Below are 57,671 nucleotides of genomic sequence, written 5' to 3' on the forward strand. Positions count from 1 at the left end.
TTCACGGAGAGCTGGATATCCAGCTTGCCCGATTCCACCACGGCCATCTGCCGGATCAGCTCCCGGATGGGAGCGGCGAGACGTCTGGAGAACCAGGCCCCCATTACAATCATCACAAAGGCACACATGCCGATAGCGATATATACCGTTGCCCGGGCCGACAGCAGCTGCTCGAACAGGTTGCCACGGTGGATTTTGGCGATAACCTGACCATTCAAAAAAGGGATCGGCTCACTGAGCACAATCATCTCATTGTTAGTTAGCTCAGCAGCTCCAGCTCCAGCCGCACCGGCAGGCTGGTTGCTGAAATACGTCCGACCCTCTCCGTCCAGCAGGTACAGCTCATCCTTCTCCCCGAGACTCAGCTCACGGAAGAACTGCTGGAATAACGAGGTATCAATATCGAGGAAAAGCGTTCCGACTACCTTGGGATCTTTGGTCACGCGCCCGGAGGTATCAATCAGGCTGCGCCCGATCGTGAACACCCGGCGGTCCGAGCCATAGAAATAACTGTCCTGATGGGTCGGGAAAATAGCCACCTTCGCAGGATCAACTGCCATGGCGGACAGCCACTCCGCATTCGGAACCGTCTCCATATTCAGCGACCGGTTGCCGCGCTCCTGAACATACAGCTTACCGTCAGACTGGCGGATAAACTGGACACTGGATATATAAGAATCACTGAACAGAATCGTCTTCAGGAAGGATTCTATCGGAATGGTGTTGATTCTCTCCAGCTCATTCACATTCTGTGTCTGATTCTGCGAATAGCTCTCGATGAACCCTTCATAACGCCCTGTATACATTAATTTGGATACTTCATTATACTGATTGAACGCTGAATTCAGATTATAGCTCATATAGAGCACCATTTGCTGCAGATTGCTGGTGGTATACCGCTCCACATAGCCCGAGAAGGTCTGTACGGAGAAGAAGCTCAGCGCAAACAGCGGAATCAGCCCGACCAGCAGGAAGGATGCAGAAAATTTAACAAAAATACTCTTCGGTCCCCGTCCCCAGACCGGCACAGGCCATCGTCTTATCACTCTATGATCCCCCCAATCCGCTTAGCTCCTGGCCGATTGCTTGTATTCCTGCGGCAGCTTGCCGAATTGCTTCTTGAACATGTCGCTGAAATGCCGCGCGTTGTTGTAGCCGACCCGGTCGGCAATCTCGTAGACCATCAGATCACTCTGCAGCAGCAGCCGCTGGGCATGACCCATCCGCACTTCAGTAACATAATTCTTGAAGTTCTGGCCGGTATGCTTCTTGAAGAAGCTGCTGAAATAATAAGGATTCATATACACCATGGCGGCTATGGACTCCAGCGTAATATTCTCGGCATAATGCTCCTCCACATAGGTTTTCACCTGCGCAAGCTGCGGCATTTCCTTGCTGGAGATCCGGCAGATCAGCTGCTCAGACATTTTGGACAGGACCGCTTCAAATTCCTGCTGCAGTGTGCCGAAGGTCGGGGCATCCGCCAGCTTTTCCAGCAGCGGCTTCTCTCCCTGATTCAACAGCCCCGCATCCGCGCCGAAGTCAGCCATATCCTGTTCAAGCTGGATCACGGCATTATACACATAGGACACCGCCTGGTTCCGGCTTTCTCCAGAGAGCAGCCGCACGGTCTTCAGCAGCTCGCCCGTTAATGCCGTTAGCCGCTCCTTGTCGAGTGATTTGAGCGCTTCCGGCAGGCTACTCTGGATGGCAGCAAGTGCAGATACAGGTACAGCAGCCTCCAATGACTCTTCGGGATAGGGAATTACCCGGTTCAATCCGGCGAAATATCTGAATCTTAGCGCTTTCAGTGCAGACTGGTAAGAATCCGCCGCCTCTTCAATGCCGCTGGCCGGGCGGCCGATGCCTATTGAGACCTGCAGCTTCAGAAAGCTGTTGATTTTGTGATGCAGATCCTCCATTAATTGCTGCGGTTCATTCAGATGCTCATGCTGGAGCAGCACCCCGAAACGCTCTCCTTTTCGGAACACATACCCGTTGCCCCTGCTGTCCACTGTCTCCTTGATGATATTCAGCAAAGCGAACTCCACCAGCTTGCGTTCCCGTTCCTCCCAGCGTGAAGGCTGGCCGCCGTATTCATCCGTCTCAATGACACACACGCTGGCATAGCGGGTAATTGCCGTGTTGCCCATCCGGGCAAGCGTAGCTGCCGCCGCCTTATTGCCATCGGTCAGCTGCTCCAGCTGCTCCTCCACCGTAACAGACAGGTTCTTCCGCTCATAGGACTTGAGCATTTCCTTGTTGCGCTCTTCCTCGGATTCCTGGCGGATTACCATAGCTGCGCGGATCACTACCTGCTCCAGCTGGCCCGTATTCACCGGCTTGACCAGATAATCCAGCGCCCCGTATTGTACCGCTTGCCGGGCATAAGTAAATTCCTGATAGGCGCTGATAAAGACCACCTTGATCGGACGCCCGGAATGATGAATTTCACGGATAATATCTATACCCGAATAACCCGGCATACTGATGTCACTGATAATCAGATCGGGATGACAGCTGTCGATCATCGCCTTCAGCTCTATCCCGTCACAAGCTTCCCCTACTATATCAAGCCCGAGGCTCTCCCAGGCTATGAGCTTCTTCAGCCCGCGCAGAATAACCGGCTCGTCGTCCGCGAGCAGCACCCGTATGGTTCTGTTCATTGCTGCACCTCCGCATGGTTGTCATTGATATATTATTACAGGATTGCGGCCGTTTCAGTCTGTATTCATTATTGAAGAGATTCATCCAATTATACTGTATCATGACACCTCCGGCAGCCGGGTGAAGCTTTTTAAGAGGAAAGCGCAGTTTTTTAAGACAATTGTGAGGCTGGGAACTCCTGCCGGACTCGTGGTACAATATCTGATATGATCCTCGAAAAAGTTGGTGAACTCTTGATCTATCTCATTAAATTCGTATACAGCTTTGTCCTGCCGCCCGGGATATTCGTCCTGCTGCTGCTGGGCATGGTGGTCTGGCTGTGGAAAAATAGCCGCCGTCCCGCAATCGTGCTGCTGGCGGTCACACTCCTGCTCTATCTGTCGATGACCTCTGCTGTCGCCGACACGCTGATCGGGAGCTTGGAGCGGAAGTACCCTCAGCCTGCTTCCGCAGAGGGGGATGTGATCGTAATCCTCGGCGGCGGGGCCACCTCCGGCACCCCGGATCTGGACGGGCAGGGCAATATGTCCGGTCCGGCCGCGAACCGCCTGCTGGCGGCTGCGCGGCTGTACCGCGAGACTGGCCTGCCGGTTATTTTCTCCGGGGGACAGGTATTCGCCGACAGCGGCAATGAAGCGGATATCGCCCGGCGGCAGCTCATCGGCCTCGGCATCCCCGCAGAGGATATCCTGCCGGAGAACCGCTCGCTCAATACGGAGCAGAATGCGGTCAACACCGCGAAGCTCATGCAGGAGCATGGCTTCAGCCGTCCCGTTCTGGTGACCTCCGGCTTCCATATGCCGCGCAGCATGCTCCAGTTCGAGCATGCCGGACTTATGCCGCAGGCTTTTCCGGTCGATTTTCAGGCCAGCCGTCCTATGTCACTCTATGTAAGCAAATTCACTCCGTCCGCCGGAGCCGTCTCCACAACCGGGCTGGCGCTGAAGGAGTATCTGGGGGTAATCGCCGCGAAGCTGCTGCCTTGACCCCTGCAGCTGGCTGCACGCGGCCGGACGCCCATCCAAGAAAGCGAGGTGCCGTAACCAGTGAACCCCTATGATGAAGAGAAGTTAACCGGCGGAAATGTAAACGAAATTATCCGCAAGGCAGACACCGTCCGCCGTCCCACAGGGAGCTGGAGCCCAAGTATTCATGCACTGCTACAACATTTGGAGCAGCAGAATTTCGCAGGAGCACCCAGATTCCTGGGTGTAGATGAAGCTGGGCGCGAAATCCTATCCTTTCTTCCCGGCGAGGTTCCGGGCAACGCTTATCCTGAGCTGGAGCCGTACATGTGGTCGGAAGAGACCCTTACGGGCCTGGCGCGCCTGCTGCGCAGCTATCATGATGCAACGGTGGGCTTCGTACCGAATAGTATACATACGGAGTGGCAGCTTCCCTATGCCGATCCTGACGCACATGAAGTGATCTGCCATAATGACGCGGCGCTGTACAACGTGGTGTTTCAGCATGGTTCGCCCGTGGCGCTGATTGATTTCGACATGGCTGGTCCGGGCCCGCGCCTATGGGACATTGCCTATACCCTCTACACCTCAGTTCCGCTCGCCGGTTTTGCACCCGACTATCTGACAGGCTCCACGGTACCTTATCAGGCAGACCTGCATGCGGCAGACCGGCAGCGGCGGATTCAGCTGTTTTTTGAAGCCTATGGACTCGCTGTCCCGGAAGATCTGCATGTCTGGCTGACCCGGCGGCTCACGGCTATGTGCGATACGCTGAAGAAGGAGGCCGGGGCGGGCAATCCTGCTTTTGTCACAATGGTGGAAGAAGGCCACCTGGCCCACTACGAGCGCGAGCTGCAATTCATAGCCGACCATTACAGCGAATGGACTACTGCTTGAAGCAAAAGCCGGAACCCTACACACATAGGAGTTCCGGCTTTATTCGTTACACTTCCTCTTTAATCAACTCTGTAAAAACCGCAGACACTGCTTCGCCCAGCAGCTTCGGCTCAAGCTCCATCTGAACGCCGATCCGGCCTGCGCTGACCGCGATTGTCTCAAGCTCCGCCGCACTGCTGTGAATGAACGTAGGGTAGAGCTTCTTCATCCCGACAGGGGAACAGCCCCCGCGGACATATCCCGTGTGCTTCAGCAGGTCCTTCAGCGGCAGCAGCTCAATCTTCTTCACTCCGGCGGCTCTGGCGGCTCGCTTCAGATCCAGCTCCTCAGCAACCGGGATCACATAGACATACGGCTGCGGTCCGCTGTGTGCGACCAGTGTCTTGAATACTACCTCAGGAGGCAGGCCAATCTTCTCAGCAACCGCTGTTCCGTGAATCAGCCCGTCCTCATTGTCGTAGCTATGAATGGTGTAGCTTATCTTCCTTGCATCCAGTATGCGCATGGCATTTGTTTTGTTCATGTGCCGCTCCCCCTAATCCCGGGGATAATTGATTTGCATAATGTCCATGAACGGCACCTTGATAATCTCTTCGTTATTTCTGACATGCACCCTGCCGGTACGCGAATCCATCTCTACAATCACCCCGCGCACCTCTTCTTCCTTCCCCCAGACCGTCAGCAGAATCTCGGAATCCTCCTGCTTCGCCTCTACCAGCTGGTTGCCCAGCTCCTCAAGCACGAATTCGTCGCGGGTGGGACGTTTTGCCACTTTTGCCTTCGCCACACTTTGCCTCCAGTAAGCCATTACAGAATATAGGATCATGCCCGGTGTAAATGCTCGTGTCTATTATACCATGAGAGGAAGCCTGATTTTACACAAATCACGATTATTATTCATGATTCAAAAGTGCGGCCCCCGCGATGCCGGGATGGGTCATTTCATACGGGTCCAGAATCAGGTTCAGCTCTTCCTCGCTAAGCACATTGTACTTCAGACACAAGGCCCGCACCGATTCTCCGGTCAGAATGGCTTCCCTGGCAATCCGCGAGACGACCTCATACCCCAGATGCGGGTTCACGGCGGTAATGATACCGACGCTTCGCTCCACCTCACGCGCAAGCTTCTCCTTGTTGGCTTCAATCCCTGCCAGACAATAGTCGGTGAACACCCGGAAGGAATTGTTCATGATGCTGATCGACTGAATCAGATTGAACACCATCACCGGCTCCATAACGTTCAGCTCCAGTTGACCGGCCTGAGCAGCGAGGCAGATCGTATGATCATTGCCAATCACCTGAAAAGCCACCTGGTTAATCACCTCGGCCATCACCGGATTCACCTTACCGGGCATGATGGACGATCCCGGCTGGCGGGCCGGCAGCGTAATCTCATTGAAGCCGGAACGCGGGCCCGAGGCCATCAGCCGCAGGTCATTGGCGATTTTGGACATATTCATCATGCAGACCTTCAGCGAGGCCGAGACTTCGGTATAAGCATCCGTGTTCTGCGTAGCATCCACCAGATGCTCCGCGCTGACCAGCGGCAGACCGCTGATCTCGGCCAGCAGCTCGACGACCCGCTTGATGTACCGGGGATCGGCGTTCAGTCCGGTACCTACGGCGGTCGCGCCCATGTTCACCTCATACAGATGGCCGCGCGTATGCTCGATCCGCTGAATATCACGCTCCAGCACCCGGCTGTACGCCTCGAATTCCTGTCCGAGACGGATCGGCACCGCATCCTGCAGGTGGGTCCGCCCCATTTTAATCACGGAATCGAATTCAGCCGCCTTCTGCAAAAACACACCGTGCATCGTCCGCATCGTAATCAGCAGCTGCTCCAGCAGCGATAGCGTGGCAATATGAATCGCCGTCGGAAAAGCATCGTTCGTCGATTGCGCCATATTCACATGAGTGTTCGGACTGAGCTGTAAGTAATCCCCTTTGGCCTTGCCCAGCAGCTCCAGCGCACGGTTCGCAATCACTTCATTGGCATTCATATTCAGTGAGGTACCCGCGCCGCCTTGAATCGGATCCACGATGAACTGCTCATCCCATTTCCCCGCAATCACCTCGTCAGCCGCTTGGACAATAACCTCACCCAGACCCTTATAGAGGCGGCCGATTTCCATGTTGGCGAGCGCAGCGGATTTTTTGACAATCCCCATCGCCTTGATTAATTCATGGTGCACACGGTAGCCGGTAATCGGGAAATTCTCCACCGCCCGGAGGGTCTGTATCCCGTAATAGGCCTGATGCTCCACTTGCTTGCTGCCCAAAAAATCCTTCTCCAGCCGATATTCCGTCTCTGTCATCCTGCTCTCCCCCATGTTTTCAGTAGTAGATCCTCTGCTGCAAATTAGTTAACTTATTCTTTCCTTGCAGCGTTAAAGATATTACCTTCATTGCTGCGCCATGCTCAGGGCCTATGCGGGTAGCGCAAAGAACCCGGCAGCCATTGCTGACCCCCGGGCTCTATGTCATTGTAGCTTAAAATTTGAGATAGTTCCAATCCGAAAAAATCTTAAGTTCCCCAGGGAGCGAAGTGTTCCGTTTAGACCATATAATGTTCAAATGATACCGGTTTGCCGTTAATCAGCGACTGTATTCCCCTATGCTTATTGTCTATGTTGAGCTGTAGGCGCTCATTGCCGCTCCAGGCTGTATACGTGGCCGACAGGATCTCTCCCTCCGTAAATTCCGGTGCCCGCTGCATAGCGGCTGCGGCAAATTCCTCAAGACTGTGTATCCCCAGCTCCGCCGCCTGATCTGTGCTAAGTGCTTCGACTACGACGCCTCCCGGCATGTTCTTGGACGTTACCTCCAGATAGGATGGCCGCTCCAGAAGTTCGTATTCATGCGATACATAGACGGCAAAATACACATTGCCCGCATGTCCAAGCAGCGCCTTGGGCTGCCTGATCCATTCGCCTAACGGAAGCACCCCGACGATGGCCGTATCCTTTCCTTCAGGCACCGGGAACAGCGACAGGATCGTGTTCCGGTGATACAGCACCTCCATATAAGGACTCTGGTGCCGGGGATCGCCCGGCTGATAGCCTTCACCCGGATGGAAAAAATAAAGCCGGTTCACGCCCGCCGCCGCCGGAACCGGGAGCGAGAAGGCCCAGCGCAGCTGCTCATTATCGAATTCCTCCACCCGCTCCCACATCCCGCCTGCCGCGTAATCCTTGCAGATATAGGCGTAAGAATGCAGCGCCGGCTGGCGCTCCGGGGAACCGGCAATCACCTTCTCGGTCTTCTTGCAGACCTCTGCCGGTAACTGGCGGTTCAGGGCAGCGGAGCGCACCTCCTCCGGCGCTTCATAATAGAGGAACCCTGCATATTCGGTACGGGGCATCTCCGCAGGCAGAGCGAAATCCCCGAACTGCACATAGTCATGCAGCACATTGCCTTCTGCCGGAACATCATGCGGCCAGCCCCGGGAATGCGCGCCCGCCCAGGCCCCTTGCAGGTACCACTGGCTCCGCTCGGTCCACAGGAAGTCCAGCATCTCGCCCAGCGTCTGTTTGATCCCGTTGTCCTCTTCCAGCTCCCAGGCGCAGGTGAACGCCTGCACCCAGTGCCAGAACCACGGCAGGCTGCCATATTCCGGCATGCCCTTCGCACGGATATGCGCCAGCGTCAGCTCCAGGCTGTGCCGCCCGTCCTCCCTCAGCAGATCATCCTCGAACAGCCTGCCGAAGATCAGCTTCGCCGCCGTATATTTCGCCTCATGATGGCCGAAGGTCGCTACCTGCTTACGGAAGAAGGCGCTGCGGTAGATATGGCCGATAGCTGTATGGAACGCCACCCGCAGTCCCGCGCTGAACCGGTCGGAATATTGCCGGTTGAACCAGACCATCAGGCTGCCCATAATCTCAACCGGCAGCTCATGCGGTGCAGCCTCTCCGGGAGTAGGATGAAGCCCCAGCGGCCAATGTCCATACAATGGGGTCCCCGGCATCCGGTTCTGGAGTCTAACTGTTTCTAATAGTACAGACTCGGCTTTCCGCTTGGCATCCTCCTTGCCAAACGGCAGCTCCAGAGTGTCATCCACCGCAGCGGCAAACAGATAAGACGCATAATAGAAGTTGTTCCGCACATCATCATGGAACCAGAGTCCGCTGTACAACAGCGGGCGGCGCTCCGCCTCCACCGCGATAGCGGATATAATCTGCCTTTGGCGTATTTTAGAAGTCATCTGTTGCTGAGGCATATCTGCCATCTCGTTCACCCTCCGTAAGTATGAATTCCATATTTTTAATCCTGAATAAATTCCCTGTACTCCAGCTCTATTGTGCACGCTTTCAGTTCAGATGGCAATCTTATCGCTGAATAAATAAACTAAAATAAACGTACTAAAAAAGATTATGCTTGATAAATGAACGTAAATGGATTAAGTTGTACCTATACGAACGAAAATATGTTTTCTAAGGAGACTGAATATTCGATGGAAAGACGTTTTGCATCACATCCGAATGAAGTGAAGCAGTTTGACACTGAGCGCCTGCGTAAGGAGTTCCATATCCCGGTTATCTTTGCACCAGATGAGCTGAAGCTTGTCCTGACCCATGAAGACCGCATGATCGTTGGCGGAGCGAATCCGGTGAACGGCGAGGTGGCTCTGACCACGGACCTCAAGGAGCTGGGCGTAACCTATTTCCTGGAACGCCGTGAGCTGGGCGTTATCAATGTCGGCGGCAAGGGTTCGGTTGTTGTGGACGGAACTGAATATGAGGTTGATTTCAAGGAATGCCTGTATGTGGGCCAAGGCTCGAAGGATGTTATTTTCAAGAGTGCGGACAGCGCCAAGCCGGCCAAATTCTATCTGAATTCCGCTCCGGCACACCAGTCTTACCCGACTACGAAGACTACGCTGGCTGAATCCGAATCCGGAGCCATGGGCGGTCTGGAGAATTCCAACGAACGGACGATTCACCGCTTCATCCACACGAACGGTGTGCAGAGCGCACAGCTTGTCATGGGCATGACTCAGCTGAAGCCGGGCAGCATGTGGAACACCATGCCATCCCACACGCATCCGCGCCGGATGGAAGCCTACTTCTATTTCGATCTGCCGGACGATTCCATCGTCTTCCACCTGATGGGCGAACCGACCGAGACCCGCCACATCGTCATGCACAATGAACAGGCTGTCATCTCCCCGAGCTGGTCCATTCACAGCGGTGTTGGTACGCATAACTATACCTTCATCTGGAGCATGGCCGGAGACAACAAGCGGTATGATGATATGGACCCCGTAGGGATGAAAGAATTACAATAGTAGCAAATCAACTACGGAAAGATGAGGCAGGCGGATGAACCCGATACGGCGGCACGAGATGATTATGGAAGTTATGCTGAACCAGAAGGATGTAACCGTGAACGAATTGAGCGACAAGCTCCAGGTCACCGGCAAAACGATCCGCGAGGACTTAAGCAAGCTGGAGGAGCAGGGACTGATTATGCGCGTCCACGGCGGTGCCGTGCTGGCACAGAGCGATCAGTTCGGCATTCTGCCCCTGCGCAATCCGCTGGATAAATACGCTGAGGAGAAGACGGAGATTGCCCGGCGTGCGCTGGCGCATATCGCTCCGGATGATATCATTGCCCTGGACGGCGGAAGCACAACGCTTGAGATTGCCCGGCGGCTTACGAATATGCCTCTTACGGTCATTACCAATGATGTCTACATCATCAGTGAGCTGGTCCAGAGAGATAACATCCGTCTGGTCGTACCCGGCGGCTACCGTGTCCGCAATATGCTGGCCGGTCCCGAAGCCGTATCCTATGTACAGAAGCTTAATATTCAAAAAGCCTTCCTCTCGGCCACAGCCGTTCATATTGAACACGGCCTGTCCATCTATACCGGCGATCTTATAGATTTCAAACAGGCGTTAGTCTCCACGGCCCGTCAGGTGTTCGCCGCATGCGATCATCACAAGTTCGGTCAGACCGCGCTGCGCACCTTCGCTTCCCTGCAGGAGGTCGATGTTCTGCTGACAGACAGCGGGCTTGCCCCGGAGACCGCCGGGCTGTTCCGCAAGGCCGGCATCAACATTGAATGCTGATAATTATACAATTCAAATCGCTCAAAGGAGAGAATAATCATATGTCATCTTTATTCAGCTTGGCAGGTAAGACAGCAATCGTAACAGGCGCAGCACAAGGTCTTGGACAAGGCATTGCCATCGCCTTCGCAGAAGCCGGTGCAGACGTAGTCTCCGTATCGCTTAATTCCAGTGACGAGACCGTAGCTGCTTGTGAAGCTTTTGGCGTCAAAGCACTGAGCATCGCCGCTGATCTCAGCGACCATTCCAAGCTTCAAGCCATGTTCGATGAAGCCGTTGCTTTCACCGGCAAAGTAGATATCCTGGTGAACTGTGCAGGCATGATCCGCCGTACTCCAGCCAAGGACCACAGTGAGAAAGACTGGTTCGATGTGATTAACCTTAACCAGAACACCGTCTTCCTGCTGTCCCAGATCGTCGGCCGCCACTTCCTCGAAAGAGGCAATGGTAAAATCATCAACATCGCCTCCATGCTCTCCTACCAGGGCGGCATCAACGTGCCGGGCTACACCGCAAGCAAGCATGCCGTAGCCGGTCTGACCAAAGCCTTTGCCAATGAATGGGCAGGCTCGGGCCTTAACATCAACGCAATTGCTCCAGGCTACATGGCTACAGAGAACACCGCTCCTATCCGTGCGGACCAGAGCCGCTCCGACTCCATCCTTGACCGTATTCCAGCCGGACGCTGGGGAACTGCCGATGATGTGAAGGGACCTGCCGTATTCCTGGCCTCCGCCGCTTCCGACTACCTGAACGGCCACATTCTGAATGTGGATGGCGGCTGGTTGGCTAGATAAGGAATCCAAATACAAAGAACCCCCGGTTGCTTCTTATGAAGCTTGACCGGGGGTTTTGTATGTTCCTTATAGTCTGCTCATGAGCTGAGGACGGGTTATGTTGTCCGAAATTCTTTTTAGACAGATCAGATTGCCAATTCCAAGAACCGCGAGATAGATCGTGGACCCCAGCAGCATGTTAGGAGCCAAGTAGATGATCGCTAATACCGGGAACACAAACAGAACCGACAGAAGGCTTGTCGCATACAAGCCCTGACGCGGAGTTCTGAGCCGCAGAGAAAGAATAGCTGCTATGAACATCATGGCTGTGGATGAGAGCAGACTAACGGGAAACAGCAGGATAAGCTGTGCCGCTGTATAGCCTTGGAGGGAGACAAGATCAGGCATGATCAGTGCTGCAATAGTTACGCCCGCCAGCGTCAGCACAGATGAGAGGGTCAGCATGACCGCCGTTACAAGCACGGGAATCATACATTTGGCCAGAAAGACCGGACGGATCTGCAGAGGTGTAGATAATAAGGCTTCCCCTGTCTTATATACTTTCTCCCCGCCTATGGAGTACGCTATTAAGTTGGTCGGCACTCTCGGTATCATTAGCACGGTTAGCAGGACGGCATAATTCAGGTCAAGCGTTCCCGTAAAATACAGCAGCAGACACACCATCGCAACCGGCGAGAAGCACAGCAATCCAAAGCTCAGGAGCATCCTTTTCAAGGTCATTAGCATCTTCCATTCCAATCTTAAAACCATGCCAAATTGAGATTTCGGGAGAGTTAGTGATATACGCTGCTGATGCACTCTCTCCGGCTTCTGGATGGTGATGGGCTGGAAGAAATCCGGCTGCTTCATCCTCCAGATCTTCGCTGCGAACATCGAAATAACCCAAAGGTAAATCAATGCACAGATACAACTTATGATCAGCGCCGATAACAAGTCCACGGTTCCTATAACCGACAGACAGATGACAAATAGAAAGCTCAGAGGATAAGCCATTAGCGACACCCTCTGGTTGGCAGCCCGCAAATCCCCTGATGTGGAGGAAGCATACACCCCGCCCATGCATATTGCACTATAATTCAATGCAGCCACTACCATGATGCACATCCATTGCCAAGGATTCAACACCGCTCCGCCGCCGGCAAGATAGCTCGTGAACACAGAGCAGAGGACGGTTATAATGAAGTAGCCCAGCGCAAATAAGAAGCAGAATTCAAACTTCCTCCAGAGCATGCTTTTCCCGTGGATTGGACTGGACAGGAGTGTCTCCAAAGTGCGGTGCTCCCGTTCTCCCGCGATGCTGTCGGATAACATGGGCCTCAGTAAGATTGCCGTATGTAATGCTGCGGCGGTTAAGGAGACTTCTACCCCGTGCATGAATAGTGGAACGATTATACCGGTAATGCCGATAGCTAGGCCATAAAAGAAGAGCATCCCTTTGTCACTTGTAAACTCCGCGCACTGAATACGAAAAACGGGATAGGATCTATTCATCGCCCTCCCCCCTGCTCCATATCCATATACAGCTTTTCAAGACTGAATTGGCCGTTCTCCAGGTAATGATCGCTGTCTTGAAGCATTGAAATGGAATCGGTAAAAATATTTCGCCCGTGCCGCAGAATCGTGACTCGATCGCATAGCTTCTGGACCTCTTCCAGATGATGTGTGGTCATAATGACAGTGGTCCCCTCCTCCTTCGCCAGCCGCGATAACATCTTCCTTAGATCGGTTGTACTGACAGGATCAAGCCCATTCGTAGGCTCATCCAGGATCAGTATGCGCGGTCTATGCAGCATGGCCCGGATCAGGGCAACCTTTTTACTCATGCCGGCAGACAACCCCTTAATCATCGTTCGTTCCTTGTCATGCAGTTCAAATGTCCGCAGCAGCTCGTCAATACGGCTACTCGATTCAACACGGCTCATGCCATAAATGTCAGCGTAATACATCAGGTTATCCCAGACGGTCAAAGACTCGTACAGCCCTGTATCTTCGGATACAACGCCGCACAGACCGCGTACGCTATCCCCCTCTTGTATAGGATTCTTCCCAAAAACAATGATATCCCCTTCATCCGGCTCCAGCAGACCAAGCAGCAGGCGAAGCGTTGTGGTCTTTCCCGCCCCATTATGCCCAAGCAGTGCGTAGACCTCGCCCTCCCCAATACTCAGATCCAGACCGTTTACAGCAGCCACATCGCCAAAGGACTTTCTGACCCCTTCGAACCGTATATTCTCCATGCTCCCCGCCCCATCCTTTAGACCATATTATGTATAGCTTACTGCACATTTTTTGTATAGTCAACTGTACATTAATTGTGTAGTGAACTTGACTAAGAGCGTATCCGTGCAACATAATAACAGAGTTGAGGTGCAGCAGCATTGCTTCAGGGGAGGTGGCAGGTTAGTGAAGACAAGAATACGCGAACTGCGAAAAGAGCGGCGGATTTCCCAAGAGGAATTGGCTAAGGCACTGCGTGTCACACGCCACACCATCACTTCAATTGAGAACGAAAAATACATCGCCTCCCTCCCGCTTGCCTATAAAATTTCAAAATTTTTCGGTTTGCCGATCGAGGATATTTTTGATTTTTCAGATGTGGAGGATATCGACTATGAAGTCTTTTGAAAAGGAGCTGCGGCGGCGAATCGTTATAAATTCATTTTATGCGGCAGGTATGGGGATAACCGTTATTGTGGCGTTTATATTCAAAGCGTTCGTATGGGGCAGGTTCGACACGCTGAACAGCTGGAATATAGGGATTCTCGCCGGTTTATTGTTCGGTTCGTGGATTACCGCCTTTCTCCGTATTGCCCGGCTCCGCAAGGTTCTCAAAGACCCTGAATTATTAGAAGCGTTACATATTGCCGCACAAGATGAACGAAACCGGATGATCGCCTTAAAAACTGGCAGGGCTGCTATACGTCTTTTCCTTCTTTTATTGTCACTTTCTGCTGTCGTCGCCTCTTTGATTAACCAAACCGTGTTCTTAACGATTGCTGTGACTTTGGTTACCCTTCTGTTGTTATACCTTCTGTTATCAGCATACTACTCCCGGACAATTTAACTTACTGGGGCAATGGAGGAAAATTGCATGAACGAGGAATTATTAGCTACGTTTGATGAGCAAGGCAATCGGACCGGAACCGCTCCCCGCGATGAGGTCCACAGGCAGGGGCTGTGGCATGAGACCTTCCACTGCTGGTTTGTCCGCAAGGCTGACAGTGGGCTGAGGATCTGCCTCCAGCTGCGCAGTCCGGAGAAGCGAGATTATGCCGGGCTGCTCGATATTACGGCTGCCGGACATCTGCTGGCTGACGAGACCGTTATGGACGGTATCCGCGAGGTGCAGGAGGAGCTGGGGCTTGAGATTGCTTTTGACGAGCTGCAGCCGCTGGGGGTCATCCCCTACCAGATGGACTCCGCCGGATTCATGGACCGTGAACGGGCGCATGTATATGTCTATGAGAACCGCTATGCACTAAGTGAATTCACCCCGCAGGTGGAAGAAGTGGCTGGAATCGTAGAGGCCCGCTTCGCTGACTTCCGCAGCTTCATCTCGGGAGCAGACAGCAAGCTTCATGTGCAGGGCTTCCAGGTCACCGTGAACGGGGAACGAATCGGCATCGACGAGCTGGTGGACTTCACGCACTTTGTCCCGCATGAGCGTGAATACTTCAGGCGGGTGATTGAGGGGATTGAGCGGTTGTACGGTCCAGCCACAACCTAAAACATACTTAAAAGGCAGAACCCGTCGACGGGGTTCTGCCTTCTTTTGTAACTCAATGTATCTTTGCTGATACTTGTAACTATATTACGCGATTTAGCTGCATCACTTATGCTGTAGCCGCTGCGCGCTTCAGAATTGCAAGTCCGTTCACTGCCAGCTTCAGCTCGGCCGGAGCCGCAGCGCCGGATTCAACATCGGTGTATGCTTGTCCGTCCAGTGTCACTACTTGCTCGGAGCCGCTGAAATTCTGCACGAATACATACTCATGCTCACCATCGGAACGCAGCTGGGCGGTTACTCCGGTCGGAAGCTCGGTGTTCAGAGTGCGGCTGATCCGCTCTTTTCCGGTAATCGCGGCGTACAGGTCCACATAGAACTGCGCATCCTTAACGCGTGTTGCCAGATGATAAGCCTTACCTGCTCCCAGCTTGTTCACTGTGAGTGCAGGACGTCCGGCGTAGAAGTCGCTGCGGTAATGGCCCAGCGCCTCAGCGCCTTCCAGATGAATCAGCTCGGCGATCTCATGTGCATCGTATTCCCCGCTCAGCTTCAAGCTGTTGCCTGGGTCCATTACTAAACCGTTCAGATCGCGGCTATGCAGTCCTTCTGTCTCTTCGGCCCAAATGCCCAGCGTTCTGCGCAGCGGTCCAGGGAAGCCGCCCAGGTGACACAGATCGGTCTCGCCGACTACTCCCGACCAATAGGTGGCCAGGAAGGTTCCGCCCTGCTCCACATACTTCTCAATCCGCTTCCCGTTCTCTTCGCTGATCAGGTACAGCATCGGAGCAATCACCAGCTTATAGCCGGACAGGTCATCGCCTGAGCCAACCACATCCACCGGAATTCCCAGCTCCCACAGTCCCCGGTAATGCTGAAGCACAGTCTCTTCATATTTCAGGCCGGAATTGCGGATACCTTGGGCATCCTTCACCGCCCAGCGGTTATCCCAATCGAATAGAATGGCTGTCTCAGCAGGAGTTGTTGTACCTACAACTTCCTCCAGTCCCGCCAGGGTACGGCCCACCTCAGCTACATCCTTGAAGACACGGGTCTCCGTGTGTCCGCTATGGTCGATCACCGCGCCGTGGAATTTCTCGCTGGAGCCGCGGCTTTTACGCCACTGGAAGTACTGTACAGAATCAGAACCATGCGCAACTGCCTGGAGTGAAGACAGCTTGTGCATCCCCGGACGCTTCAGCTTGCTGACAATCTGCCAGTTCGTGAGGGAAGGCGTGCTTTCCATAAGCAGGAACGGCTTCTTTTTGAAGCAGCGGTACATGTCATGATGCATCGCTGTCCAAGCGGCCAGACGGGCGTCATCATCGTCCTCGGTATATCCCCAGTCCGGGTAAGCGTCCCATGATACCACATCAAGAATCTTAGCCATGTTGCGGTAGTCTACGCCGTCAATCATATGCATGTTAGTGGTCACCGGCAGGTCAGGGTTAAAGCCCCGCACCGCGTCAATCTCATGCTGGCAGAAGTTGATCGTCTGATCGCTTACGAACCGGCGCCAGTCCAAGTTAAGCCCGTGAACCTGCATTTCACCATGCGGAGCAGGGGACTCGATCTGTTCCCAAGAAGTATACGTATGGCTCCAGAAGGTAGCCCACCAAGCGTGGTTCACCTCATCCAGATCATTATTGTACTTCGCCTTGAGCCAGTCTCTGAAGGCATCCTGACAGTAATTACAATGGCATTCGCCGCCGAATTCATTAGAGATATGCCAGCCGATCACTGCCGGGTGATGCGCATAACGCTCAGCAAGCTTGGAGTTGATCAGCGCAGTCTTTTCACGGTAGACCGGAGAAGTGAAGCAGTGATTATGACGGACACCATGCAGGTTGCGCACCCGGTTCCGTTCTACCCGCAGCACCTCAGGATACTTCTCGGACATCCATGCCGGACGCGCACCGCTCGGAGTAGCCAGGAAGGCATAAATGCCATTCGCCGCAAAACGGTCCAAGAGCTGGTCCATCCACTCAAAGTTAAATACCCCTTCTTCGCGCTCCAGGGAGACCCAGGAGAAAATCCCAACAGACATGACATTACAGCCTGCCAGCTTCATCATACGGATATCTTCTTCCAGCACCCCCGGATATTTCAGCCATTGCTCGGGACTATAGTCGGCGCCATGAAGCATTACAGGAGCCTTGCTGCTAATTGCAGGAACTTTGCTGCTCATATGATTTCATCCTCTCGTTTATGTGTGATGGTAGATGTCAGGATGGGACTTTTCACTGATACAATTTCCTTTGTGGCTCTGTCCCTCTTGCTTGTTACGATTTATACTATTTATAATAAAGGATAATCTGTGATCAATGGTAGGATAATAATAGCGTTTGCATAGCACAAAATGAATATGAGGTGTTCGTATGCTCCCCTTCTCTCTGATTGAAATGCCGCGTGACCTGAATGCTTTCCCTCTCTATCCATACTCTGTCGGCCGTCATATCCAGTATCACCATGTGCGTCCTGCCGGATTCCCAGTGCATCAGATTTTTCTGATCCGCAGCGGCAGCGGGCGGTTCCGTGACCTGGAGGACGGCACCGAAACGGTGCTGCAGCCTGGGATGGTCTATACATTCCCGCCTGACCGCGGGCATGAATATCATCCGTTATCCCACGAGCCGTGGCATGTCGGCTTCATCGGGTTCCACGGCAGCCAGTCTGCCTCCGTTCTGGAGGGTCTCGGCCTGCTGCCTCCGGCCCCGTTCCGCCTCGAACGGTTCGAAGAATGCTGGGAGATGCTGGGCGGGATCTGGCACACGGTGAATGGGAACAGCTCGTCGCGTCAGGAGGAACAGTCGATGCAGGACTTGTCGGTGACGTTGTACCGGCTGCTGCTGATGCTGCGCAGAAGTGAAGTGTCCACAGGTGCAGCGACCCGGCTGGAGAACGAGAACGTCCGCAACGAGGCGCTGAACAAAGCAGTCAGCCTGATCAACGAGCATTTCACCGAGCCGCTGCTGATCACCAATCTGGCGGCGGCTGTCGGTTATTCCGTCCAGCATTTCCAGCGTCTGTTCCTGCAGGAATACGGGGTCACTCCGCATAAGTATCTGCAGAACCTCCGGCTGCAGCGCGCCATGCAGATGCTGACCGAGGACCCGGAGCGTCCCGTGCAGGATATCGCCCTCAACCTTGGCATGGAGACCAATTACTTCATCCGGGTCTTCCGCAAGGCCCATGGGGTAACTCCCGGAGTAATGCGCAGCCGGCTGCATCCGGGCAAGGATCACTCTTGAGCTCGCTCTCGCTGGGCAAAAAAAATAGCTGCGGCGCACTTCCGGAGAAGTTCTGCCGCAGCCATTCACGCTAACCGTATTCCTAGTTACACCGCCGTAAACTGGCTGTTGTACAAGCGGGCGTAGTAGCCTCCGCTCTCCAGCAGTTCGTCATGCGTTCCGCTCTCCACGATATCTCCATCCTTCATGAACAGGATGAGGTCTGCCTCGCGGATCGTAGACAGCCGGTGGGCAATGACGAAGCTGGTCCGCCCGGTGATCATCGCCAGGAAGGCCTTCTGTATCCGCGCCTCTGTCAGCGTATCAATGCTGCTGGTCGCCTCATCCAGAATGAGCATCGGCGGATCAACCAGCATGACGCGGGCAATGGTGAGGAGTTGCTTCTGACCCTGGGAGAGATTGTCGCCCGAGGTGCTGATCCTGGTGTCATAGCCTTCAGGCAGGCGCTTGATGAAGCTGTGCGCGTTCGCGGCCTTAGCGGCCGCAATCACCTCCGCTTCGGTGGCCTCCGGCTTGCCGTAAGCAATGTTGTCGCGGATGGAGGCCCCGTACAGCCAGGTCTCCTGCAGCACCATGCCGAAATTGCGCCGCAGACTGTCGCGGGTGATGGAAGTAATATCTACGCCGTCAATCCGGATCGTTCCGCTGTCTACCTCATAGAAGCGCATCAGCAGGTTGACCAGCGTGGTCTTGCCTGCCCCGGTCTGGCCGACGATCGCCACGCGCGTGCCCGGCTTCACCTCCAGGCTGAAATCCTTGATCAGCGGGCGCTCCGGTGTATAGGCGAAGCTTACCTTGTCGAAGGTGATCGTTCCCCGGCTGTTCTCCATCACGTAGGCATCCGGCTGGTCCGGGGCCTCCTGCGGGAGATCCAGAATGGTGAAGATCCGCTGCGCCGAAGCTGTGGCAGACTGCAGCTGTGTGATCACACCAGTTATCTCATTGAACGGCTTCGCGAACAGACTGGAGTAGATCAGGAAGCTGGACAGATCCCCTACGGAGAACAGGTCTCCGATAACAAGCACACTTCCGATCATTGCAATCAGCGAGAAGGTGATATTATTAACCAGCCGCGTAGTCGGGTTCGAGAGCGAGCCATAGAACTGCGATTTCGTCCCTGTCTTGTACAGCTCATTATTCCGCTCGGCAAAGCCTGCAAAGGAGCGGTCCTCGTAATGATAAGCCTGCACCACCTTCTGCCCGCCGACGATTTCCTCGACATAGCCGTTCAGCCCCCCGAGAATCTTGGCCTGCTCACGGAACAGCTGCTGGGAGCGCATCGTAATGAACCGGGCAACGAAGAAGGTTGCGGGGGCAGACAGCAGCACCACCAGCGTCATTACAGGGCTGATATAGAGCATCAGCCCGATGGCTCCGGCGATGGTGACAAGCCCGGTCAGGAGCGTGGAGAAGCCCTGCAGCAGCCCGTCAGAGACGGCATCCATATCGTTCACGAACCGGCTGATGCTGTCGCCCTGGGGATGGTTATCATGGAACTTCAGCGGCAGGGCGTCCAGCTTGTCAAACAGCTCGCGGCGCAGGTCATAGACCGTGCGGAACGCCAGCTTATTCGTATAATAAGTGAGCAGCCAGCCGAAGAAGCTGCCGACCAGATACACACTGCCCAGAATCAGCAGCAGGCGCAGAATTTCCGGGAACTCCACCCGATCCGGTCCGATCATATGGTCGATGGCACGGCCAATCAGGAGCGGCCCGATCAGGCTGGCAACCACGCTCAGAATGGCGCAGAAGATAGCTCCATACGTTATTTTCCGGTACTCACGGGTATATTGAAACAGACGTTTCCAGGTCATTGTACTGTTCATTGTAAAGCCTCCTCGCTTGAGAGCTGTGACATGCAGATTTCCTGATAGACTGCGCAGCTCTCCAGCAGTTCCTCATGCGTACCGATTCCGGCAATCCGGCCTTCCTCGAAGACGATAATCTGATCGGCCTGCCTTACTGTGCTCACCCGCTGGGATACAAGCAGTACGGTCATATCTGTACTGTTCTTGCTTAGTGCGCGGCGCAGTGCCGCATCCGTAGCGAAGTCCAGCGCGCTGGAGGAATCATCCAGGATAAGAATCGGCGGACGTCCGACGACAGCGCGGGCAATGGTCAGGCGCTGCTTTTGGCCACCGGACAGGTTATGCCCGCCGCGTACCACCAGCGTATCCAGCCCTTCCGGCAGCCGGGTGATGAACTCCTCAGCCTGGGCTACCGCCGCTGCGGCCATGATCTCGTCCCGGGTAGCAGACGCCTTCCCCCAGCGGATATTCTCGGCAATCGTGCCGGTGAACAGCACCGCCTTCTGCGGCACGATGCCGATTCTGCTGCGCAGCTGCTCCAGCCGATAGTCCCGTACATTTACACCCTCGACTCTAACTTCTCCTTCCACAGCATCATAAAAGCGCGGAATCAGATTCACGAAAGTGCTCTTGCCTGAACCGGTACTGCCGATTAATCCAACCGTCTGCCCCTTGAGGATATCTACAGAGATATTCTCCAGGGCCAGTTCACCGGTCGTGTTATAGCCGAAAGAGACATTGCGGAAGGAAATCACCGGTGCTGCACCGTCCCGCTTCGCAGCAGGGGCATGAGCAGGCACTTCAACAACCGAAGCTGTCATCGCCAGCACCTCATTGATGCGGCTGGCAGACGACGAAGCTTTGGTGAACAGAATGACCAGATTGGAGACTACGATCAGGGCCAGCAGGATCTGGGTTACATAGTTAATGAATGCAATAATCTCACCCTGCGACAGACTCCCTGCTTCAATGTGAATGCCGCCTGCCCATAGAATGGCAATAATTGCTGCGTTCACTACCAGTGTCGTCATCGGTCCCAGCCAAGCGGAGATCCGTCCGACACGAATGGCCGTCTGCGTCAGATCCTCAGAGGCTTCATTGAAGCGCTGCTTCTCGCGGCGGCTCTCGGCGAAGGCCCGGATCACCCGGATGCCCGAGAGATTCTCGCTGAGCACCAGCGCAAGACGGTCCAGCTTAGCCTGATATTTGCGGTACATCGGCGAGCTGCGCGTAATAATGAAGTACAGAATGACTCCGAATACCGGAGTAGCGGCAATCAGGATCAGCGACAGGCGGAAATCCAGAATCATCGCCATAATAATAGCCCCGATACAGATGAATGGCGCACGGATGACCAGCCGGATGAGCATGGCTACTGCCAACTGCAGCTGGTTAACGTCGTTCGTGATCCGGTTGATCAGCGAAGGCGTGCCGATGACATCCAGCTCGGCATACGACAGCGAAGAGATGTGCTTGAACATTTTGTTGCGCAGCGTGGTGCCGAACCCCTGTGAGGCCCGCGCCGCATAATATTGACATACCATGGAGCAGCCGAAGCCCAGAATAGCCATCAGCACCATCAGGGACCCCATCCGGTAGACGTAGCTGCTATCCTGCTTGCCAATTCCGTTGTTGATGATCAGGGCTACAATCGTCGGCAGCAGCAGCTCGAGAACCGCCTCCAGCAGCTTGAAAATCGGCCCGATTGTCACTTCTTTCTTGTATGGTTTTAAGAAAACTGCAATTTTGCGCACATTCATCCTCACCTAACTTAGCGTAGTATGTAATCCTTCTTGAAAAAAATAAAAGACCCGTTATGATTATGTCATACCTGCTTATATATTCATAATATTGGTTTCGTATCTATCCCATATGGATAACGTATGTCATAACCCTAACAAATGGAGGCTATACCATGGATATCCGCCAATTAAAATATTTCCTGGCGATTGCTGAGGAAGGACAAATTACCTCCGCAGCCAGGAAGCTGCAAATGGCCCAGCCCCCGCTCAGCCAGCAGCTGAAGCTGCTGGAGGAGGAGCTTGGAGTCAAGCTGGTAGAGCGCGGACCGCGCAGCATCCAGCTGACGGATGCCGGAATCATTCTGCGTAACCGGGCCCAGCAGATCCTGGAGTTAACGGACTCCACCGCCCGGGAGATCAGCGACTATGCGAAAGGGCTGAAGGGGAGCCTTACCATTGGAACGGTCTCTTCATCAGGCGCTACCCTGCTGCACGAGCCGCTGACAGCGTTCCATAAGCGCTATTCGGGCGTAACCTTTGAGATTCATGAAGGCAATACGTTCATGATTATCGACCTGCTGAACAAGGGCATTGTTGAGGTGGGCATTATCCGCACCCCGTTCAACACCAGCAATCTGGAATGCCTGTATTTCCATTCGGAGCCGATGATCGCGGTGATGACCGCTGATTATGACTGGGCCCCCAGCCAGAGTGCTGCCCAGCTGGGCGAGCTGCAAGCCAAGCCGCTCATCATCTACCGCCGCTTCGAGCAGCTCATCCGCGAGACCTGTCTGGAGCACGGCTTTGAGCCACAGATCTTCTGTATGAACGATGATGCCCGGACCACGCTGCTCTGGGCCAATGCGGGACTCGGGATCGGCATCGTGCCCAAGTCGGCGTTCGAGCTGGCTAATCACAGCAACCTGATCTACAAAGAGATCCTTTGCGAGAGCCTGCGCACCCGCGTAGCCGCCGTGTGGATGAAGGATAAGTATTTGTCCACCATGGCTACCAAGTTCATCGAGACGTTCAAGTCGCTATGAACACGCCCCGCTCAGTCCCTCCCTTCTGGAGGATGTCCATTATCTGCGCCGGTCATCCTGCGGCTGGACTCTTTCCATATTCGCACCAAAATACCCCGCACCGGCCTAAGCCAGTCGCGGGGTTTCATAATCAGTCAAGGTTAACAGCCCGGCGGCAGCGCCGGTATTAGACCATGATTTTACAAATATCGTTCGTGAACTGCACCGGATCATTAACCTGCAGTCCTTCGATCAGGAGCGCCTGGTTGTACAAGAGGTTGGTGTACAGACCCAGCTTCTCCTTGTCGCCTTCGGCCGCAGCCTTCAGGGACTTGAATACATCATGGTGAATGTTGATTTCCAGCACCTTGTCCGCTTGCACATCCTGGCCGCCGTTAGGCATGGCCTTGAGGATTTTCTCCATCTCGATCGTCAGCTCGCCTTCGGTGGACAGGCAGACCGGATGGGATTTCAGCCGCTTGGAGGCTTTGACTGCCTTCACTTTGCCGGACAGAATGCCCTGCATGGCTTCGAACAATCCCTTGTTCTCATTCTCTTCCGCTTCGGATGGCTTATCCTCGGCACTCTCTTCAATGCCTAAGTCGCCGCTGGAGACATTTCTGAACTCCTTCTCCTTGTACGCCATGATCATCTTGATGGCGAATTCATCGATATCATCGGTGAAGTAAAGAATCTCGTAGCCCTTGTCCAGCACCATTTCGGTCTGCGGCAGCTTCTCAATGCGCTCTACCGATTCACCGGAAGCGTAGTAGATATATTTCTGGTCTTCCGGCATTCTCTCAACATATTCAGCCAGCGTCACCAGCTTCTTCTCCTTGGAGGAGTGGAACATGAGGAGATCCTGCAGCGTTTCTTTTTCCATACCGTAGTCGTTATAGACCCCGAATTTCAGCTGTCTGCCAAAAGACTTGTAGAACGTCTCATACTGCTCACGCTCATCCTTCAGCAGGCTCAGGAGCTGGCTCTTGATCTTGCTCTTAATGTTCTTGGCGATCATTGTAAGCTGGCGGTCATGCTGCAGCATCTCACGGGAGATATTGAGCGACAGGTCCTCGGAATCGACCATCCCCTTGACGAAGCTGAAGTAATCCGGCAGCAGGTCGGCACATTTGTTCATAATCAGCACACCGTTGGAATAGAGCTCCAGGCCCTTCTCATATTCTTTGGTGTAGTAGTCGAACGGAGTATTCTCCGGGATGAACAGAATCGCGTTGTAGACCACTGCGCCGTCGGCACTGATGTGGATGTGCTTCAGCGGCTTGTCGAACCCGTAACGCTTCTCTGCATAGAAATTGTTGTAATCTTCATCAGTCAGCTCTTTCTTGTTCTTGCGCCAGATCGGCACCATGCTGTTGACCGTCTGCTCTTCCGTCACATCGATGAATTCATTCTCAGCGCCCTCTTTGGGCTGTCTGCCGGTAATGTCCATTTTGATCGGGAAGCGGATGAAGTCCGAATACTTCTTAATGATGGATTTCAGACGGTATTCTTCGAGGAATTCATCGTAGTTATCGTCTTCGGTGTTCTCTTTGATCTTCAGCGTAATTTCGGTACCGACCGTATCCTTCTCACAAGGCTCAATCGTGTAGCCGTCCGCACCCTGGGATTCCCATTTGAACGCCTGCTCGCTGCCCAGCGCCTTACTGATTACGGTCACATCGTCCGCCACCATGAATGCGGAATAGAAGCCGACCCCGAATTGTCCGATGATGTTGTGGCCATCCTTGGCTTCATTATCCTTCTTAAAAGCAAACGAGCCGCTGTTCGCGATAATCCCCAGATTATTCTCCAGCTCTTCCTGCGTCATCCCGATGCCGGTATCGGCAATGGTTAACGTGCGGCTTTCTTTGTCAGCGGTTACTTTAATGTAGTAGTCCTCTTTATTGAACACCAGACTATCATCGGCCAGTGCCTTGTAATAGATTTTATCGATGGCATCACTTGCATTGGAGATCAGCTCCCGCAGAAAAATCTCGCGCTGCGTATAAATGGAGTTAATCATCATTTCCAGCAGTCTTTTGGATTCAGCTTTAAACTCTTTTTTAGCCATGAATAAATAAATCTCCTTTCAAAAGTAACCTTCGGATTGCGGAGCATCGTTTAGCACTCCACACACTTGAGTGCTAACACTCCCTTTTATATACCATATTCTAGTTTTTGATGTCAACATCTTACCGCCCAGGGAGCCCACAAAAAAAGAAATGCATTCTATTTTAGTCCATGTTAGCATTCGGGTTGTACTCCATTTGACCACAGAATCACAGAAAGGATCATGAACAATGATGAACATTCAGCTCGAAAGCATTCCGGCAACACGCATAGCTTATGTACGGCAGACAGGCCCCTACGGCCCCGCCAACGTTCAAGCGATGGAACAATTGAAGGGTTGGGCACGGGAACAAGGCTTGCTTCAAGGCTCGTCGGTGCTGTTCGGCATTCCGCAGGACAACCCTGAGACCACCCTGCCTGCGGAGTGCAGATATGATGCCTGCATGGCATCTTTGTGAGCTTTGTTTTCCTGTGCTTGAGTAAGGGAAGGAAGGCGCTTTGAAAAGCGACTGTCCCGAAATCCATGATATAGCTACTTGGGACAGCCTTTATATTGGAGCAGGATCAGCATGAGCGCTGCGGTGAAAATCTGGAGACCAAGGCGACCGCTATCGCTTTTTCACAGGTCGTTCCGTCCGCTTGCTTGGAGCCTCATTGTTGCACATTTTGCAGGATTTAACTAAAAAAGTTAGTGGCTGTAGTACATTGTTGCATCATTTGCAGGAATTCCGGGGATTAGAGCAAGTTAGCGCTGGCTTTGTTGCATTTCATGCAGGATTTTAGCACCGGTCGTTTCTATTGGTCCGTATTGTTGCATTTCATACAGGATTTCACTAACAATGTTACAGGCTGCGGAGCATGGGGCGCATTCCTCATCGCAGCAGCACGATTGTATTCAGATTTCCGTATACATGTGGTCCGATTACCTTCGTAGTTCTAGTGGTATGAATCTGCGAGAGGCGACTCCCTGCTGCCCGGTACGTTACCTTCATAGCGCAACAGTCTTCGCCTTGGCATCCTCCAGCAGCATCTGAATCAGCGACTGGAGGGGCAGGGACTTCCACTTCTTCGGATGCAGCAGCAGCTGCAGATCGAAATGAATCTCCGGGTGGGCAAAAGACAGCTCGGACAGGTTCCCCCGCTCGATCTCCTCCTCCGCCACAATCCGCGGCAGCAGCGCTATGCCCAGGCCATTGCGTACACAACGCTTGATCGCTTCCAGATTCGACAGCTCAAAACCAATCCGAAACACGATTCCGTGGTCCCGGAGCAGGTTCTCGAACAGGCTGCGGTAAATGCAGCTCTCCTCGGAGACAATCAGCTCGCAGTTGTTCAGATCCTGAAGGGTTACCTGCTCCAGCCGGGCCAGCGGATGGCTGGCTGGTGCCACGAGGACAAGCGGCTCCTCACGGATGATCGTCCGCGTAAGCGTGCTATCCACTGTGCTGCGGTCCAGCAGAAGGCCGATATCGACCTCGCCGTCCCTGATCTTAGAGATCAGATTGGCCTCCTGCTCGGTCTGCAGATGAATATTCAGACCAGGGAACATCGTCCGCAGCTGCTGCAGGAACGGCGGCAAATAGAAGGCGGCGAGCGAATCAATCGTTCCGATAGTAAGCGTTCCGCCGATCTGCTGGGCAATCGTTTCCTTGGAGCGGTCATAGAGATCCAGAATCTCCACGAACAGCTTAAGCAGCTCTTCCCCGGGCGGAGTCAGGCGCAAGGCGCGGCCATGCCGTTCGATAAGCGGTACTCCGTATTCCTTCTCAATCTTCTGTATCTGCATTGTGACGCTGGACTGTGCATAGCCCAGCTCCTCAGCCGCACGCGTGAAGCTCTGCCGCTTGGCCACTTCGCGGAAGGTCCGCATATACGTTAAATCCATCGTCTCACCCTAACATCAATATTATTGATAACCCACATCATTTATTATAGCTAACAACGATGCAATAATCCATGGTACAGTAGAACAAACGGATTTTACATTTTTGGAGGACGATATTCATGTTAACAGAAGAACAGATTTATGGAATTTATGTTCCCGTGGTCACCCCGTTCCACGCTGCCGGTGAGCTTGATCTCGAATCGTATCAGCGTTATGTGAACAACATCATCAAGAACAATATTCATGGTCTGGTCGTCAATGGAACCACTGGAGAATCGCCGACAGTCAATATACAGGAATTACAGACACTCGTGGATACCTCACGGGAACTCTTGAAGTCCAGCTCCATCCCGCTCGTGGTGGGCACAGGTACGAATGATACTTACTCTACCGTGGCCCGTACTGAGCTGGCGGCCAACGCAGGCGCCGATGCCGCACTGGTGGTTGTCCCTTATTACAGCCGTCCGTCTCAGGAAGGCATCATAGCTCATTTCCGCAAGGCGGCAGAGGTGGGTCTGCCCATTATGGCTTACGATATCCCGGGCCGCACAGGGGTCGGCATGACGCTGGACACCGCCCGTACGATTCTGGAGATGAATAATGTCGTAGGGTTAAAAGACTGCTCCGGCTCCCCCCTGCTCGTCTCCGAGCTGTCTAAGAGCGGCGGCAAGCCCGTGCTCTGCGGCGACGATCTGCATTTCTTCGACATGCTGGGCTACGGGGCCGCCGGAGGCATGCTGGCCTCGGCCAATGTACATACCGGCCGCTTCCTCAGCATCTACGAGCAGTACAGAGCCGGTCAGATTGAGGCTGCACAGGCTGCGTATGAGCAGTTGGTGCCGCTGATGAAGCTGCTGTTCAAGGAGTCCAACCCGGCTCCGATCAAATGGTTGCTCAGCGAACTCGGAGAGCTCGCCTCGGATACGCTCCGCTTGCCAATGACTTCCATTAGCGCCGCGCTGCGCGAGGAGCTGGGCGCCTACCTTGCAGAGGAAGCTGTCAGCGGCAGACAAGAAGCGATGTAACAGATAAGAGGACGTGTAACAGACAAACACCCGCCATTTTCAGTGAGAACCTGAGAATGGCGGGTGTTTGTGTTAGACACGGTCAAGCATTACTGCACGTTACAAAATCGAATTACGAGCGGCCCGCTTTAGCCGCTGGACGGCTGGACGGACGTCCGCTCTGACCGCCAGGTCTGCTGCCCGAAGGGTTTGAACGGCCGTATGAGCCGCCAGACGATTTCTGGCTCTGGCTGCCGCCTGGACGCCCGTTGGTATTAGCCTGGCCCTCTGAAGCACCTCTCGCTCCACCGCCAGCATAACTGCTGCCCGATGCGCTTCTAGCCCCACTGCCTGCATGACCGCTTCCAGAAGCGCCTTTAGCGCCACCTGTGTTGCCGCCGCTCTGCTGTTTGCCTTGCGCGAACCATTCCGACTTCGGCTTGCGGGGCGGATTCGTCTTGGCCTTCTGCGACGGTTTGACCGGCGCTTTGCCGGGACGGTCTGCCAGCAATGCCAGATTGCTCTTAGACATCGGATACGCATGCTCCTTGATCTCGGGAATCGTCTTGCCAATCAGCTTCTGGATATCCTTCAGATACGGAATTTCCTCCGCTTCGCACAGCGAGATGGCGATGCCGCTCATCCCCGCACGGCCGGTCCGGCCAATACGGTGAACATAGGTTTCCGGGATATTCGGCAGGTTGAAGTTGATGACATGGGACAGCTCATCAATATCAATTCCGCGCGCAGCGATGTCTGTAGCTACCAGTACGCGGGTCGCTCCGCTCTTGAAGTTTCTTAGCGCATTCTGGCGCTCATTCTGTGATTTGTTCCCGTGGATGGCCTGTGCTGTAATATTAATGCGGGTTAAATCCCGGGTTACCCGGTCCGCGCCGCGTTTGGTGCGTGTGAATACCAGCGCCGATACAATCGACGGGTCCTGCAGCAGACGGTTCAGCTGATTCTGCTTATTTCCGTTCTCCAGCAGATAGATCGACTGCTCAATTCTGTCTACCGTGGAGGAAACTGGAGTAATCTCGATTTTCACCGGATTGACAAGCAGTGTTTTCACCAGCTGCGAAATCTCCGCAGGCATAGTCGCTGAGAAGAACAAGGTCTGCTTCTTGAGCGGCATCTTGGCGATAATCCGCTTCACATCATGAATGAAGCCCATGTCCAGCATGCGGTCCGCTTCATCCAGCACGAGAATCTGCACATGCTGCAGATCCACACGCTTTTGGCTGATCAGGTCGATTAGACGGCCCGGTGTAGCAATCAGAATGTCGGCACCGATGGCAAGCGCCCGCTCCTGCGCCTTCTGTGATACTCCACCAACAATGGCTGTCGAACGGATGGTTGTGAACTTGCTGTAAGCCTGAATGTTCTCCTGAATCTGCAGCGCCAGCTCGCGGGTAGGCGTAAGAATCAGGGAACGGATGCGCTTGCCTCCGCCGGTTCTGCCCGGCTGCTGGCTCAGCAACTGAATAATCGGCAACGAGAAGGCCGCCGTTTTACCGGTACCGGTCTGTGCGCAGCCCAGGATGTCTCTGCCGGCTAATGCCGCAGGAATAGACTCTTCCTGGATCGGGGTTGGGGATGTATAGTTTTCCAGGCTAAGCGCCTTAAGAATCGGGGGGATCAGGTTCAAATCGTTAAATGTCATTTTATCTCCTTCATTGGGCATACATATATTGGTGAATCCTTAATTCCGTTACTGTATATTCCTTTTGCGGCGTCTCCACATAGCGCTCAGCAAAGTCATAACACATAATGATACCACATAAAAGCGAATATGAAAACTTTCATTTCTTTCTTTTCAAAAAAATATACAACAAAAAAGCAGAGGAAGGGTCCCCTGCTCTTGTCTTACCTATTATAAAATACTAGTCTAGGATTTCAGCGGTATCGCCATTATTGGCACCGGCAGCGTTAGCTTCATCAGTATCGATGTGCATGTCCAGCTTGAAGCTGTCGGATACGCGTGCAATTACGTTCTCCAGCACCAGGCCGCGTTCGCCGCCCAGACGTACCTTCAGGAGCTGCTTATCGGCAATGCCCCAAGCTTCTGCTTCGGAAGTATGGAAGTGGATATGGCGCGCTGCTACAATAACACCAGTCTCCAGCTCAACTTCACCGGCAGGTCCTTTAATTGTAATTCCTGGTGTTCCTTCAATATTGCCGGATTCACGGACAGGTGCCTTCACGCCGAGGCTGAAGGAGTCTGTGCGGGATACTTCCAGCTGCGAAGCCGGACGGGCAGGTCCGAGGATTCTTACTTTGTCGAACTTCCCTTTCGAACCAATGACAGCCACTTGCTCATTCGCTGCGAATTGTCCGGGTTGGGACAGGGGTTTGAACTCGGTCAATTGATAACCAGGGCCAAACAATGCTTCTACGTGCTCCTGCGTAAGGTGAATATGCCGGGCCGACACACCTACGGGTACAGTCTTGCTCATTTTTAAGTCACTCCTTGTATTTTCTCTAGTATCTGTACAAGCCACTGAACATTATACATCTTATTACCCGAAAATAAAAAGACCCGCATCACAATGCGAGGCTTTTTTCCGGGCATATTACGATTCTGTGAATGCTTCATCCTGATTTTCCCAATTCATAGTCACTTCCTGGTGAGCGAAGAGGTTAAACCTGCGGAAGAAGGCAGCTGCTCCCTCAAGAACCCCAGCGCATTCTCATACAGCCAGCCCCGTACATCAGCTTCGGGATAGTATTTCAGCAGCATCTCGGCGAACTCCGCGTATTGCCCCGGATGCTCCAGCCCTTCTACCCACGCTTCAATTCCGTCAAAATCCGAGCCGAACATCAGCTGTCCGCTCCCGCCAAGACCACAGACATGCTCAATGTGCCTCCGCATATCTTCCCTCCGGGCCGCTCCTTCATTTCGCACGAACCAGGGGACAAAGGTAAGCCCGATTCGCCCGTCCCTTACAATCAGTGCCTTCAGCTGATCATCACTCAGGTTGCGGGGATGACTGCATACCGCTGCGCAATTCGAATGCGAAGCAATGAACGGACGGGTACTGTGCTCCAGCAGCTCCCAGAAGCCTGCCGGGGCCAAATGCGATACATCCAGCAGCATTCCGCTCCCATTGCACCAGTCAATCAGCTTCCGGCCATGCTCAGTGAAACCGCCGTTCCGCCGCTCCAGCACACCGTCCGCCGCCCAGTTAGCATAGTTCCAGGTAATCCCCAGGCAGCGCACACCCAGCTCGAAGCATAACTGGGCATAGAACAGATTGCCCTCCAGACCGTCCACGCCCTCCAGAGAGAGCATTCCATAGGCCGGTGCAGTGAAGCTGCCTTCCTGCGCTTCTTCCTTCCACCTCAGCCACTGCAGCCCTCCAGAACCGGTAACCTTTTGATGGAAGCACTCGATTTGCCCCAGAATATCCTCGAACTTTGCCCTTCCGCGCACCGCAGACAAATAGATGGCAAAAACCTGCAGTCCGACATTTCCCTCTGCCAGCCGCGCTGCGGTCACATCCAGCCGGGGATCATTCTTGAAGTCTATCCCTGGATTCGCCTGCAGCTTACTCAGAGCATCACAATGAAAATCCGCCACCTTCAGCTTCCTGTTTCCCACCATAGGTCAGCTCTCCTTCTTCCTTCACCTGCTGAATATTTAAATGAACCGTTGACGGTCCAGCGTCTATTTCATGTATATGCACCTAACTGAAGCGGCAGTCAGCACAGCAAAAAGCCTGTTTACAGTGTAAACAGGCTTAATCTAAATGATTCACTTGAGTTATCTAGGTTCCACAATAAGTTTGATTGCCGTCCGGTCTTCCCCATCAATCACTATATCCGTAAAAGCCGGAATACAGATCAAGTCCACTCCGCTAGGTGCGACAAATCCCCGGGCGATGGCAACGGCCTTCACGGCCTGGTTCAGTGCTCCTGCTCCAATAGCTTGTAGCTCGGCCGATCCACGTTCGCGAAGAACACCTGCTAATGCGCCAGCAACGGAATTTGGATTGGATTTAGCTGATACTTTTAATACATCCATAGTAAGTACCTCCCCTGGGAAAATGATGGTGTTCTTCTTCCACTACAGTAGATGTTATTCGCTTCAGAAGAATTAATTCCTTCTTTTTGCGGACCTCTCCGGAGAAAATAGTTCAAAAGATACTCTTTTTCGATATAATAAATATCACACTTCACCCAAAACAAAATGAGTATTACCTAATTACCTATTTGTATGAAAACCCTTCTAGCTCATCACCCATTCATCCTCACGCAGCCGGATCTTCTCCAGTCGTGTCGCTCTGCCTGTAGCTTCATCAAGTTCTGCGAATAGACCATGCAGCTGCCATTTGCCTTCGTCGACTACAAACCGGGAGGGAAGCTGAGTTGTAAATTTATAGATGATCGCATCCTTTTCCATACCCAGAATCCCTTCTCTTGAACCAACCATACCCGCATCTGTAAGATACGCCGTACCTCCAGGCAGGATCACATCATCATTACTCTGCACATGAGTATGTGTGCCGACTACAATCGAAGCCATTCCATCCATAAAATAGCCCATAGCTATTTTCTCGGAGGTTGCTTCCGCATGGAAATCCACCAGAATGCACTTATGCTCTCTGCGCAGTTCCTCCACAATCTCCTCGCCTACCCGGAACGGGTCATCGATCGCCGGAAGAAAGGTACGGCCCTGCAGATTCACAATCGCCAGCTGCTTGCCGTTCCCCTTAACAACGGTATAGCCCCGGCCCGGTGTCCCCGGCGGAAAGTTAGCCGGACGGATGATCCGCGGCTCGTCGTCGATGAACTCGAAGATATCCTTGTTGTCCCAGGTGTGATTGCCCATCGTAATACCGTGGATACCCCAGTTAAAGAATTCGTTAGCGATAGCAGCGGTGATCCCTCTGCCGGCAGCGGCATTCTCACCATTGGCAATGATGATATGCGGCTGATATTTGCTTTTCAGGGAAGGCAGCATTTCACGCAGCGCTTTTCTGCCTGTATTGCCTACAATGTCTCCGATAAATAAAACTTTAATAATCTTCTCCTCCTAAATTTTTGGTTTGTGTATGCTCTGCCAACCATATATCGCTGCTTAAGTATAATTTCACCTATTCTGCTTCATTCCAAACTCCAAGGTGCATGCGGCACAGGGTAGAGCATATCAGATGAATTCAGCAGGCTCCAGTGTGAATGGATACATCAGCGGCTCATAGCTTTCACGCATGAAAAAAGGCCCCGCAAGGGGGCCGATTTCCTTATTTATTTCGCATATTCTACAGCGCGTGTCTCGCGGATTACCGTAACCTTGATATGACCCGGATAATCCAGCTCACTCTCAATCATCTTCGTAATATCGCGGGCCAGACGGAAGCTTTCGGCATCATCAATCTTCTCAGGCTGTACCATTACGCGAACCTCGCGGCCCGCCTGAATGGCATAGGATTTCTCGACACCCTCGAAGGACTCCGAGATCTCCTCCAGCTTTTCCAGACGTTTGATGTACGTTTCCAGGGTCTCACGGCGTGCACCTGGACGGGCAGCCGACAAAGCATCAGCAGCACCAACCAGCATAGCAATAACCGAGGTAGCCTCGCAATCTCCATGGTGGGACGCGATACTGTTGATAACCACCGGATGTTCCTTGTACTTCTTCGCCAGTTCGACGCCGATTTCAACATGCGAACCTTCCACTTCATGATCAAGCGCTTTGCCAATATCATGCAGCAGTCCGGCACGTTTTGCAAGCACGATGTCTTCCCCAAGCTCACCGGCCATAAGTCCAGTCAAATAAGCAACCTCCATGGAGTGCTTCAGTACGTTTTGACCGTAGCTCGTGCGGAATTTCAGGCGGCCCAGAATTTTGATCAGATCCGGGTGCAGACCATGAACGCCAACCTCGAAGGTAGCTTGTTCACCGTATTCGCGAATCCGTTCATCCACTTCTTTGCGGGATTTCTCCACCATTTCTTCAATACGTGCAGGATGGATACGTCCATCTGCCACCAGCTTCTCCAGTGCCGTACGGGCCACTTCGCGGCGGATCGGATCAAATCCTGACAGAATAACTGCTTCCGGCGTATCATCAATAATAAGATCAATCCCGGTCAGAGTCTCCAGCGCACGGATATTGCGGCCTTCACGACCGATGATCCGGCCCTTCATCTCTTCATTCGGCAAGGTAACGACAGATACCGTAGTTTCCGCCACATGATCAGCCGCACAGCGTTGAATCGCCAAGGTGATAATCTCACGGGCTTTCTTGTCCGCTTCTTCCTTAGCCTGCTGTTCGATTTCCTTGATCATCTGAGCAGTTTCATGGCGAACTTCCTGTTCTACATTGCTGAGAATGATACTTCTGGCATCATCGATGCTCAGATTGGAGATACGTTCCAGTTCAGTAACCTGATTCTTGTAAATAACATCAATTTGCTGTTGGGTTTCATCAATTCGTTTCTCTTTGTTAGCTACTTGTTCTTCTTTTCGTTCAAGCGATTCCATTTTTTTATCCAGCGATTCTTCCTTTTGCAGCAAACGTCGCTCTTGCCGTTGGATTTCATTCCGACGTTCACGAGTTTCTTTCTCAGCTTCGGTACGGATTCTATGAACTTCGTCCTTAGCTTCGAGTACCGTTTCCTTCTTCAGCGCCTCCGCCTCTTTCTTCGCGTTCTCCACGATGACTACGGCTTCTTTCTCTGCGCTGGAAATCTTAGCTTCTGCAAGGGATTTACGAATAAAATAACCGAATCCAAAGAATGCTGCAGCTACAACGAGAACGACTATGACCCAGATCAATGGATCCATCTGTTCACCTCCTCGTTGATATCCTCCAAGGATCTTCCCTTGGGTATTTGTGCAGTTGTTAAACTATCCGTTCATCACCATACAAAAAACCGGTAATACACCGATTGCCATACTGCACATGCTGCACATGCACATTGCCCGCCTTATCCGGCGATTACATTTCATATGAGTTGTACGCGAACCGGAACATAAGAGTCTGCTTTTTGGGAAGGAAAAAGGAATCTTAGTTTATGCCGATTCATGTTATATTTTATTATTTATAAAAAGACCTTGTCAAGAGAGTCGATAACCGCAATTAAGTCAAGAGAATCAATCCGGGAAGTAAAACTCCTCTTCTTCCCCCTCAGAATTCTCCTCTTCACGCAGAATCCCGATCACCTGGCGCACCATTTCACCAGAGAATCCCCGGCGCATGAGGAACGCCCCTGTCTTCCGCCGTTTGTCGTTCACATCTCCCCGGATCGTATTCCATTTCTTCCGTCCGGTCAGCAGCGCGCTCTCCAGCTCCTGCTCGGGTGTGATCTCATCCAGCGCTTCCGCAATCAGCGACTTATCAATCCCTTTCTCCCGCAGCTCCTGCCGGATCCACATCTTACCCTTACGCTGATTCACAATCCGCTGCTCCGCCCACTGCTTGGCGTACAAGGTATCATCAAGCAGACGTTCCTCCTGCAGGCGGAGCAGAACTTCGGCAATAACAGTCTCCCCTATTTCCTTCTCCCTTAAACGGCGGGCCATCTCCTGTGCGGTTCTGGGCTTGCGCTCCAGATACCTAAGCCCCTCCACATACGCCCGCTGGCGCTCGTCTGCGGCAACAATATCCTCCAGATCTGCTTTTACAAAAGTACTCCCGGTAATCATCCGGTATTTAATCATGACATCTTCATGAACAGTCATGTTGTAGTCTCCGAAATGGATTAGATAACGATAATTAGACTTCTTAAGCCGCTCTACCTTTGTAATTACCAGCTCTTGATCTGCCGGGAAATCCGCCAGCACCTGCTGCTCATCCTGTTCTTCGAATTCCTCATCCAATTGTATAACCATCCTGCCGATCACCTGCTTAAGCTGAAATATTTGCGAAAAGGCACCCTGTAATATCCTCCACAGGGCGCCTATCCATCATGACTTCATTATTCAATTAGAAGTAGAGGAGTACTTAATTACTCGATCTCAAGCAGCAATTTCTCTTCTTCCTCTTGCTCCGCAACCACATCTGCTTCAGATGGTGCCGCTACCAGAGTTGTCAGATTACTTGCCTCACGGATCTTGTTCTCGATCAGCAGAGCAATATCCTGATGTTCCTTCAGGAACTGCTTGGAATTCTCCCGTCCTTGACCCAGACGTTCGCCTTCATAGGAATACCAGGCACCGCTCTTGTTGACAATATCCATCTCCGTACCGATATCCACAAGGCTTCCCTCTCTGGAGATTCCTTCGCCGTACATGATATCTACATCCGCTTGCTTGAACGGAGGCGCTACCTTGTTCTTCACAACCTTGATCTTCGTACGGTTACCCACAACATCGTTACCCATCTTGATACTCTCTACCCGGCGCACATCCAGACGGACGGAGGAGTAGAATTTCAGAGCGCGTCCACCCGGAGTGGTCTCTGGGTTACCGAACATTACGCCAATCTTCTCACGAAGCTGGTTAATGAAGATCGCAATGGTGTTGGATTTGTTAATGGCGCCTGACAGCTTCCGCAAGGCCTGAGACATCAGACGGGCCTGCAAGCCTACGTGGGAATCACCCATGTCGCCTTCAATTTCCGCCTTAGGTACCAGTGCTGCTACAGAGTCAACTACAATGATGTCTACTGCTCCGCTGCGTACAAGTGCTTCAGCGATTTCCAGGGCCTGTTCACCCGTATCAGGCTGGGACAGCAGCAGCTCATCAATGTTAACGCCAAGCGCCTTGGCATACTTGGGATCAAGCGCATGCTCAGCATCGATGAAGGCAGCTTGTCCGCCCTGCTTCTGTACTTCGGCGATCGCATGAAGTGCAACCGTCGTCTTACCGGAAGATTCCGGTCCATATACTTCAATAATACGTCCTTTGGGAAGTCCGCCAATACCTAGTGCAATATCAAGTGCCAAAGATCCGCTAGGTACAACTTCCACTTTCATGTGAGTGGATTCTCCCAGTTTCATTACCGAACCTTTACCGAATTGTTTTTCTATTTGACGAAGCGCCATATCAAGCGCTGCACGACGATCTGACAATCAGACCACTTCCTTCACTGTTTATAGTATTATAATAACGTGTTTTGAAGGGCTTGCCAAGTCTTTTTTAGAACATACATTCGTTTTTTTTGCTCCCAGGGATAATACTCCCTTTTATTGTAAGATGCAGGCCTCCTTCCGGATGCAAAACTCAGCAGGTGCTTCTCTTCCGCTTCTTACGTTAACAGGAACAGCCATAGGATAATTTGTTATACCTAATATAAAACAAAAAACCGCAGCATGATCGCTCAAGCCACGGTTCTTCCGTATACATGAATTATATACCGGCACGTACAGTTATTGCAAGGCCGAGCCTTCCAGCGGAGTGGCAACCTTGCGTTCTTCCAGGCGGCGCCACAATCGGTACAGCAGCGCCTTGACGGTGCGCAGGCGGATGTTGTCACGGGTGCCCTTCAGATTCAGCTCATATACCTCTGTCTTGCAGCCCCGCTCAGCCAGTCCTACGAACACAAGACCCACCGGCTTGCGCTCAGAATATCCCGGTCCGGCTACACCGGTAACCGATAAGCCGAAGTCCGTGTCACCAATCATACGCACCTGCTCAGCCAGCACCTCCGCAACCTCGCGGCTCACCGCTCCCGGGGCATCCGGACCTTCAAGCATGGCGGAAGGCACATTCAGCAGTTTCTTCTTAATATCATTGGAATAACACACGATCCCCCCGGCAAACATGGAGGCGCTGCCCGGAATATTCGTAATACTCTCCATCAGCAGACCGCCCGTACAGCTCTCGGCAGCACTCAGCGTGAGTCCCGCATCCGCCATCCAGTCCACAATGAGCTGCTCCAGCGGCACATCGATGTTGGCATACAGATGCTCCGGCAGAATGTCAGCAATCGTCTTCTCGAGAGCATCGAGCTTGACCATAGCTTCCCGCTCGGACGGCGCCTTGGTGGAGATGCGCACGGTCACTTCGCCTTCCTTGGCATACGGGGCAATCGTTGGATCGCTCTGGCTGCGGATCAGCTCAATCAGCTTGTCCTCCAGCAGCGACTCGCCAATCCCGGCGAACTTCAGCATCTTCGAGTAGAGCGGCATTTCACCAGTAAGAGCATGCTGCTGAAGCCATGGCTTGGCCTTATCCGTGAACATCGGCTTCATCTCCCGGGGCGGGCCGGGCAGCACGATATAATATTTGTCTTCTTCTGCAAAAGCAATCCCTACCGCAAGGCCGGCATCATTGGACAGAGGAGTCGTCCCTTCAATGACAAGCGCCTGCTTGCGGTTATTCTCAGTCATTACAATCTTGCGGTCATCGAAGAAGCGCTGCACATGATCCATGGCCAGCTGGTCGATATGCAGGGTCCGGCCAAGCGCCGCAGCCAGCGCATCCTTGGTCAGGTCATCCTCGGTCGGGCCAATCCCGCCCGTGAACAATATAACATCCGCCCGGCTCTGAGCAATCCGGATCGCTTCCAGAAGGCGGCTTTTGTTATCTCCCACAACGGTCTGAAAATAAACGTCAATGCCTAATGCAGCCAGCTCGACTGAAAGAAACTGGGCATTGCTGTTCACGATTTGTCCAAGTAAAAGTTCTGTTCCAACGGCAATAATCTCTGCTTTCATAGCTGACGTTCTCCTCCTGATTGTAGGTATCCTGCAAGGTTCAGCCTGTTCTGGGCGTCTCAGGCTTTGTTCAAATCCAGCAGATCCTTGTTCTTCACGAAATAATCAATGCCAGAGTAAATGGTAATGATGGCTGCCGCCCAGATCGCAATGTCATCCACAGGGATACTGACGAACTGGAACGGGAAATTGTTAAGCAGCAGCAGGGAAATGGCAACAATCTGAATCACTGTTTTTACCTTTCCCCATTTGCTTGCAGCCACTACCTTCCCTTCCAGCAGTGCCACCTGGCGCAGGCCGGTCACAGCAAACTCGCGGCTGATGATGACAATGGCAATCCAGGAATCGCATCTTCCCAGCTCAACCAGCGAGATCAGCACGGCCGAGACCAGCAGCTTATCCGCAAGCGGATCGAGCAGCTTGCCCAGATTGGTGACCATGTTATATTTTCTGGCTATGTAACCGTCAATTCCATCGGTACTGGCTGCCAGCAGAAAAATAACCGCCGCGACCAAGTGATTAATTGAAAGCTGAAAGGAGCCCCAATGTATCGGTTCCGGATAGAAGCTGAAGTCCACCAGCAGAAAAAACATCATGATTGGGATAAGGCAAATACGTGCTAATGTGATGCGGTTGGGTAAATTCACTGAAGGTTCCTCCCCTAGTCCATACGAATCCGGTATTCCAGCATTTTCTTCAAAACTGCTTAGCTAGTATATTATAGCCATAAATAAGTGTCAAAAAAACATGAAGCACCCCGCAAGTAAGGTAAGTATACACTGCGGGGCACATGATCTTACTTTAAATTGTTAAACTGTAAATCAAGCGGCAAATCAGCCTTGCGCAAGAGCTGGATAATCTGCTGGAGATCGTCGCGGCTTTTGCCGGTCACGCGGATCTGATCACCCTGGATCGTGCTCTTAACCTTCAGCTTGGAATCGCGGATCAGAATATTGATCTTCTTCGCGTTCTCCTGGTCTATTCCTTGCCGCAGTCCCAGCCGCTGGCGCACCGTGCCGAGCGAAGCCGGCTCCACTTTGCCGAAATCCATATTCTTCAGCGTGATTCCCCGCTTCACCATCTTGGTCTGGAGGATATCAATCACTGCATTCAGCTTGTATTCATCCTCTGAGGCGATGACAAGCGCATCCTTCTCCAGCTTCAGGCTGCTCTTGCTGTTCTTGAAATCAAACCGGTTATCGATTTCCTTCTCGGTCTGATGAACCGCATTGGTCAGCTCCTGCATATCCATCTTGGATACGATATCAAATGAACTTTCTGAACTCATGGTTCCACATCCTTTACTTACAATTAGTCTGTTCCTATTATATGAGATAGGGGCTCTTAAGTCTAATACTGGAAAAGAGTCAGGTGGAAACGGCATTCCGTCCTTTGTAAGGACGGTACCGTTTCAGCGAGAAATAGAAGGATAATTTATAGCGTGAACATATAAATTCTTATATTTGCACCTAAAAACACGCCTCCCGGAACCTGTCCGGGAGACGCTCACCTCTAAATATTATCTGCTGCGTGCAGGAGCCCGGAACATATCCAGAATCCCCAGCAGAACATGTGCCAGTCCAAAGCCCAGAATACCATATCCCCAGGCGCCCGGTGTCAAATAATACCCCAGGAGACTGACAATAATGCCAAGCCCTGTTACAATCCAGCTGACGGTCATGAGAGAATACACCTCACTTTGGCGTAAGAACTGTTAAACACTTCTAGGTTCTCCATTCTGCCAAAGACTATACATCGGGTGTACTATTCTCCTGTAGTGCTACCGTCAGTAGCGCCGTCCGTCCCGCTATCCAGTTCAAGCAGCAGGCGCGAGGAGGTTTTGCCGTCGGTGATAGCCTGTCCGTTGACCGAAATCGCGGTAGCCGGTGAATATCCCGATTTGATATACATTCCGCCGCTGTCCAGTGTAAAGCTCAGATTCTCACCGGCCTTGGTGTTCCCGAAGCTGAGCTTCTCCCCCTTGGAGTTCTCGCCCTTGTACACTTCAAGCCAGCTGACTCCCGTAGCGGCAATCTGTACCTGAACCGGGGTTCCGGCAGGTGCAGAGACCTTGTAAATGGTCGTCTTGCCCGATTTACGGTCCTGAGTAACGGTGACAGCACCCGGAGAAGCCGATGGAGACGGCTCTGGAGTTGCAGTAGGCGCAGTGGTTGCCGCGGCTCCAGCATCAGGCGTAGCCGCCGCATCCGCTGTCGCTGAAGGCACTGCACCGCCTCCAGCGGCAGTAGGAGAAGGCTTCACCTTCGCCGGATCTTGCGTGGCAGTCGTCAGGTTTGCATTATCCGCTTTCTCCGGCGAATCATTATTCAGCGTGGAAGAGGCATATAAGTAGATGACCACCAGGATCAGCACCGGGAAGGTCCACATCAGCAAGGTCGGGAGCCACTTGGCGTTACGCTCCGTTTCAGGCTTGCGGCTCCGCTTCTGAATCACGGTCTCCATGGTAGTATCGACAGGAGCAGCAGGCACATTGCCGTGCTCCTCCATCAGCTCATCCGGGTTAACCCCGACCGCCTCGGCATAGGTTTTGATAAAGGCCCGGACATAAAAGCTGCCCGGAAGCACTTTATAATCCCCTGCTTCGATGGCTTCCAAATATTTTTTGCGGATCTTTGTTACTTCCTGGACATCATCAAGACTCATCCCCTTTTGCAGACGAGCCTCCTTCAAATGCCGGCCCAGTTCCGACATACCATCACCTCCTGAATGTTGTGTGAGCAATGCTCTTAATGAAATATATTAAAGATCTTCACTGTAGCTTGTCGTAAACGACTCGTACAATATCTCTTCGTTCGGTGAATTGCGCAGCTCAATAATAATATCGAAGTCATCGAAGGTGAATTCGGATTCCCGCACAAAAATATCAGGATGCTCAATCACCTTGGTGCTTGCCATACTCATGACATTCTGCAGCAGGTTATAATGCTTCTCGTTCGAGCGGATGGTGCTGACGATCCCGTCAATGATAAATACATTATGCGGATTCATCTCGTCTTCGGCGAGCTGGCTGCGGACGGTCTGGCGCAGCAGCGTAGAGGAGACAAACGTCCAGCGCTTCATCGCACAGACGCTGCCGGCAATAATCGATTCTGTCTTGCCAACCCGCGGCATACCACGTAGTCCTATAACCTGATTGCCTTCCCTCTTAAACAGCTCGCCCAGGAAATCGACCAGCAGCCCGAGCTCATCGCGGGTGAAGCGGAAGGTCTTGCGGTCATCCGAATCCCGGTCGATATACCGTCCATGCCGGACGGCCAGTCGGTCCACAAGCCGCGGTGTACGGAGTGCCGTAACCGTTATATTATCAACTTTCTTGAGCATTTCGCCCATCAGCATGATCTTCTCATCGTCGCTGGTTTCCAGCAGCATTCCGCGCGTCTTGCCTTCCACGCCGTTAATCGTCAGAATATTGACTTCCAGCATCCCCAGCATCGAAGCGATGTCGCCTAACAGACCGGGTCTGTTCTTATGTATCTTATACTCCATATACCATTGTTTATATTCCACTTGTGCGCACCTCATAGATTCCTTTTCCCTGCATGTTGTTTCAGATACACGGGTCATGTTAATGATATATAAAAAAAAATTGAAAGGCAAGGACACGATTGTAATAATTGCAGAAAAGCTCCCGCAAGGGGAGCTTCTTCCGCGTACCTATGCGTTTTTCTTCGCCAGTTTGACCATGAGTCCGGCAATGGTATGCTTCTCATCATCCGTCCCGACATCCCACAGCTCTTTGATGGCCCGGTTGGAATAGTTGCCCGGATCGACCTTCTTGTCGAGGAATTCCCCGATTTCGAACGCCAGCTTGGTGATGGTCTCGTCGCTCATCCCCATTTTTTCGGCCTGAATGACCCGGTCGCCCAAAAAGCTTTTCCAGGTATCAAAGTTCTTCACTACGGAATCTGTTGACATCTTAAATCCTCCTCAGGTTTGTAATGATATTGAGATTTAGAAGCAACAGTTATAATATGTCTCAAGCCGGAAGGTCTTATGCTGGAGCATTTCTCCAGAGCAGGCTCATGGTTCCTGGCATTATACCGGTTATTACGTAATCCAGCCGCCGTTCGGACTGATGACCTGACCCGTGATATAACCGGACTCAGGCAGCGCCAGAAAATAAACAAGCGAGGATATATCCTCAGGGGTAGCCAGCCTCCCCGCAGGGATCTCCTCCTCCAGCATTTTCAGTTCATCCGCCTGCAGATTGGACAGCATGGCCGTGTGAACTGCTCCAGGCGCTACAGCGTTCACAGTGACCTTGGAGGGGGCCAGCTCCTTGGCGAGCGCCTTGGTAAAAGCATTCACTCCGCCCTTACTGGCCGAATAAGCCACTTCACAGGAGGCACCTGAGATCCCCCACACCGAAGACACATTAATGATCCGGCCGTAACGCTGCGTGACCATATAAGGCATGAAAATCTGGCTGCACATGAAGGTGCCCTTCAGATTCACCGCCATGATATCGTCCCACTCCTCCTCGGTCAGATCGGCTAACATGCCATAATGAGCTTTCCCGGCATTATTGACCAGGATATCCGGCATCATGCCGCTGCTCTCCAGCCTTTCAGCCATGCGTACGAGCTGACTACGGTCTTTCATGTCCGCCGCTACAGTCATTACCTTCGCCCCCAGCGCCAGACAGCGCCGGGCCACATCATTTGCCGCTTCATGCGAATTCATATAATGAATCACAATATTCATCCCCACCGAAGCAAAACGCTCAGCGATCGCGCCGCCGATTCCCCCGCTGCCCCCGGTAATGAGCACTGTCATTTCGCCAATCGGTTTGCTGTCCTCTCCCGGTAACATCATTAAGGACTCACCACCAGCGACACGGCCAGCTGCTCCCAGTTCACATGGGCATGGAGCCGGGCATTCACTTCCTCCAGAGTGATCGATTCATACAGGGGAAGCACTTCAAACAGATCTCCTCCACGGAACTGGTAACGGGTGAACTCATGGGCAATGCTCTCCGGCGAATTCAGCATCCGCAGGAAGCCGCCGATTTTCTTTTTGCGGGCCCGTTCGAAATCCTTCTCCGCGAAGCCCGTCTCCAGAATACGTCCTACCTCTTCCTTAATCCGTTCAAGCAGCAGCCCCGGATCTTTGGTATCGCCGCCGATCGCCGAGAAGGCATACTCCGCAGAGCTGTTAAATTCGTGACCGAAGCTGTCGGAGATCAATTCCTCGTCATAGAGCTTCTGATACAATGCCGTACTGCTGCCAAACAGCAGATCCAGCATCAGCTTCGTGGTCAGATCACGGCGCACCGCCGCTTCACCGCTCAGACCATCCACCTTTTCCTTGAAGCCGAACATCATTTTGGGGATGGATACAGCGAGCCTGCTCTCCACATGCTTGGAGGCTACCTGCTCAGGCTCCTCCGCGAAGATACGCGTAATTTCACCCTGCTTCTCATAGCTCTTGCCCTGCTGATTGCTGCGGATCAGTTCAAATACCTGCTCAGGGTCCACTCCGCCGACAACGAACAGCAGCATATTGCTGGGATGATAGAAGGAATTGTAGCAGGTGTACAGCGTTTCTTTGGTGATGGTTGAGATCGACTCAATAGTACCGGCAATATCGATGTGAACCGGATGGGTAACGTACATCGCTTCAATCAGCCCGAAATAGACGCGCCAGTCGGGATTGTCGGCATACATATTGATTTCCTGCCCAATAATTCCCTTCTCCTTCTCCACGTTCTCATCGGTAAAATAAGGACGCTGCACAAAATCAACAAGCGTGCTTAGATTCTGCTCAATATTCTCCGTGGCCGAGAAAAGGTAGACCGTCTGGTCGAAGCTGGTGAAGGCATTCGCAGACGCACCATTGGAAGCAAAAGTGGCAAAAATGTCGCCTTCCGGCTCCTCGAACATTTTATGCTCCAGGAAATGGGCAATTCCGTCAGGTACTGTAGTCTCCTCACCGCCCGCCACCTTGAAGTGATTGTCTACCGAACCGTATTTCGTGGCAAAGGTGGCGTAGGTTTTGAGAAAAGCCGGCTTCGGCAGCACATACACCTGCAGTCCGTTATCCATAACCTCATGATAAAGTGTTTCTTGAAGCCGTTCGTAATGGAGCTTCTCCATCCCTATTCCTCCTTCCCTGTCAGGAAATAAATCGTATCCAGCTCAAAAGTATCCGCCGCAGCCTTCACTTCAGCCGCCCCCATGCCGTCGACCTGGTCCATCAGCTCCTGGGCAGAACGGTCTTTGCCGGATAGCTGGCGGTTGAAATCAAAGGAAATCATCTCAAACGCCGAATCCTGAATCTCGGACAGCAGGTTGCGGATCATCGCCTTGGTCTGGCTAAGCTCCAGGTCAGTGATATTGCCGGCCTTCAGCTCATCCAGCTGCTTGCGGATAATATCAACGGCTTTGCCGTAGTTCTGGGTCTCGATCCCCGATTGAATCGTCCCGATACCCTTATGCCCGTCATAACGGGAGGAGGCATAATACGCCAGACTCTCCTTCTCGCGCACATTGACGAACAGCTTGGAATGCGGGTAACCGCCAAGAATACCGTTGTACATCAGCGCGGAAGCATACCGGTCATCCTTGTAGGTAATCGAGGTCCGCAGCCCCATGTTCAGCTTGCCTTGATTCACATCCAGCTTCTCCTCCACCGTCCGCACTTCCGTAACCGTGACTGGCGTGAAGTCCGAGGTGTAGCCTCCGGCTTCGGAGTGATGGGCCCGGCCAAAATGAGCTGTCACCAGCTTCTCGACCTCCTCAGGTGTGGTATCGCCCACAACATACAGATCAAGCGTAGCCCCATTCAGCCAGGAGGTATAGCTCTGGTACAGCGTCTCAGGCGTGATAGCATCCAGATCGGCCCGTTGACCGAGGGGATGAAGACGGTAAGGCTCGTTGCGGCACATTTCCTCAATGCAGCGTTCTGCCGCGTAGCGGATTTTGTCATTCACAATGGATTCCAGCTTCTTGCGGATCGTCTCGCGTTCTGTAGCTACATAAGAAGCCCGGAAGCTTCCATTCTCAAGCAGGGGGCGGGTCAATACCTCTCCCAGAAAAGCAAAGGATTCCCCAAGCAGGCTCTCCTTGCTCTGCACAAAGGAATCATTGATCGTATCCATCCGGAACTGGACAATCTGGTAATCCCCGCGTTTATAAATATCGAAGCCGAAGCCGGCACCGTACAGCTCCTCCAGACGCTCGCGGAATTGGGTTGTTTCCGGGTAGGACGCTGTCCCCCGGCGGAGTACAAACGGAACCAGTGCGGTAGAGGTCACTGTACTTTCTTCAAGCGGAACGCCTGCATACAGTGAGATGGCGAATGTCTTGAACGCCTTGGTCGGCAGAACATGTATGCGCATGCCTGCGGCATGGCCATGTTGAAATCCATTATTAGTCAAGTCCAAAACTCCTTTGCAGCGTGGATGGATGCTCTATAACAAGTTTATGAAGTATTATCCATTCTAAACCATTCCAAAGTAAGGAAGCAACCGGAGGACAGCGTACCGGTTGCTCTTACGGAGGGTTGTATACAGACACAGTAAGCTACATGCAGAAAATATGCTGGCCGATCGTCTTCACCTGCGGACGGGACCAAATCCACTTGGAGGTCGCCGTCTTGGGATTGAAGTAATAGATACAGCCGCCCGACGGGTCCCAGCCGCTCAGAGCCTGCTGCACTGCCTTGCGTGCCTGTTCATTAGGCTCCAGATAGATCTGGCCGTCAGCTACGGCGGTGAAGGCTCCCGGCTGGAAAATGACGCCCGAAGGCGTATTCGGGAAGCTTGGGGATTTGACACGGTTGAGAATGACTGCGGCTACAGCCACCTGTCCTTCAAAAGGTTCACCGCGTGACTCGCCGTAAACCGCGTTAGCCATGATCTTCAGGTCGTTTTCGGACAAGCCCATGGTATTGCCGGAGGACAGCTCAGCCGTATTGGTTTTGGCTGCAGCTGCGCCGGAGGGCGTTTTCTTCTGGGCGGTAGACGTCTCGGGCGCTGTCGGCTTCCAGGCTGTAGTCGCATTGTATAGCTTAAGCTTCGTCTTGGCCCCGACTACCCCGTCGGATTTCAGGCCGAATTTCCACTGGAACCAGGTGACAGCATTCTTCGTCTTGGTCCCGAACTGACTGTCAATCTTGCCGTTAAAATAACCAAGATGCTTCAATCTTCCCTGCAGCTCATAGACATCCTGCCCGGAAGAGCCTACCTTAAGCGGAGTTGTGCCGAACACGGGCATGGCTTCCTCCCCTTCATCAGGGTGATCTGCGGCAACCTGTTCTGCTGCATATGGCTTGGCATAGATCAAATCATGATCTTTGAAGACTGCACCGGCAAACGGCGCAGCGGCAAGGGCAAGGGTAACGGCGGCAATGATCCACTGCTTATGTTTTGTCATGGGATTCGCTCTACCTTTCTCTTGGAAGTTCTGCATGAATGGCTAAAGTTATTATGACGACTGGCAGGGCTTCCTATGCATGACCGCAAATCAAGGAAACGTAAATCCATTGCAACTGAGAACGATTATCAACTATACTTGGGTTATGAAACAACAGGAGTTGAGAAGAAACATGGATTTTAAAGACCATATTGTACTGTGGAACCATGCTGCTGTAGAAGTTATCGATATCCGCAAGGCCTCATTCACTTCTGGACAACCTCCGCTGAACTATCGCCTTCCGGCTAGTACATACCTGTATATCGTTCGCGGCAGCGCAAGTCTGCTTATAGATGACAGCCGATATGAAATCAGCGGCGCAACTGTCTTTCACGGGGGCAAAGGCACTACGATTAAATTGCTGAAAACACATGAAATTCTGGATTATTACCTTATTATGTACCGTTCAACATTAACGCTGCCTGCCCGGCGCAACCTGACAGCGGTTCTGGAACGCAGCAAGCCTTTTACCGGAATCTATCACTTCACTCCTGTCCATCCCCTGCTGCTGTATGAGATTCTAGACCAGATGTATGGGGATTGGCAGACACGCCGCGCCCTGGAGCATCTGCATGTCAAAGTCCTGTTCTATCAATGGGTCCATGAGCTGCTTCATCAGATGCAGGAGCAGGAGCTGCACCCGCTTAGAGCAGATGTGCTCGACCAGGCTGTCCGTTATATGCATGATTCTTACAGCAGGCCGTTCACCCTGGATACACTTGCCGACACTTTGGGCACCAGCCCGAGGACATTATCGAGGCTATTCCGCATGCGGCTTCAGACCAGCCCCGCCCAATATCTGGTTCAGATTCGCATGGATAAGGCACGTGAGCTATTGCTGGGCACAGAAGCCACACTGCATGATATTGCAGCTGCTGTGGGCTACCCGGATGCGTATTCTTTTGGAAAAATGTTCAAAAAGCACTTCGGAAACTCTCCAGTGAGGTACAAAAATTCTGAGCAGGCCGCTTCCCCTTGGCGGGATATGATATCTGTGCTGTCTGCAAATGACATTGCCCGTGAAGGCACTCTCCGATATATTGATGATGATAATCATTATCAATATGATCAAAAAGGAGCGTCATCCATGTTCAGAACGGCCAAGCCATCCCTAATGTTAACCTTGTTGTTATGCTTCACCATAGTGTTAAGTGCCTGTTCCTCAGGAAATACCACTACAACGACGGCGGGCAACGGCACCAATACGCCAACCTCTTCGCCTGCTGCGACGGCATCCTCTACAACGTCCCCTGACAACACTGCAGCCGAGGCACAGACCCGGACGATCTCTACGGTAAAAGGAGATGTCGTGGTGCCTGCCGATCCTCAGCGTGTCGTGGTGCTGTATCTGCTGGGCGATGTGCTGGCTCTGGGCATCAAGCCCATAGGGGTATCTGATGTGTCCGAAGGCGCTGCCTTTGAGAATGAATTGAAGGATGTACAGAAGCTGGGCACCTGGTTCGAGGCTAGCCCTGAGGTTGTACTGTCGCTTGAGCCCGATCTGATCATTGTTCCTTCTGAGGAAACCTATCAGGCATTGCATGACATCGCACCGACAGTGCTGGTCCCTTATGAGAAGATGACGACCGATGAACGGGTAGGATTCATTGGACATATTTTCGGCAAGGAAGAACAGGCTACCAGCCTTCTGAACAATTTCAAGGCCAAAGTGGAAGACAGTAAGCAGAAGCTGCAGGACGCGGGAATCCTCGGTTCAACGGTCTCCATCATGGAAGGCGGCTCAGACCGCAGCATGGTAGTGGTGATGAGCAAACAGTACGGCCGGGGTTCACAGGTCATTTATGAATATCTCGGAATGAAGGCTCCTGAGCTCCTCCAGCAAAAAATTGATTCCAAGACCGATATGGGCGGTGATTCCGTATCCTTTGAAGTGCTGGCCGACTACAGCGGGGATTATATCTTCCGCTCCTCCTATGAAGGGATGGCTGATCTGACGGAAGACCCGCTCTGGAACGGCATCCCTGCAGTCAAAGAAGGCCGGTTGATGAATATCGACTTCGGATTATCCTATTACAACGATATTTACTCCCTGAACGCACAGCTTGATTTCATTGTTGAGCATTTGCTTGCAGCACCACGGGTGAAGTAATATTGTTGCCCCTGCAAAATAAAAAGCTGTCCCGTAAGCCATTGCTGGCTTGCGGGACAGCTTTTTGCATTTATGAACTGAGTCTATTATGCTGATACTGCTCCAGCGACATCAGCACCTCACGCGGCTTGCTGCCCTCGTAAGGGCCGATGACGCCTCTGGCCTCCATAGAGTCGATCAAGCGTGCGGCACGGGTGTAACCGACGCGCATACGCCGCTGAAGCAGCGATACAGAGGCCTGCTTGGCTTCCAGCACGATCTGGACGGCCTGTTCATACAATTCATCCTGCGGCTCCTGATCCTCGCTCATGGTATCGTCCACCTCAGGCACAAGCGACTCGTCGTAATTCGCTTCCCCCTGGCTGCTGACATACTGCACAATCGTCTCTACTTCCTGATCGCTCATGAAAGCACCCTGAACACGGATCGGCTTGGAAGCCCCCATCGGCAGGAACAGCATATCGCCGCGTCCGAGCAGCTTCTCGGCACCCGGCATATCCAGAATGGTCCGGGAGTCCACATTCGAGGAGACACCGAAAGCAATCCGCGAAGGAATATTCGCCTTAATCAGGCCGGTGATCACATCTACCGAAGGACGCTGTGTGGCGATAATCAGATGAATTCCCGCCGCCCGCGCCATCTGGGCCAGCCGGCAGATTGCATCCTCTACATCATTCGCAGCAACCATCATCAGATCGGCAAGCTCGTCCACGATGACAACGATATACGGCAGTACTGCTGCCGGATTATCCTTCATCAAGTTGTTGTAGCCCTCCATGTTACGTGTGCCTGATTTGGAGAACAGCTCATACCGCTTCTCCATCTCCACCACAATCTTCTTCAAGGCCAGACTGGCACGCTTAGGGTCTGTAACTACAGGAGCCAGCAAATGCGGAATGCCGTTATATACATTCAGCTCGACCATCTTAGGGTCAACCATAAGGAATTTCACTTCATTCGGCTTAGCCTTATATAGAATGCTGGTAATAATACCGTTGATGCAGACTGATTTACCGGAGCCGGTTGCTCCCGCTACCAGCAAATGGGGCATCTTGGCGAGATTGCCGATAATCGTCTGGCCGGAGATATCCCGCCCGAAGGCAATCGACAGCCGTGACTCCGCATCCTGAAAAATCTGTGTCTCCATCACTTCGCGCATGGTGACGACCGAAACCTCCGAATTCGGCACTTCAATGCCGATGGCTGATTTGCCGGGAATCGGCGCTTCCATACGGATATCCTTGGCAGCCAGTGCCAGCGCGATGTCATCGGTAAGATTGACAATCCGGCTGACCTTCACGCCGATATCCGGCTGAATCTCATACCGGGTCACCGCCGGTCCGCGAACCACTTCCAGCACCTTCGCCCTTACACCGAAGCTCTCCAGTGTAGCCTCCAGCTTGCGTGCCGTCTGCATATAATCATTCTGATCGCCCGCCTTAGCCCCGTTAATCGGTTTAGCCAGCAAACGGAAGGACGGCAGCTTGTACGGCTTGGGCGGAGGTGGAGGCGGTATAATCGGAGCCGCCTCGCCCTCCTCTGCCGTTCCCAGCAGCCCGTCCAGCTCTAGAGGCAGTATACCCTCCCCGGATTCCCCTGACGGAGCAGAATCTGCTCCCGCTCTCGTAAGCTCAGCAGCACCTGTTCCGGTGGCAGCACCACCACGTGCCGCTGGTGAGAATTCGCTCCATTCCTCCCGGTCCTCGGCATTCAGCCCTTCAGAGCGGATATGCTCGAAGAAATCCCGGATGATCGGCGTTACAGGCTCAAGCTCCTCATCCGGGAAGTCCTCCTCGCCATACTCCTCCAGAGGAACACCTCCCGCTGCTGTCATTCTGGAGATGACCGGCCCCCCCCGCGGATCCGTAATGATGATATCCGTCACTTCATCCTCCGGATCACCCATGACTTCCGGCTGACTCTGGCGGGCAGCCCCGCTGAACCAGCCGGTTATTCTGCCCAGAAGCTTCGACTGTCCGCGTCTTGGCAGCTGCTGATCCGATCCGTCATCCTCTTCAAAGTAATCGTCATCATCCGCAGGTTCCGGCGTTGTAACTCTGCTGGCTCTAGCCGGTCTGCTGTTGACCACCGGTACAGCAGCCGGGCGGTTCGCCGCCCGGAGCTTAATTCCTTCAATCAGCTTCACAGCTCTTACCCGGAGTAGGGTAAACAGCTCTACATAGGAAAGATTGGTAATCAGCATGAAGCTGATGGCCAGCAATACAATCATCAGCAGCTTAGCACCCAGATTGCCGAACAGCCACAGGAGCGCAGCGTATTCAAGCGCACCGATGTACCCCCCGCTGATATCCTTGCCCAGCATGTATACACTGCTGTCGCCGGCGCCCGGTGAGAGGGCGCCGGATAAATCATTATGTATTTGAGACAGTACATTGCCCGGATGCAGCATCCCGAGCGGACCCAGCTTCTGCTGCATTGCCGATATGGTACTCATCAGGCACATGGACAACAGCAGGAGCAGGCCGCCGGTATAGCGGCTGTTCCAGGTGGACGGCCATTTCCTGTGAATCATTACCATCAGCCCATAGAAAATTCCGGCCAGCGGCAGCACAAAATAGAATCTGCCAAGTAAATACCCCGCCATGCTTGAGAGCGAGCGGCCGACAGCCGCTTCCCCCGACAATGCAATGACGGAAATCGTAATCAGCAGAATTCCGTAGATTTCATATTTTAAAACACTGCCCAGCAGCGCTTTCTTCTTCTTTCTTCTCCGTTTAGCCACGCCAGCCACCCCCGAGTCAACATTATACCATATAATGGCGTGGCGTACCTATGTTCTCTTTTGTCAGAATATGCATCTTTAGGGGGTTTGTTCGCACTTAGCGGTCCAGCTGAACGATTGCACCCGGGGAGAAGGCCGCATCCAGATATTTATCCAGCGGACACTGCAGCAGCCGGACCACCTTCGCCTGGCCTCCATCCAGCAGCTCTACCTGCATCAGCATGCCCTGAATAGTCATCTCCTGCACGGGAGAGGCATAACTCAGTGCCCCCTCGAATACCTGCTCCATCGGAAGAATGGTATAAAAGGTCATTGGGTCAGCCCCCCTGGCGTAAGCGTATCGTTCGTCTGAGAAGGAGCAGCGGCAATCATCCGGTTCAGATGGGCCAGTGCGGCACCGATTCCGCCCACTTCATCCATCAGGCCGAATCTGACGGCATCCTGGCCGCCCACTGCGGTGCCGATGTCCCGGTTCAGCTCTCCGGTCTTGAACATCAGATCCTTGAACTGTGATTCCGTGATGCGGGAATGAGAGGTCACGAACTTCACCATCCGCTCCTGCATCCGCTCCATATACTCGAAGGTCTGCGGCACGCCGATCACCAGGCCGTTCATCCGGATCGGATGGATCGTCATGGTTGCACTTTCGGCAATAATGGAATATGTGGAGGATACCGCTATAGGCACGCCGATGCTGTGACCGCCGCCGATGACTACCGTTACTGTAGGCTTCGACAAGGACGCGATCATCTCGGCAATGGCCAGTCCAGCCTCTACATCCCCGCCAACCGTATTGAGAATAATCAGCAGCCCCTTGATGGTCTTATTCTGTTCGGCGGCAACAAGCTGGGGAATAATATGCTCGTATTTCGTGGTCTTGTTATGCGGCGGCAAGACGAAATGCCCTTCAATCTGTCCTATAATCGTCATACAAAAAATATCCGGCTCCCCGGTCGGAACCACTGTCTGTCCCAATTCCTTAAGTACCCCTACAGGTCCCGGGATTCCTGGAGGAACCGGCTCATTCACTGCGGGCTTTACCTCCCCTGGCAGAATCTCTTCGTTACGCCCTCCGCCCGCCTTGCTTGCTTCTGTGATTTCCATCGTACACAGCGCTCCCCTTCTGCCTGCAACACCCGTGTGCTTCAGGATTCTAATTTCTGTTAGTATGACATTCCGGGGGACTGCCTTATGCACCATATCAATTGCACTTGTTTTTTCTGCTGCTAATTCAAGAGGCCGGGCCCTCTCTTTAACGGGCCGCCCTCAGTATTTCTTATTTTAATATTTGTCCACCACTGCTCCCAGTACTGCTCCGCGCACGTAGGTCTGACCTTTCAGGCTCTTTAACCCGTCCGCCGTCCCGGTCACAACTACGCCCAATATCCGGATATCACCGGCTTCCGGCGCCGCCTTGTCCTTTTTCAAATAATTGAAGATGCGCTGATACTCACTGTGGTGATTGTCCTTCTTGTCTACCCCAATCTGTACTGCGCCGATGAAATCCTCGGGCTTCGCCTGATTCCACTCCGGCTGGATGCCGAAACCGTAGACTCCGTAATTCGCACTCATCGGGGTCGGATAGTTCATTTTAGCGGGATCGTTCTCATTAGGAAACGGCTTAAAGCCGAACCCCTCGCGGTCATCATACGTATCGACCCAGTACCAGACCTGTTTTGCCCCAGCGGGCAGAATGCTCTTCGCTTCTTCAAACGAGTAGTCCTTGTCAAAAGATACCGCCAGCTCCACCCGCTTATCTCCGTTCATCCGGTCCAGCTCGGAGAGATCATTGATAATTTTTCCGTTGTAATCGACTCCCGGGATATAGAAGGCCATTTCTCTTTGTCCATTGTCGGAATTGTAATTCCGGTAATACTCGTACCCCTCCTGCTTCATACGCAAATCTTCTACGTTCAGGTTATTTGCCCCTCCGTATGCGCCCGTTGTGAAGGGGAACCACCAAGGATTGTAATTGAGCCATCTGGTTTTCCAGGGGATTGGTACGTCATCGACAATCTTGTAGGTATTCATTTCCAGGACGCCTGACAAAAAGCCGCGGTTATCCTTGTAGCCGGAATCGAATTCATTGGGACTGCTGATCCTCATATACTGCTGCTCGCTATAGTGGGCATTCATGGATAGATGACCTACAAGCTGCGCTGCTCCATAGAATACGATCAACAACGTAAGTACACTGACTCCGAGTGAAATCAGGATACTGCGGATCATACTCTTCCGTTTGGTTTTTTTCAGGGTGGTCATAATATTCTGGTCTTCTGCTTCTTCCCATGGGGCAGTCATTCGCCCTCACCTCCGTATAATTGTTGAAATTGCTGCCGCGCCCGGTAGAGCGTAGCCTTCACTGTTCCTTCCGTGATGCCAAGCATGGCGGAAATTTCCTTGTAGGACAGCTCCATTTCATATTTCAGCAGTATCAGCTGCCTGTTGGCTGGAATCATACCGGCCAGCACCTCTTCAATCTTCTCCTTGCGCTCCCGCCGCAGCAGCACCGCTTCCGGGAGCTCATGCTCAGGCGCAGGATGAACCTCCACTTCCTCGCTGTATTGAAACTTCTTCTTCCTGCGGCACAGGTCAAAATACCGGTTGATTGCAACCTTGTATAACCAGGCGCTGAATTTGCGCTCATCGATCGCTTCCAGATACAGCAGCGCCTTGTACACAGTGTCCTGCACAATATCCTCTGCATCTGAGGCCCCGGCACCGAGGCGGATCAAGTAGCGGCGGATCTCCGCCAGTTTGGGTTGGAGCACCTTCTCCAAGTCTCTTGGCTCCATGCTGCACCTCCTTGCCTGTATAACGGTCAGGTTGCCCAAATGTTGTTTTGTGCAGTGAAAAAAAACATAAAAAAGCCCCTTCCCCAGGAAACCGTCCAATATTTCCGGGAAAAGAGGCTATTGCCAAAGCTATATTGTTAAGAAATGCTTCTCTTATACTTCCATAATAATCGGCAGGATCATCGGTCTGCGGCGGGTCTGCTCATAGAGGAAACGGCCGAGTGAGTCTTTGACACTGGTCTTCAGGGAAGCCCATTCATTGACCTTCTCACTCATCAGACGCTGCAGCGTACCCGCAACAATCCGGTTTGCTTCGTCCAGGAGACCTTCCGATTCCCGCACATATACGAATCCGCGGGAGATGATGTCAGGACCGGAGACAATCGCTCCGTTCTGCTTGCTGAGGGTAACCACAACCACCAGGATACCATCCTGCGACAACAGCTTACGGTCACGCAATACAATGTTGCCTACATCGCCGACACCCAGCCCGTCGATCAGTACGTTACCTGCAGTTACCTTACCCGCTCTGCGTGCAGCTCCACCGGAGATCTCAATCACTTCACCCAGCTCGGTGATGAAGATATTGCTTGGCTCTACGCCAACAGATTCCGCGAGAAGTGCATGCTTGCGCTGCATCCGGTATTCACCGTGAATCGGCATGAAGTATTTCGGCTTCATCAGGTTGAGCATCAGCTTCAGCTCTTCCTGGCTGCCGTGACCGGATACGTGAACGCCGGAGTTGGAGCCGCTGTAGATAACATTGGCACCCAGACGGAACAATTCATCAATGGTACGGCCTACATATTTCTCATTACCCGGTACCGGTGTAGCCGCAATAATAACGGTGTCGCCCGGCATAATGTCTACCTTGCGGTGGCTGGAACGCGCCATGCGTGTCAGCGCAGACATGGGCTCGCCTTGGCTGCCTGTGCACAGTACTACCACACGGTTGCCTGCCATTCTGTTCATCTCTTCAGGCTCAATGAGCATGCCGTCAGGGATATGCAGATAGCCAAGCTCGGAAGCAATGGATACTACGTTAACCATGCTTCGTCCAATAACGGTAATCTTACGTCCGGTGGCTTCAGAAGCGTTCACTACCTGCTGAATACGATGCACGTTGGAAGCGAAGGTTGCTACTACCACACGTTGTTCAGCTTTGCGGAAAATATCTTCCAGCACGATGCCGACATTCTTCTCCGAAGGGGTGAAGCCCGGCTTCTCGGCATTGGTGCTGTCTGACAGCAGGGCCAGAACGCCCTTCGATCCGATCTCAGCCATGCGGTGCAGATTGGCAAATTGACCGTTGACTGGCGTGTGGTCGAATTTGAAGTCACCGGTGTGGACAACGTTGCCCTCAGGCGTCTCAATGCATACCCCGACAGAATCCGGAATACTGTGATTCGTTCTGAAGAAGGTTACCTTAAGCGATGTGCCCAGTTCAACCTCGGAATCCTCGTTAATCAGAATCCGCTTAGTTTCACCCAGCAGGTTCGCTTCCTTGAGCTTGTTCTCCACAAGACCCAGGGTAAGTCTTGTTCCATATACCGGAACATTCAGGTTCTTAAGCACATAAGACAAGCCGCCAATGTGATCCTCATGGCCGTGCGTAAGAACAATCCCTCTTACCTTGTCACGGTTCTCGGTGAGGTAGGAGATATCCGGTATTACGATATCAATACCCAGCATATCTTCTTCAGGGAATTTCAGACCGGCGTCTACGACTACAATGTCGTTACCGTACTGAACTACGTACATGTTCTTACCAATTTCACCGACTCCGCCAAGTGCGAATATCGTCAGTTTGTCGTTGTTGTTATTGTTTTTTTTGGACAAATGAATCTAACCCTCCTATGATGTTGGACGTCATACTTTTTATTTGTTAACAATGAGCTTCAATATTTCAGCGGCGCTGTAATATACATCAAATTGCTGTTAACTCCTTATTTCGACAAGGAATTCCCGGTAAGTCTGTATACTTGCGCAGGTCTAAACTCCCGAATCCGGGCAGTAATATCCTCTTGAAGCGGGCAAATGCCCTCAAAATTCCACCACCGCGCCCCTCGCGCGTAAATCCGGCATATTTAGCACAGACTTATTCAAGGACCTATCCTGTCTTACAATGCAACAAATCCGCATTGCCGGAAGATTACCGCATATTCAATTAACCGCACCAAGTCACTTAAGTTCATTATACATGATTTTTTTGGCAAAAGACAAGTCACCCTGTACCTGGTCCTATTCTTTCCTTAACAAACAGCCAATATTTAAGGAAAAGACAAGCAAAAAACGCTGCAACGCCTGACTTTTTTAACATAGAGTTAATCCTGGAGAAATAATTCCCATATGTGATCTGCGGCGGCTGGAAGTCCGTAACGTAAAAAACCGGCCGCTCCATAAGAGCGGCCGGTTGCCGTTGTACCTATCTTCGCCTATTCATTTATCCACGCCTGGACTATTTTATCTTAGCAGGGCAGCAATGAAAGCCGCCTCTTCTTCCGTAGGTGAAACCAGCGGCAGGCGGACCGAGCCGACATCCAGCCCGCGCAGCCCCAGCGCATACTTCACGGCAGAGGGGTTAGGCAACGGCTGCGGACACTCGAACAGCCCCTTGAAGACCGGAAACAGCTGCCGGTGAAGCTCGCCTGCACGGCGGACATCCCCGGAGGTGAAGGCCTCGATCATCTCTGACATCTGCGCTCCGACAACATGGCTGGCCACACTGATGATACCGTGGCCTCCCACAGCAAGCGTCGCGAGGCCGGCGGAATCATCTCCGGTGTAGACATGGAAGTCTTCAGGACAAGCTGAGGCAATCCATGTAATCTGGTCTACCGAAGCACATTCCTTCGTAGCCACAATATTAGGAATCTCCGCCAGACGCAGGGTGGTTGCTACACTCATGCTTACTGTCGTTCGTCCTGGCACATTGTACAAGATGCAGGGCAGCGAGGTCGCAGCAGCAATTGCAGAGAAATGCTGGTAGAGCCCTTCCTGATTCGGTTTATTGTAATAAGGGACGACCAGAAGCACACCGTCCACGCCGATTTTCTCGGCTTCCTTAGTGAGCTC

52 protein-coding genes (2 of these 52 only partly in view) are annotated in these 57,671 nt (G+C 52.8%); 13 read left to right on the top strand and 39 right to left on the bottom strand.

From position 1 onward, the window contains the following. Together MKX51_RS17110 and MKX51_RS17115 are read right to left on the bottom strand one after the other, a co-directional pair. A protein-coding gene (locus MKX51_RS17110) for a cache domain-containing sensor histidine kinase (protein WP_340993248.1) crosses the window boundary here: on the bottom strand, positions 1-1,046 show its 5' portion. Its footprint begins 724 nt before the window's first position; the window shows 1,046 of its 1,770 coding nt (coding positions 1-1,046); its start codon is at positions 1,044-1,046; its stop codon lies off the left edge, out of view. A 21-nt stretch (positions 1,047-1,067) separates the two neighbouring features. Continuing rightward, positions 1,068-2,666, bottom strand: a complete 1,599-nt coding sequence (locus MKX51_RS17115; protein WP_340993249.1) for a response regulator transcription factor — start codon at positions 2,664-2,666, stop codon at positions 1,068-1,070. A gap of 234 nt (positions 2,667-2,900) precedes the next feature. Here MKX51_RS17115 and MKX51_RS17120 point away from each other — a divergent pair, with 234 nt between their 5' ends. Both MKX51_RS17120 and MKX51_RS17125 read left to right on the top strand, forming a co-directional pair. Beyond that, entirely contained in the window at positions 2,901-3,653 is a 753-nt protein-coding gene (locus MKX51_RS17120) for a YdcF family protein (protein ID WP_340993250.1), read from the top strand. A 60-nt stretch (positions 3,654-3,713) separates the two neighbouring features. After that, positions 3,714-4,529: an aminoglycoside phosphotransferase family protein gene (locus tag MKX51_RS17125; protein WP_340993251.1), complete on the top strand. Its 816-nt coding sequence runs from the start codon at positions 3,714-3,716 to the stop codon at positions 4,527-4,529. Positions 4,530-4,575: 46 nt separating this feature from the next. Here the strand turns inward: MKX51_RS17125 and ybaK are convergent, their stop codons facing one another. The 4 genes from ybaK to MKX51_RS17145 all read right to left on the bottom strand — a co-directional run bounded on the left by ybaK (position 4,576) and on the right by MKX51_RS17145 (position 8,760). Continuing rightward, entirely contained in the window at positions 4,576-5,052 is a 477-nt protein-coding gene (ybaK, locus tag MKX51_RS17130) for a Cys-tRNA(Pro) deacylase (RefSeq protein WP_340940156.1), read from the bottom strand. A gap of 12 nt (positions 5,053-5,064) precedes the next feature. Further along, positions 5,065-5,337: a YolD-like family protein gene (locus MKX51_RS17135; protein ID WP_268748447.1), complete on the bottom strand. Its 273-nt coding sequence runs from the start codon at positions 5,335-5,337 to the stop codon at positions 5,065-5,067. A gap of 85 nt (positions 5,338-5,422) precedes the next feature. Continuing rightward, positions 5,423-6,847 (bottom strand): aspartate ammonia-lyase, encoded by a 1,425-nt coding sequence (aspA, locus tag MKX51_RS17140; protein WP_340940152.1) that lies wholly within the window; start codon positions 6,845-6,847, stop codon positions 5,423-5,425. Positions 6,848-7,086: 239 nt separating this feature from the next. Then, positions 7,087-8,760 carry a hypothetical protein gene (locus MKX51_RS17145; RefSeq protein WP_340993252.1) on the bottom strand — a complete coding sequence of 558 codons (1,674 nt, stop codon included), beginning with the start codon at positions 8,758-8,760 and terminating at the stop codon, positions 7,087-7,089. A 225-nt stretch (positions 8,761-8,985) separates the two neighbouring features. On the opposite strand from MKX51_RS17145, the gene kduI reads away from it, so the two are divergent. From kduI to kduD, 3 genes are read left to right on the top strand one after another with little or no spacing between them, the layout of a single operon-like run. Continuing rightward, the gene (kduI, locus tag MKX51_RS17150; RefSeq protein WP_340940149.1) at positions 8,986-9,819 is read left to right on the top strand and encodes a 5-dehydro-4-deoxy-D-glucuronate isomerase; all 834 of its coding nucleotides are present in this window, start codon (positions 8,986-8,988) and stop codon (positions 9,817-9,819) included. Between the two features lie 34 nt (positions 9,820-9,853). Beyond that, positions 9,854-10,606 carry a DeoR/GlpR family DNA-binding transcription regulator gene (locus tag MKX51_RS17155; protein WP_340993253.1) on the top strand — a complete coding sequence of 251 codons (753 nt, stop codon included), beginning with the start codon at positions 9,854-9,856 and terminating at the stop codon, positions 10,604-10,606. Between the two features lie 41 nt (positions 10,607-10,647). Beyond that, a complete protein-coding gene (kduD, locus tag MKX51_RS17160; RefSeq protein WP_340940147.1) occupies positions 10,648-11,403 on the top strand; it encodes a 2-dehydro-3-deoxy-D-gluconate 5-dehydrogenase KduD in 756 nt (251 codons plus the stop codon). 66 nt (positions 11,404-11,469) lie between these two features. Here the strand turns inward: kduD and MKX51_RS17165 are convergent, their stop codons facing one another. Beyond that, positions 11,470-12,894 carry a hypothetical protein gene (locus tag MKX51_RS17165; protein WP_340993254.1) on the bottom strand — a complete coding sequence of 475 codons (1,425 nt, stop codon included), beginning with the start codon at positions 12,892-12,894 and terminating at the stop codon, positions 11,470-11,472. After that, positions 12,891-13,640, bottom strand: a complete 750-nt coding sequence (locus MKX51_RS17170) for an ABC transporter ATP-binding protein (protein ID WP_340993255.1) — start codon at positions 13,638-13,640, stop codon at positions 12,891-12,893. The genes MKX51_RS17165 and MKX51_RS17170 overlap by 4 nt, the downstream gene beginning before the upstream one ends. A 166-nt stretch (positions 13,641-13,806) precedes the next feature. On the opposite strand from MKX51_RS17170, the gene MKX51_RS17175 reads away from it, so the two are divergent. The 3 genes from MKX51_RS17175 to MKX51_RS17185 are packed head-to-tail and all read left to right on the top strand — an operon-like array spanning position 13,807 to position 15,130. Continuing rightward, positions 13,807-14,028, top strand: a complete 222-nt coding sequence (locus tag MKX51_RS17175) for a helix-turn-helix transcriptional regulator (protein ID WP_036699162.1) — start codon at positions 13,807-13,809, stop codon at positions 14,026-14,028. Then, complete coding sequence (locus tag MKX51_RS17180) at positions 14,015-14,467, top strand: hypothetical protein (protein WP_340993256.1); 453 nt, start codon at positions 14,015-14,017, stop codon at positions 14,465-14,467. Before MKX51_RS17175 ends, MKX51_RS17180 begins: the two co-directional genes overlap by 14 nt. A 27-nt stretch (positions 14,468-14,494) precedes the next feature. After that, entirely contained in the window at positions 14,495-15,130 is a 636-nt protein-coding gene (locus MKX51_RS17185; RefSeq protein ID WP_340993257.1) for an NUDIX hydrolase, read from the top strand. A 106-nt stretch (positions 15,131-15,236) separates the two neighbouring features. On the opposite strand, the gene MKX51_RS17190 is transcribed toward MKX51_RS17185, so the two are convergent. Further along, the gene (locus tag MKX51_RS17190; RefSeq protein WP_340993258.1) at positions 15,237-17,315 is read right to left on the bottom strand and encodes a beta-galactosidase; all 2,079 of its coding nucleotides are present in this window, start codon (positions 17,313-17,315) and stop codon (positions 15,237-15,239) included. Positions 17,316-17,505: 190 nt separating this feature from the next. Between MKX51_RS17190 and MKX51_RS17195 the strand changes: the two genes are divergently transcribed. After that, on the top strand, positions 17,506-18,378 hold the full coding sequence (locus MKX51_RS17195; RefSeq protein WP_340993259.1) for an AraC family transcriptional regulator: 873 nt from the start codon (positions 17,506-17,508) through the stop codon (positions 18,376-18,378). An 86-nt stretch (positions 18,379-18,464) separates the two neighbouring features. On the opposite strand, the gene MKX51_RS17200 is transcribed toward MKX51_RS17195, so the two are convergent. After that, positions 18,465-20,204 carry an ABC transporter ATP-binding protein gene (locus MKX51_RS17200; protein ID WP_340940134.1) on the bottom strand — a complete coding sequence of 580 codons (1,740 nt, stop codon included), beginning with the start codon at positions 20,202-20,204 and terminating at the stop codon, positions 18,465-18,467. Then, the gene (locus MKX51_RS17205; RefSeq protein WP_340993260.1) at positions 20,201-21,940 is read right to left on the bottom strand and encodes an ABC transporter ATP-binding protein; all 1,740 of its coding nucleotides are present in this window, start codon (positions 21,938-21,940) and stop codon (positions 20,201-20,203) included. The genes MKX51_RS17200 and MKX51_RS17205 overlap by 4 nt, the downstream gene beginning before the upstream one ends. A 161-nt stretch (positions 21,941-22,101) precedes the next feature. Here MKX51_RS17205 and MKX51_RS17210 point away from each other — a divergent pair, with 161 nt between their 5' ends. Beyond that, positions 22,102-22,971, top strand: coding sequence for a LysR family transcriptional regulator (locus MKX51_RS17210; protein ID WP_076078711.1), 870 nt, complete (start codon positions 22,102-22,104; stop codon positions 22,969-22,971). Between the two features lie 166 nt (positions 22,972-23,137). Here MKX51_RS17210 and htpG read toward each other — a convergent pair whose 3' ends face one another. Beyond that, the gene (gene htpG / locus MKX51_RS17215; RefSeq protein ID WP_340940132.1) at positions 23,138-25,021 is read right to left on the bottom strand and encodes a molecular chaperone HtpG; all 1,884 of its coding nucleotides are present in this window, start codon (positions 25,019-25,021) and stop codon (positions 23,138-23,140) included. Between the two features lie 229 nt (positions 25,022-25,250). On the opposite strand from htpG, the gene MKX51_RS17220 reads away from it, so the two are divergent. Then, on the top strand, positions 25,251-25,478 hold the full coding sequence (locus MKX51_RS17220) for an AraC family transcriptional regulator (protein WP_340993261.1): 228 nt from the start codon (positions 25,251-25,253) through the stop codon (positions 25,476-25,478). A 530-nt stretch (positions 25,479-26,008) separates the two neighbouring features. On the opposite strand, the gene MKX51_RS17225 is transcribed toward MKX51_RS17220, so the two are convergent. Beyond that, entirely contained in the window at positions 26,009-26,905 is an 897-nt protein-coding gene (locus tag MKX51_RS17225) for a LysR family transcriptional regulator (protein ID WP_340993262.1), read from the bottom strand. Between the two features lie 119 nt (positions 26,906-27,024). Here MKX51_RS17225 and dapA (MKX51_RS17230) point away from each other — a divergent pair, with 119 nt between their 5' ends. Further along, positions 27,025-27,930, top strand: coding sequence for a 4-hydroxy-tetrahydrodipicolinate synthase (gene dapA / locus MKX51_RS17230; protein ID WP_340993263.1), 906 nt, complete (start codon positions 27,025-27,027; stop codon positions 27,928-27,930). A gap of 112 nt (positions 27,931-28,042) precedes the next feature. On the opposite strand, the gene MKX51_RS17235 is transcribed toward dapA (MKX51_RS17230), so the two are convergent. The 19 genes from MKX51_RS17235 to sleB form a co-directional block, all read right to left on the bottom strand. After that, positions 28,043-29,572, bottom strand: coding sequence for a DEAD/DEAH box helicase (locus MKX51_RS17235; RefSeq protein WP_340993264.1), 1,530 nt, complete (start codon positions 29,570-29,572; stop codon positions 28,043-28,045). A gap of 220 nt (positions 29,573-29,792) precedes the next feature. Further along, complete coding sequence (gene pduL / locus MKX51_RS17240) at positions 29,793-30,365, bottom strand: phosphate propanoyltransferase (RefSeq protein ID WP_036692683.1); 573 nt, start codon at positions 30,363-30,365, stop codon at positions 29,793-29,795. A gap of 161 nt (positions 30,366-30,526) precedes the next feature. Further along, positions 30,527-31,513, bottom strand: coding sequence for a dipeptidase (locus MKX51_RS17245; RefSeq protein ID WP_340993265.1), 987 nt, complete (start codon positions 31,511-31,513; stop codon positions 30,527-30,529). A 159-nt stretch (positions 31,514-31,672) separates the two neighbouring features. Next, positions 31,673-31,933 carry a stage V sporulation protein S gene (locus MKX51_RS17250; RefSeq protein ID WP_019910496.1) on the bottom strand — a complete coding sequence of 87 codons (261 nt, stop codon included), beginning with the start codon at positions 31,931-31,933 and terminating at the stop codon, positions 31,673-31,675. 204 nt (positions 31,934-32,137) lie between these two features. Beyond that, positions 32,138-32,932: a TIGR00282 family metallophosphoesterase gene (locus MKX51_RS17255; RefSeq protein ID WP_036724768.1), complete on the bottom strand. Its 795-nt coding sequence runs from the start codon at positions 32,930-32,932 to the stop codon at positions 32,138-32,140. A gap of 224 nt (positions 32,933-33,156) precedes the next feature. Further along, positions 33,157-34,698: a ribonuclease Y gene (gene rny / locus MKX51_RS17260; RefSeq protein ID WP_036724766.1), complete on the bottom strand. Its 1,542-nt coding sequence runs from the start codon at positions 34,696-34,698 to the stop codon at positions 33,157-33,159. Between the two features lie 309 nt (positions 34,699-35,007). Further along, positions 35,008-35,745 (bottom strand): regulatory protein RecX, encoded by a 738-nt coding sequence (locus MKX51_RS17265; protein ID WP_340993266.1) that lies wholly within the window; start codon positions 35,743-35,745, stop codon positions 35,008-35,010. 116 nt (positions 35,746-35,861) lie between these two features. Beyond that, a complete protein-coding gene (gene recA / locus MKX51_RS17270) occupies positions 35,862-36,926 on the bottom strand; it encodes a recombinase RecA (protein ID WP_076078685.1) in 1,065 nt (354 codons plus the stop codon). Positions 36,927-37,223: 297 nt separating this feature from the next. Then, positions 37,224-38,513, bottom strand: coding sequence for a competence/damage-inducible protein A (locus tag MKX51_RS17275; protein WP_340940122.1), 1,290 nt, complete (start codon positions 38,511-38,513; stop codon positions 37,224-37,226). A 59-nt stretch (positions 38,514-38,572) separates the two neighbouring features. Beyond that, positions 38,573-39,160: a CDP-diacylglycerol--glycerol-3-phosphate 3-phosphatidyltransferase gene (pgsA, locus tag MKX51_RS17280; RefSeq protein ID WP_036724758.1), complete on the bottom strand. Its 588-nt coding sequence runs from the start codon at positions 39,158-39,160 to the stop codon at positions 38,573-38,575. A 149-nt stretch (positions 39,161-39,309) separates the two neighbouring features. Then, positions 39,310-39,801 (bottom strand): YajQ family cyclic di-GMP-binding protein, encoded by a 492-nt coding sequence (locus MKX51_RS17285; RefSeq protein WP_036724757.1) that lies wholly within the window; start codon positions 39,799-39,801, stop codon positions 39,310-39,312. Between the two features lie 231 nt (positions 39,802-40,032). Next, entirely contained in the window at positions 40,033-40,194 is a 162-nt protein-coding gene (locus MKX51_RS17290; protein ID WP_179090467.1) for a hypothetical protein, read from the bottom strand. Positions 40,195-40,277: 83 nt separating this feature from the next. Beyond that, positions 40,278-41,225, bottom strand: a complete 948-nt coding sequence (locus tag MKX51_RS17295) for a RodZ domain-containing protein (RefSeq protein WP_340940121.1) — start codon at positions 41,223-41,225, stop codon at positions 40,278-40,280. Between the two features lie 48 nt (positions 41,226-41,273). Next, on the bottom strand, positions 41,274-42,041 hold the full coding sequence (locus MKX51_RS17300) for a DUF3388 domain-containing protein (protein WP_081751117.1): 768 nt from the start codon (positions 42,039-42,041) through the stop codon (positions 41,274-41,276). Between the two features lie 147 nt (positions 42,042-42,188). Beyond that, positions 42,189-42,449, bottom strand: a complete 261-nt coding sequence (locus MKX51_RS17305) for a DUF3243 domain-containing protein (protein ID WP_036692667.1) — start codon at positions 42,447-42,449, stop codon at positions 42,189-42,191. 132 nt (positions 42,450-42,581) lie between these two features. After that, positions 42,582-43,349, bottom strand: coding sequence for an elongation factor P 5-aminopentanone reductase (gene ymfI, locus MKX51_RS17310; RefSeq protein ID WP_036724753.1), 768 nt, complete (start codon positions 43,347-43,349; stop codon positions 42,582-42,584). Then, positions 43,349-44,629, bottom strand: a complete 1,281-nt coding sequence (yfmH, locus tag MKX51_RS17315) for an EF-P 5-aminopentanol modification-associated protein YfmH (protein ID WP_340993267.1) — start codon at positions 44,627-44,629, stop codon at positions 43,349-43,351. Before yfmH ends, ymfI begins: the two co-directional genes overlap by 1 nt. 2 nt (positions 44,630-44,631) lie before the next feature. Further along, on the bottom strand, positions 44,632-45,912 hold the full coding sequence (gene yfmF, locus MKX51_RS17320; protein WP_445322011.1) for an EF-P 5-aminopentanol modification-associated protein YfmF: 1,281 nt from the start codon (positions 45,910-45,912) through the stop codon (positions 44,632-44,634). Positions 45,913-46,057: 145 nt separating this feature from the next. Further along, positions 46,058-46,909 carry a spore cortex-lytic enzyme gene (gene sleB / locus MKX51_RS17325; RefSeq protein ID WP_340993268.1) on the bottom strand — a complete coding sequence of 284 codons (852 nt, stop codon included), beginning with the start codon at positions 46,907-46,909 and terminating at the stop codon, positions 46,058-46,060. A 172-nt stretch (positions 46,910-47,081) separates the two neighbouring features. Between sleB and MKX51_RS17330 the strand changes: the two genes are divergently transcribed. Continuing rightward, complete coding sequence (locus MKX51_RS17330; RefSeq protein ID WP_340993269.1) at positions 47,082-49,058, top strand: AraC family transcriptional regulator; 1,977 nt, start codon at positions 47,082-47,084, stop codon at positions 49,056-49,058. Positions 49,059-49,128: 70 nt separating this feature from the next. Here the strand turns inward: MKX51_RS17330 and MKX51_RS17335 are convergent, their stop codons facing one another. From MKX51_RS17335 to dapA (MKX51_RS17365), 7 genes are all read right to left on the bottom strand, one after another. After that, complete coding sequence (locus MKX51_RS17335) at positions 49,129-51,801, bottom strand: FtsK/SpoIIIE family DNA translocase (protein ID WP_340993270.1); 2,673 nt, start codon at positions 51,799-51,801, stop codon at positions 49,129-49,131. Positions 51,802-51,898: 97 nt separating this feature from the next. After that, the gene (locus MKX51_RS17340) at positions 51,899-52,114 is read right to left on the bottom strand and encodes a YlzJ-like family protein (RefSeq protein WP_036724745.1); all 216 of its coding nucleotides are present in this window, start codon (positions 52,112-52,114) and stop codon (positions 51,899-51,901) included. Beyond that, positions 52,111-52,905, bottom strand: coding sequence for a ClpP family protease (locus tag MKX51_RS17345; RefSeq protein WP_340993271.1), 795 nt, complete (start codon positions 52,903-52,905; stop codon positions 52,111-52,113). Before MKX51_RS17345 ends, MKX51_RS17340 begins: the two co-directional genes overlap by 4 nt. 177 nt (positions 52,906-53,082) lie before the next feature. Then, positions 53,083-54,102, bottom strand: a complete 1,020-nt coding sequence (locus MKX51_RS17350; protein ID WP_340993272.1) for an anti sigma factor C-terminal domain-containing protein — start codon at positions 54,100-54,102, stop codon at positions 53,083-53,085. Further along, the gene (locus MKX51_RS17355; RefSeq protein WP_076078664.1) at positions 54,099-54,596 is read right to left on the bottom strand and encodes an RNA polymerase sigma factor; all 498 of its coding nucleotides are present in this window, start codon (positions 54,594-54,596) and stop codon (positions 54,099-54,101) included. The genes MKX51_RS17350 and MKX51_RS17355 overlap by 4 nt, the downstream gene beginning before the upstream one ends. A 153-nt stretch (positions 54,597-54,749) precedes the next feature. Next, positions 54,750-56,435, bottom strand: a complete 1,686-nt coding sequence (locus MKX51_RS17360) for a ribonuclease J (RefSeq protein ID WP_036724742.1) — start codon at positions 56,433-56,435, stop codon at positions 54,750-54,752. Between the two features lie 624 nt (positions 56,436-57,059). Further along, a protein-coding gene (dapA, locus tag MKX51_RS17365; protein WP_340940112.1) for a 4-hydroxy-tetrahydrodipicolinate synthase crosses the window boundary here: on the bottom strand, positions 57,060-57,671 show its 3' portion. It continues 264 nt past the right edge of the window; only the last 612 of its 876 coding nucleotides appear in the window; its start codon lies off the right edge, out of view; it ends in the stop codon at positions 57,060-57,062.

The sequence above is a fragment of the Paenibacillus sp. FSL M7-0420 genome (assembly GCF_038002345.1).
GTDB lineage: Bacteria > Bacillota > Bacilli > Paenibacillales > Paenibacillaceae > Paenibacillus_AQ.

Excerpts from the sequence above, each read along its gene's own strand:
- MKX51_RS17170 (WP_340993255.1), bottom strand. The coding sequence starts at position 13,640 with ATGGAGAATATACGGTTCGAAGGGGTCAGAAAGTCCTTTGGCGATGTG.
- MKX51_RS17295 (WP_340940121.1), bottom strand. The coding sequence starts at position 41,225 with ATGTCGGAACTGGGCCGGCATTTGAAGGAGGCTCGTCTGCAAAAGGGG.
- MKX51_RS17350 (WP_340993272.1), bottom strand. The coding sequence starts at position 54,102 with ATGACTGCCCCATGGGAAGAAGCAGAAGACCAGAATATTATGACCACC.
- dapA (WP_340993263.1), top strand. The coding sequence starts at position 27,025 with ATGTTAACAGAAGAACAGATTTATGGAATTTATGTTCCCGTGGTCACC.
- MKX51_RS17285 (WP_036724757.1), bottom strand. The coding sequence starts at position 39,801 with ATGAGTTCAGAAAGTTCATTTGATATCGTATCCAAGATGGATATGCAG.
- htpG (WP_340940132.1), bottom strand. The coding sequence starts at position 25,021 with ATGGCTAAAAAAGAGTTTAAAGCTGAATCCAAAAGACTGCTGGAAATG.
- MKX51_RS17185 (WP_340993257.1), top strand. The coding sequence starts at position 14,495 with ATGAACGAGGAATTATTAGCTACGTTTGATGAGCAAGGCAATCGGACC.
- MKX51_RS17180 (WP_340993256.1), top strand. The coding sequence starts at position 14,015 with ATGAAGTCTTTTGAAAAGGAGCTGCGGCGGCGAATCGTTATAAATTCA.
- MKX51_RS17135 (WP_268748447.1), bottom strand. The coding sequence starts at position 5,337 with ATGGCTTACTGGAGGCAAAGTGTGGCGAAGGCAAAAGTGGCAAAACGT.
- ymfI (WP_036724753.1), bottom strand. The coding sequence starts at position 43,349 with ATGATGTTACCGGGAGAGGACAGCAAACCGATTGGCGAAATGACAGTG.
- MKX51_RS17330 (WP_340993269.1), top strand. The coding sequence starts at position 47,082 with ATGGATTTTAAAGACCATATTGTACTGTGGAACCATGCTGCTGTAGAA.
- pduL (WP_036692683.1), bottom strand. The coding sequence starts at position 30,365 with ATGAGCAAGACTGTACCCGTAGGTGTGTCGGCCCGGCATATTCACCTT.
- MKX51_RS17195 (WP_340993259.1), top strand. The coding sequence starts at position 17,506 with ATGCTCCCCTTCTCTCTGATTGAAATGCCGCGTGACCTGAATGCTTTC.
- MKX51_RS17155 (WP_340993253.1), top strand. The coding sequence starts at position 9,854 with ATGAACCCGATACGGCGGCACGAGATGATTATGGAAGTTATGCTGAAC.
- MKX51_RS17235 (WP_340993264.1), bottom strand. The coding sequence starts at position 29,572 with ATGACATTTAACGATTTGAACCTGATCCCCCCGATTCTTAAGGCGCTT.
- MKX51_RS17200 (WP_340940134.1), bottom strand. The coding sequence starts at position 20,204 with ATGAACAGTACAATGACCTGGAAACGTCTGTTTCAATATACCCGTGAG.
- MKX51_RS17115 (WP_340993249.1), bottom strand. The coding sequence starts at position 2,666 with ATGAACAGAACCATACGGGTGCTGCTCGCGGACGACGAGCCGGTTATT.
- MKX51_RS17305 (WP_036692667.1), bottom strand. The coding sequence starts at position 42,449 with ATGTCAACAGATTCCGTAGTGAAGAACTTTGATACCTGGAAAAGCTTT.
- MKX51_RS17340 (WP_036724745.1), bottom strand. The coding sequence starts at position 52,114 with ATGACCTTTTATACCATTCTTCCGATGGAGCAGGTATTCGAGGGGGCA.
- MKX51_RS17275 (WP_340940122.1), bottom strand. The coding sequence starts at position 38,513 with ATGAAAGCAGAGATTATTGCCGTTGGAACAGAACTTTTACTTGGACAA.
- aspA (WP_340940152.1), bottom strand. The coding sequence starts at position 6,847 with ATGACAGAGACGGAATATCGGCTGGAGAAGGATTTTTTGGGCAGCAAG.
- MKX51_RS17145 (WP_340993252.1), bottom strand. The coding sequence starts at position 8,760 with ATGGCAGATATGCCTCAGCAACAGATGACTTCTAAAATACGCCAAAGG.
- MKX51_RS17345 (WP_340993271.1), bottom strand. The coding sequence starts at position 52,905 with ATGGAAATCACAGAAGCAAGCAAGGCGGGCGGAGGGCGTAACGAAGAG.
- kduI (WP_340940149.1), top strand. The coding sequence starts at position 8,986 with ATGGAAAGACGTTTTGCATCACATCCGAATGAAGTGAAGCAGTTTGAC.
- MKX51_RS17210 (WP_076078711.1), top strand. The coding sequence starts at position 22,102 with ATGGATATCCGCCAATTAAAATATTTCCTGGCGATTGCTGAGGAAGGA.
- MKX51_RS17165 (WP_340993254.1), bottom strand. The coding sequence starts at position 12,894 with ATGAATAGATCCTATCCCGTTTTTCGTATTCAGTGCGCGGAGTTTACA.
- MKX51_RS17250 (WP_019910496.1), bottom strand. The coding sequence starts at position 31,933 with ATGGATGTATTAAAAGTATCAGCTAAATCCAATCCAAATTCCGTTGCT.
- sleB (WP_340993268.1), bottom strand. The coding sequence starts at position 46,909 with ATGACAAAACATAAGCAGTGGATCATTGCCGCCGTTACCCTTGCCCTT.
- MKX51_RS17245 (WP_340993265.1), bottom strand. The coding sequence starts at position 31,513 with ATGGTGGGAAACAGGAAGCTGAAGGTGGCGGATTTTCATTGTGATGCT.
- kduD (WP_340940147.1), top strand. The coding sequence starts at position 10,648 with ATGTCATCTTTATTCAGCTTGGCAGGTAAGACAGCAATCGTAACAGGC.
- MKX51_RS17265 (WP_340993266.1), bottom strand. The coding sequence starts at position 35,745 with ATGGTTATACAATTGGATGAGGAATTCGAAGAACAGGATGAGCAGCAG.
- ybaK (WP_340940156.1), bottom strand. The coding sequence starts at position 5,052 with ATGAACAAAACAAATGCCATGCGCATACTGGATGCAAGGAAGATAAGC.
- MKX51_RS17355 (WP_076078664.1), bottom strand. The coding sequence starts at position 54,596 with ATGGAGCCAAGAGACTTGGAGAAGGTGCTCCAACCCAAACTGGCGGAG.
- MKX51_RS17290 (WP_179090467.1), bottom strand. The coding sequence starts at position 40,194 with ATGACCGTCAGCTGGATTGTAACAGGGCTTGGCATTATTGTCAGTCTC.
- MKX51_RS17220 (WP_340993261.1), top strand. The coding sequence starts at position 25,251 with ATGATGAACATTCAGCTCGAAAGCATTCCGGCAACACGCATAGCTTAT.
- MKX51_RS17225 (WP_340993262.1), bottom strand. The coding sequence starts at position 26,905 with ATGGATTTAACGTATATGCGGACCTTCCGCGAAGTGGCCAAGCGGCAG.
- rny (WP_036724766.1), bottom strand. The coding sequence starts at position 34,698 with ATGGATCCATTGATCTGGGTCATAGTCGTTCTCGTTGTAGCTGCAGCA.
- MKX51_RS17190 (WP_340993258.1), bottom strand. The coding sequence starts at position 17,315 with ATGAGCAGCAAAGTTCCTGCAATTAGCAGCAAGGCTCCTGTAATGCTT.
- yfmH (WP_340993267.1), bottom strand. The coding sequence starts at position 44,629 with ATGGAGAAGCTCCATTACGAACGGCTTCAAGAAACACTTTATCATGAG.